This is a genomic window from Pseudomonas sp. SDO52101_S400 (assembly GCF_054071635.1).
Map to the genome: position 1 here is coordinate 1 of NZ_JBSVWF010000035.1, position 55,317 is coordinate 55,317.

The window sequence follows — 55,317 nt, forward strand, 5'->3', positions numbered from 1 at the left end:
GAAATGCATTTCCCATGTGGGAGCGGGCTTGCTCGCGAAGGCCGCGACATGGTTTTTGATCAGAAGGGTTTGCCTATACTGCCGGATCAGCAAGCACAGACTTGCCCATCACAAAAACCGAGGTTTGCATGCACCCGCCGATTCTCAACCTGAATGATGTCGAACTCGAACCGCTGCCCGAATCCTTGGCCCCCGAAGGCGAAACCGCCGGGCGTTATCAGCAACGATTTGCCCGGGTCGGCCAGCAACTGGGCGCGCAAAAGCTCGGTTATCGGTTGTATGCGCTGCCGCCGGGCATGCGCGGCAGTCCGTTTCACAGTCATCGGGTCAATGAGGAAATGTTTTACGTGGTGGCGGGGGAAGGGGAGGTGCGCCTTGGCGCTGAACGTTTCCCGATCCGCGCCGGCGACGTGATTGCCTGCCCGCCGGGCGGCCCGGAAGCCGCGCACCAGATCATCAACACCAGCTGCGAAGAGCTGCGCTATCTGGCGGTCAGTACCCAGCAGCAACCGGAAATCTGCGAGTACCCGGATTCGAACAAATACGCGGTGATGGATAACTTCAGCGTTGACGCCGAAGGCAAGGCCTCGGGCTTCGTGGCGGTGGCGCGGCAGGCGGACGGGGTGGATTACTGGGACGGCGAATAACGCCGCCCCGATTGCACTTATTCGAGTCGGGCCAGACGTTCTTCCAGTGCTGCAATCCGCGCTTCCAGCTCTTCGATGCGCTCCACTGATACACCGCTGGCTGCCCCGCGATCACTCGGATTCTGCCGCGCCGCGATAATCGCCTCGATGTCCGCCGGATCACCCAGCGCGTGGGTATAGCGATCTTCGCGCTGACCGGCCTGACGCGGAATCAACACCGCCAGCTCACGGGCAATCAGGCGTTCCAGCTGATGCACCACTTGTTCGGCGTCTTCGAACTCATGCATGCGGCCGCTGCGGGTCAGCAGTTCGTTGACGGTCTGCGGGCCGCGCAGAAACATCAAACCGGTCAGAATCAATTGCGCCGGCACCAGTTCCAGCGCCTTGTCGACTTTGTGCTCCCAGCGGTCGGCGCGACTGCCCATGACCAGTTTGGCGAAACCGCGACTTTCGAGGGCGCGCAGGCTTTGGCCGACCTGGCCCTGGGTCAGGTTCATCACAGGCTCCCGGCTGGTTTTCTGGTTGCAGGCCAGCACCAGCGCGTTGAGGGTCAGCGGATAGGTTTCCGGGCTGGTGGCCTGTTTCTCGATCAGCGAACCCAGAATGCGGATTTCCGTGGCGTTGAGCCGTGGTTCGTTGGAGATGCTTTCAAGTTCTGTGGTCATCGCGCGTTCCCTCTGCAGTCGAAGGCGCCTAGCCTAATCCTTGCTGGATAAAAGACAAGCCGCGCGGCGCGCGAGCATGGCTATAATCGCCCCACGATTCACCCAGCCACCACGTGAGACTGCCATGACTATTTCCCTGTACGCCGCATCCGTCCCGGTTTTCCAACAAATGCTCAACGCCCTGAGCGATGTGCTGAAAAAGGCCGAGGCCCACGCCACCGAGAAAAACATCGACCCGAACGCCTTCCTGCAAGCGCGTCTGTACCCGGACATGTTCCCGCTGGTGCGCCAGGTGCAGATCGCCGTGGACTTCGCCAAAGGCGTTTCCTCGCGTCTGGCCGAAATCGAGGTCCCGAAATACGACGACACAGAAACCACCTTCGCCGAGCTGCAAGCGCTGATCGCCAAGGTTCTGGCTTTCATCGGCGAGATCAAGCCTGAGCAGATCAACGGCAAGGAAGGCATCGAGATCGTCACCCGTCCGGGCACGCCGAAAGAGAAGCGCTTCTCCGGCCAGGCCTATCTGCTGAGCTACGGTCTGCCGCAGTTCTTCTTCCACGTCACCACCACTTACGCACTGCTGCGTCACAACGGCGTTGAAGTGGGCAAGCGCGATTACATGGGCGCGTTCTAAACCGCTCGGCTTACCCTCGAGGCAACAAAAAGCCCGCCAAGGCGCAAACCTTGGCGGGCTTTTTGTTGCACCGGGATTTACGCCGGACGCTGGGCTTTCTGTTCTTCACCCAGGCAAGCGGCGGCGGTGAACAGCACGTCGGTGGAGGAGTTCAGCGCCGTCTCGGCCGAATCCTGCAACACGCCGATGATGAAACCGACCGCGACCACTTGCATGGCGATTTCGCTCGGGATGCCGAACAGGCTGCACGCCAACGGGATCAGCAGCAGCGAACCACCGGCCACACCTGAGGCGCCGCAGGCGCAGATCGCAGCGACAACGCTGAGCAGGATTGCGGTCGGGATGTCCACGGCAATGCCCAGAGTATGCACGGCGGCGAGGGACAGCACAGTGATGGTGATCGCCGCGCCGGCCATGTTGATGGTGGCGCCCAGCGGAATCGACACCGAGTAGGTGTCTTCATGCAGGCCAAGACGTTTGCTCAGTTCCAGGTTGACCGGAATGTTCGCCGCCGAGCTGCGGGTGAAGAATGCGGTGATGCCGCTTTCGCGCAGGCACTGAAGTGTCAGCGGGTACGGGTTGCGACGCAGTTTCCAGAACACGATCAGCGGGTTCATCACCAGCGCCACGAACAGCATGCAACCGAGCAGTACCGCCAGCAGGTGCGCATAACCTATCAGTGCGCCAAACCCGGAAGTGGCCAGGGTCGATGCCACCAGGCCGAAAATGCCCAGCGGTGCAAAACGGATCACGACCCGAACAATCACCGTCACACCGTTGGAGAGGTCGCCCAGCACTTCGCGGGTAGTGTCGCCGGCGTGCCGGATTGCCACGCCCATGCCGATGGCCCAGGCCAGAATGCCGATGAAGTTGGCGTTCATCAGTGCGCTTACCGGGTTGTCGACCACGCTCAGCAACAGACTTTGCAGCACTTCACTGATGCCGCCTGGCGCGCTCACGGCGATGTTGTCGGTGGACAGCACCAGATGCGACGGGAACATCATGCTGGCGATCACCGCAACCACGGCAGCGGCGAAAGTGCCCAGCAGATACAGGAACAGGATCGGCCGGATGTGGGTTTCCTGGCCGTGCTTGTGGTTGGCGATCGACGCCATGACCAGCACGAACACCAGGATCGGCGCCACGGCTTTCAGCGCCGAGACGAACACTTTACCGATGAATGCGGTGCCTTTGGCAGTCTCGGGCGCGAACAGCGCCAGGGCGATACCGGCAATCAGGCCGATCAGGATCTGCGTGACCAGGCTGAGGCTTTTCAGGCGTTGCAATAGAGAAGGGGATGAAGCGGTCATAACGGCATCTCTGCTTTTTATAGGGTGCAAGGTGGCGTGATCCGGGCGATGAATCGGGGGCAGGCCACAGACACGAACCGAAAGGAATGACGCGACCGCCACGTCGTTTAACGGGCGGCTGAACAGGGTGTACGTTTTTCAGGGCGCGGACTTTATCACAGGGTCGTCCGGATCCTTCAGACCTGTGACGATCTGCCACCCGATCCCTCTGCAACTTGGACAGGTTTGTGCAAGTCACTCGGGAAACACTCTGTTAAGATTGCGCATCCTTATTTTCAAGTTCTGCCGGCGGGCCCTCGGGTCAGCGCTGGTGTCGTCGTTTTGCTGGAGTTCCTCATGCTGTTGCCCATCCTTCTGTTGTCCGCCGCCGGATTCACGGTGCTGACCACGGAGTTCGTCATTGTCGGCCTGTTGCCGGCGATTGCCCGAGACCTGGCCGTCACCATCCCGCAAGCCGGGTTGCTGGTGACTCTATTCGCTTTCACGGTGGCCATGTTCGGTCCTTTCTTGACCGCGTATTTCGCCCGTTTCGAGCGGCGCAAACTGTTCATCACCATCCTGATCATGTTCGGCCTGGCCAATACCGTGGCAGCGTTTGCGCCGAACATCTGGGTCATGGCCATTGCGCGGCTGATTCCGGCGCTGGGGCTGCCGGTGTTCTGGGCGCTGGCGAGTGAAACTGCTGTGGACATTGTCGGTCCGGACTTCGCCGGCCGCGCCATCGCCAAGATCGGCTTCGGCATCGTCTGTGCCACCGTGTTCGGTATTCCGGTCGGTACGCTGATTTCCGATGCGTTCGGCTGGCGCAGTGCGTTCGGCATTTTGGCGGTGATCGCGTTTGCCAAGGCGTTGCTGCTGTGTGTCTATCTGCCGAAAACCAGTCTGCACCAGCATCAGGTCAGCTTCGCTTCGCAGTTCAAGATCCTGCGCAGTCCGCTGATGCTTGGCCATGTATTGCTGTCGATCCTGGTGTTCAGCGGCATGTTCACCGCTTACACCTATCTGGCGGATATCCTCGAACGTCTGGCCGGCTTCAATGGCACCGTGGTCGGCTGGTGCCTGATGGGCTTTGGCGCGGTCGGCCTGATCGGCAACTCGCTGGGCGGGCGCGCAGTGGATCGCCATCCGCTGATGGCCTCGGTGATGTTCTGCGCGTTCATGATCCCCGGGATGGTGGCGCTGGTGCCCAACATCAATTCGTCACTGGGGCTGGCGGCGGCGATGGGCATCTGGGGCGTGACGCAGGCGGCGCTGTTCCTGGTCAGCCACGTGCGCTTGATGAAAGCGGCGCCTGAAGCGCCTGCCTTCGCCGCCTCGCTGAACATTGCCGGAGCCAACCTCGGGATCGGTCTGGGTGCGATCATTGGCGGTCGGGTGATCGACAGCGCCGGTCTGGGCTTTGTGGGTTTCGCTGCTGCCGGGTTCATCCTGCTGTCGATTTTCCTCGCCATGGTGCTGATGGTGCTCAAGCCGCGCGCCGTCTGCGCGCCGGCTTAAAACTCTGTAAACAGCTCGCGTCGGGCACCTTCGGTAATCGCTTTGATGCCGGGGTGCTTGACCTTGCGCTCCACCGAGATCGCATAGAACGACTCGCTCACCGCATCGGTCTGGCCGATCAACTCGACGCCGTACTGGCGCTTCACCTCATCGGCAATCACGCTCGGCCCGATGAAGATCCCGCTCCCGGACTGGCCGAACGCCTGCATCAAGGCGCTGTCATCGAACTCCCCGACAATCCTCGGCTGAATCTGCTGCTCGGCGAACCAGCGCTGCAAGCGGCTGCGCACGACGGTTTCCGCGCCGGGGATCAGTAACGGCGCACCGTGCAGACTGCGCGGGAAGTCCTGACCGTATTGCGCTGCCAGTTCGGCGGTGGCAAAAAAACTGATCCCGCATTCTCCGAGTTTCTGGCTGTAACCCTTGATGTCCAGATGTGAGGGCATCGGGCTGTCGGAGATCACCAGATCCAGGCGTTGGATCGCCAGATCCGCCAGCAATCGCTCGAGCTTGTCCTCCCGGCAGGTGATGCGCAGCGGTTCGCTCAGTTCCATGGTGGGCGCGATCAGGCGATAGACGATGGATTTGGGTACGACGTCCGCCACGCCGACCCGGAACAGGATCTGCTGTTCGTTGGGTTGGGCGCGCAGCATCAGTTCCAGTTCGCCACCGAGCTGAAACATCTGCTCGGCGTAGGGCAGGGCCTGGCGCCCGGCTTCGGTGAGCTCGAGTTGCCGGCCGACCCGTTGAAACAGTTCGATGCCGTAGGTCTGTTCGAGCAGGGAAATCTGTCCACTGATGGTTTGTGGCGTCAGGTTCAGTTGCTCGCACGCACGCACGATGCTGCCGGTCTTGGCGACCACCCAGAAGTAGTGCAGTTGTCGGTAGTTGAGCATGGCGATCCGTCCGTGAAATACAGTTCGTATAAATCGAAGTATAGCCGCTAAAAATACGAATTTTCCTGAAGTGTTTGTCTCCCTAGAATGCCCAGCCATCGACGGGTGGTCTGCGACCCTGTCTTTTCATTCGAAGGAAACCTCATGAAATACACGATCCCGGCACTGATGTTTACGTCTTTACTGCTTATGGCGGGTTGCGACCAGGCCGAAAAAAGCGCCCAGCAGTTGATGGGCAAGGCCGCCGAGAGCGCCAAACAGGCGATCGACGACACGCACAAAGCCGCTGAGCAAGCGCTCAGCGACGCCACTGGCGGTCTGATCGAGAAAAAAGAAGCCCCGGAAAAAGACGCGGAAAAATCCGAATCTTCCTCCAAGACCATCTAAATCGTCTTACAAGAGTCAGGACTGACCCATGGAATACCTGTTAGAACTCGCTTCCAGCCCGACGGCCTGGATTGCCTTGGCCACACTGGTGGTGATGGAAATCGTGCTCGGCATCGATAACCTGATCTTCATCTCGATCCTGACCAACAAATTGCCCGAGCAGTACCGGCAGAAGGCCCGTCGCCTGGGGATCGGCATGGCGCTGATCATGCGTCTGGCCCTGTTGAGCACCATCGCGTTCATCGTGCAGTTGACCGCGCCGGTCATCGAAATCCTCGGCCAGGCGTTCTCCTGGAAGGACATGATCCTGATCGCCGGTGGCCTGTTCCTGGTGTGGAAAGCGACGACCGAGATCCATCACAGCATGGACCCGGCGCCGGAAGATCCGAAGTCCGCCACGTCGACGGTGACCCTGGGCTTTGCCGCCGCCATCGGGCAGATCCTGATGCTGGACATGGTGTTCTCGATCGACAGCATCATTACAGCGGTCGGCATGACCGAACACTTGCCGATCATGGTGATCGCGGTTGTGGTCTCGGTGCTGGTGATGCTGTTTGCTGCTGATCCGCTGGCCAAGTTCATCAACGACAACCCGACGGTGGTGATGCTGGCCCTGGGCTTCCTGATCATGATCGGCATGACGCTGATCGCCGAAGGCTTCGGCGCCCATGTACCGAAAGGTTATGTGTATGCCGCGATGGCGTTCTCGGCTTCGATTGAAGTGCTGAACATGATGTCGCGCCGCGCCAAGCAGAAGAAACTGACTGCCGAAGCGTAATCGCTGGAAAACCAAAGGCCGCCTGAACTCGCGAGAGTTCAGGCGGCCTTTTTGTTTGAGTCGGTTACAGGAGGTCAGTGCGCGGTAATGTGACGGGCGCTGTGTTCCTCGACTTTCCTGATCGGTGCGGGTTGTGCAGGGTGGTGATGGTGGCGCCGGGAAATCCGCAACACGCCCCACAGCATGGCGGCGGCTACGGCCAGCCAGCCGGCAATCAGCATTACGATGGTCATGGTCAGGCTCATCTGTGCCTCCTCTTTGCCCTGCATCGGGCGCTCACTCTTTTGCGCTTGTCTGGGTGACAGTCTAGTCGCTGGCGTGTTTCAGGCTATTGACCAAAGGTCGGTGGTGACCAATCACTTCGCTCTATGCAGTCGATGCATCTGCCCCTTTGGGCTATACCGCAGCGTTGCGCCGTCCTATGATCCTCGACCAAGCCGGAACACGATGACCGGTAACTGATCAAGAGAGTGACGATGGTGCAGCTATTTTCCCGGATTCGCATGGCGTTGCTGGTGGCCGGTTGCGTGACAGCATTGGTGGGTTGTGCGGGCAGTGTGGCGCCCGAGGTTCAGCGCCTGCCGGAGCGGGTCGAGCTCAGCGGTACCTTCTATCGCGGTGAAGCCAATCAGAGTGGGCCGCAAGTGCTCGCCAGTCTACTGTCGCAACAGGGCATCGTGATTACGCCGGGTCTGTTGGAAAAGCCGCTGCACCTGCCGGGCGCCGAGGACAAGTTGCAGCAGAACATGCAGAACCTTGCCCGCGAATACGGCATGGTGGTTTATCCGCTGGACGCCCGGTTGCCGGCGCTGCTGGCCCAAGTGGCAGCCGGTTATCCGGTGATGGTGCGTTTCAGCGAAGGATCGGCGTTCTGGGCCGGGCCGCGTTACGCGATCCTCTCCGGCTATGACCGGAAAAAGCAGAAGGTTCTGCTGCGCGCCGGGATGAACCGCCGTGAACTGATGAGTTTCAGTTCTTTTGAATCGGCGCTCGAGAAGTCTGGCGGCTGGGCGGTACTGATTCAGAAGCCTTCGCAAATTCCTGTGGCGGTCGATCGACAGCGCTGGCTCAAAGCGGCTGACGAGCTGGCGCAGGCCGGCCAGGAGCGCGAGGCGGCACAGGCCCGCAAGGCACTGGACGCGAAGTGAGGTTCCGTCCGTCTCCTGACGGGCACCCTGGCGCGGGGCTAAGCTCTTATAGGTAACACCCGATGTTTCGGGTGATTACCCGAATGAGAGGTGCGTATGAGTACCGATTCGAGCTTCGATGACCATAAACCGGACAGTGTGCCGACGACGCCGGAACCGGAGGTTGATCCGGTACTGGACCCCGACAGCCCGCTGCGTGATCCGCTGGCTCGCCCCGCCGTCGTGACGCCGGAACATCGGCGCGATCCGAGTGCCGGTGATGGGATTCCCGATGATGACCAGATGCCGCTGCCAAACGATTGAACCAGACGAAAAAAAGCCCCGAATGTTCGGGGCTTTTTCTTGTGTTGCGGATTACTTGGAGGCTTCAACGACGCCGCTGTGGCGAGCCTTGAGGTTCTTCTCGGCCTTGTATTGCTGAGCCACCGCCGGGACGTTGGTGCTTCTGCCGGTTTCCATCCAGCTGCGGATGCGGCTTGCATCGGCAAAGTGGGTGTACTTGCCGAATGCGTCCAGAATCACCAGGGCGACCGGACGGTTACTCATCTTGGTCACGAGCACCAGGCAATGACCGGCGGGGTTGGTGAAGCCGGTCTTGGTGATCTTGATGTCCCAATCGGCTTTGTTGACGAGGTGGTCGGTGTTGCGAAAGCCCAGGGTGTAGTTGGGTTTGCGGAACGCGACGGTTTTTTCCTTGGTGGTGGTGAGTTCGGTGAGGATCGGATGTTTTTGCGCAGCCATCAGCAACTTGCTCAGGTCGCGGGCGGTGGAGACGTTGCGTTCCGACAGGCCGGTCGGTTCGACAAAGTGGGTGCTGGTCATGCCCAGCGCCTTGGCCTTGGCGTTCATCGCCGCGATGAATGCCACATAGCCGCCTGGATAGTGGTGGGCCAGGCTGGCCGCCGCGCGGTTTTCCGAAGACATCAGGGCGATCAGCAGCATCTCTCGGCGCGGCAATTCGCTGCGCAGTTTGACCCGGGAAAACACGCCTTTCATTTCCGGGGTATGGCTGATGTCGACGTCAATCCATTCGTCCATGTTCTGGTGAGCTTCAACCACGACCAAGCCGGTCATCAACTTGCTGACGGAGGCGATCGGCACGATCACGTCCGGATTGCTTGAGTAAATGACTTTGTTGGTCTGCAGATCCATCAGCAGGGCGCTGCCAGAGGCAATCTTCAGTTGCGAGGCGTCTCGGGGGGCAGCGGTGGTTTCGGCGGCGTTGACCGTTGGCGTGAGGAGCGTGCCTGAAAATGCAAAAACCAGGCTCAGGATGGACAGACGAATATTCACGCGGGCGAACTCATGAAGGTTGGAAATGCCGTTATTTGTAACGGACTGTGTCGTAAAACGACGCATTCTAGGAGTATGGCTGAAGATCTGTCGATGGTTGTTTGTGAGGCATGAAAAAGTCGTGAAAAGCCCTGTAAAAATAGGGGTTTCCGGCGAACGGTAAAGGTTTTTTCGAGGATATGAAAAACCCCGCACAGGGCGGGGTTCTCTTGGAGCGGAAAAAGCGCTTAGGCGTGCAGGGTTTCTGCCGCGTACAGCGTGTTTTCCAGCAGGCAGGCACGAGTCATCGGGCCGACGCCGCCCGGTACCGGCGTGATCCAGCCGGCGCGAGGCAGGGCGGTTTCGTACACGACGTCACCGACCAGTTTGCCGTCGTCCTGACGGTTGATGCCGACGTCGATCACGATCGCGCCTTCCTTGATCCACTCGCCCTTGACCAGGCCCGGCTTGCCGGCGGCAACCACCACCAGATCGGCGCGGCCGACGTGGCCGGCCAGGTCCTTGGTGAAGCGGTGGGTCACGGTCACGGTGCAGCCGGCCAGCAGCAGCTCCATGGCCATCGGGCGACCCACGATGTTGGAAGCGCCGACAACCACTGCGTCCATCCCGTACAGATCGACACCAGTGCTTTCCAGCAAGGTCATGATGCCTTTCGGAGTGCAGGGGCGCAGCAGCGGAATGCGCTGAGCCAGGCGACCGACGTTATAAGGATGGAAGCCATCGACGTCCTTGTCCGGGCGGATGCGCTCCAGCAGCTTGGAGGCGTCCAGATGCTCAGGCAGCGGAAGTTGAAGCAGAACGCCGTCGATTGCCGGGTCGTCGTTCAGTCGATCGATCAGATCGGTCAGCGCTTCTTGAGTGGTTTCGGAAGGCAGGTCGTAGGCTTGAGAGAGGAAGCCGACCTCTTCACAGTCTTTACGCTTGTGCGAGACATAAACCTGAGAGGCAGGATCGCTGCCGACCAGGATCACCGCGAGGCCTGGAGTGCGCAAGCCTTGCTCGCGACGTTCGGCTACCCGTTGGGCGATCTGCTGGCGCAGGCTGGCGGCGATTGATTTGCCGTCGATTAGTTGTGCAGTCATTGCGCGTGATTAACCATCGAGAGGGGAAAAAAAGAGAACGCATTCTCGCATGTCAGACGGTGAGGGCAAAGGCGCTTGGTCAGCAAATTCCCCTAAGCCCTTTAATTAAATGAATTTTTTTTAAAAAGGATTTGACGACCTGCAGGTCGCTCTATACTATTCGTCGCACTTGTCGGGCACAGCCTAGCACTGGTTAAGAAGGTCGAGCGAAATCAACGTTTTGCGAGACTGGAAAGCACTTAGTTTGTAGTCCTCCAAGGGTACAGCTAACAAGGCGCCCGTAGCTCAGCTGGATAGAGCATCCGCCTTCTAAGCGGATGGTCGCAGGTTCGAGTCCTGCCGGGTGCGCCATTAGGCAGCATTGGCACAAGTAGCGCGATATGGTGGGCGTAGCTCAGTTGGTAGAGCACGGGATTGTGACTCCCGTTGTCGTGGGTTCGATCCCCATCGTCCACCCCATATTTCGAAAGGCGCCAGATTTAACAGTCTGGCGCCTTTTTTGTTTTACGGTTTCGGGTTTTCGGCGACTGCCGGTTTCGGGTCGCAGGGCAGGGCGCTTCGTCGTATTAATGTTGCTCGATGATGCTGCACTGCCCGCCGACCTTGCTTGCGAGGTCGGCTGTCAGGGAGATGATTCAACCGCCTCTATATATAGAAGAGGTTGGCGCAGAGCCCTGGCTTGATTGGCTGTATTTGCTAACAGGGCGAGGCGCAACCGTTTGTCCCCGCCTTCAATTTGTCTGCTGTTTTCTTACCCGTTTTCAGTAGGGTGACTTCTTGAGTTTGACCCACTAGAATGCATGCCCTTGATTCTTGGGTCGGAAACGGCCGGCTAACGTCTGTGCAACGAGGAATATCCATGCAAGTTTCTGTTGAAAATACTACTGCTCTTGAGCGCCGCATGAGCATCACCGTGCCGGCTGAGCGCATCGAGACTCAGGTCAACAAGCGTCTGCAGCAGACTGCCCAAAAGGCCAAGATTGCTGGCTTCCGTCCAGGCAAAGTGCCAATGAGCGAAATCAAGCGCCGTTTCGGTGCTGATGCGCGTCAGGAAGCAATCGGTGACGTGATCCAGTCCTCCTTCTACGAAGCTGTGGTTGAGCAGAAGCTGAACCCGGCCGGTTCGCCGTCGATCGAGCCTAAGTCGCTCGAAGCTGGCAAGGACCTGGAATACGTAGCCGTATTCGAAGTGTTCCCTGAGTTCACCGTTGCCGGTTTCGAAGGCATCGCCGTTGAGCGTCTGAGCGCTGAAGTGGCTGACGCCGATCTGGACAAGATGCTGGACATCCTGCGCAAGCAGAACACCCGTTTCGAAGTGGCCGAACGCGCTGCCCAGAACGAAGACCAGCTGAACATCGATTTCGTTGGCAAGGTTGACGGCGAAGTGTTCGCTGGCGGTTCCGCCAAGGGCACTCAGCTGGTGCTGGGTTCAGGCCGCATGATCCCTGGCTTCGAAGAAGGCCTGGTCGGCGCTAAAGCCGGCGAAGAGCGCGTTCTGAACCTGACCTTCCCAGAGGACTATCAGAACCTGGACCTGGCTGGCAAAACCGCCGAGTTCACAGTGACCGTCAACACCGTTTCCGAGCCAAAACTGCCAGAGCTGAACGAAGAGTTCTTCGCCCAGTTCGGTATCAAGGAAAGCGGCATCGACGGCTTCCGCACCGAAGTTCGCAAGAACATGGAGCGTGAACTGCGTCAGGCGATCAAATCCAAGGTAAAGAATCAGGTAATGGACGGTCTGCTGGCCACCAACCCGATCGAAGTGCCAAAGGCTCTGCTGTCCAACGAAGTTGACCGTCTGCGCGTGCAGGCTGTTCAACAGTTCGGCGGCAACATCAAGCCTGACCAATTGCCGGCCGAGCTGTTCGAAGAACAAGCCAAGCGCCGCGTTGTCCTGGGTCTGATCGTGGCTGAAGTGGTCAAGCAGTTCGACCTGAAGCCAGACGAAGCCCGCGTTCGCGAAATGATTCAGGAAATGGCTTCGGCTTACCAGGAACCTGAGCAGGTCGTGTCCTGGTACTACAAGAACGAGCAGCAACTGAACGAAGTTCGTTCGGTTGTGCTGGAAGAACAAGTTGTGGATACTGTTCTGCAGAAAGCTAGCGTGACCGACAAATCGGTCTCTTACGAAGAAGCGGTCAAGCCGGTAGAAGCTCCAAAAGCCGACTGATTGTTTTTGCGTTAGAAGCACACACCATAAGCCAGCCTTCGAGCTGGCTTATGCGTATTCAAGACATGACTATTTGGGAGTGACTGCAGAGCATGTTCCGTAATTCCTATATTCAGCAGAACTCTGATATCCAGGCCGCCGGCGGCCTGGTCCCGATGGTTGTCGAGCAATCTGCTCGTGGCGAGCGTGCCTATGACATCTACTCGCGTCTTCTGAAAGAGCGAGTGATCTTTCTGGTGGGTCCGGTAGAAGACTACATGGCCAACCTGATCTGTGCGCAATTGCTGTTCCTTGAAGCGGAAAACCCGGACAAGGACATCCATCTTTATATCAACTCCCCGGGCGGTTCGGTGACAGCGGGCATGTCGATCTACGACACCATGCAGTTCATCAAGCCAAACGTGTCGACCACTTGCATCGGCCAGGCCTGCAGCATGGGCGCATTCCTGCTGACCGCAGGTGCTCCAGGCAAGCGTTTCTGCCTGCCGAACTCGCGAGTGATGATTCACCAGCCGCTGGGCGGTTTCCAGGGTCAGGCGTCGGATATCGAAATTCACGCCAAGGAAATCCTCTTCATCCGCGAACGTCTTAACACGCTGATGGCCAAGCACAGCGGGCGCACTCTGGAAGAAATCGAGCGCGATACCAACCGCGACAACTTCATGAGTGCGGAAGCTGCGAAGGAATATGGCTTGATCGACGAAGTGATCAACCAGCGTCCAGCTTAAAATAAGCAGCTCGAAATAGGCCTGGTCGGCTGGTCCGATCAGCGGCGGGCTTGAAAAAGCCCGCAATAGCCTTCATCTTGTGTTGCAAGCCTATCGGATTTGGATCGAACGAATGACTGACACCCGCAACGGCGAGGACAACGGCAAGCTGCTCTATTGCTCCTTCTGTGGCAAAAGCCAGCATGAAGTGCGCAAATTGATTGCCGGCCCCTCGGTCTTTATCTGCGACGAGTGCGTCGACCTGTGCAATGACATCATCCGTGAGGAGGTGCAGGAAGCACAGGCCGAAAGCAGCGCGCATAAATTGCCTTCGCCTAAAGAAATCAGCGGCATCCTTGATCAGTACGTGATTGGTCAGGAGCGTGCAAAGAAGGTTCTGGCGGTAGCGGTGTACAACCACTACAAGCGTCTGAACCAGCGTGACAAAAAGGCTGACGACGTCGAACTCGGCAAGAGCAACATCCTGCTGATCGGCCCGACAGGCTCCGGTAAAACCCTGCTGGCCGAAACCTTGGCCCGCTTGCTGAACGTTCCGTTCACCATCGCCGACGCAACCACCCTCACCGAGGCGGGTTATGTGGGTGAAGACGTCGAGAACATCATTCAGAAGCTGCTGCAGAAGTGCGATTACGACGTGGAAAAGGCCCAGATGGGCATTGTCTACATCGATGAAATCGACAAGATTTCGCGCAAGTCCGACAACCCGTCGATCACCCGGGACGTTTCCGGTGAAGGCGTGCAGCAGGCCTTGCTCAAGTTGATCGAAGGCACGGTCGCTTCCGTTCCGCCGCAAGGTGGCCGCAAGCATCCGCAGCAGGAATTCCTGCAGGTCGACACCCGTAACATCCTGTTCATCTGCGGTGGTGCGTTCTCCGGTCTGGAGAAAGTGATTCAAAACCGTTCCACCAAAGGTGGCATCGGTTTCAACGCAGAAGTGCGCAGCAAGGAAGAAGGCAAGAAAGTCGGTGAATCCCTGCGTGAAGTCGAGCCTGACGATCTGGTCAAGTTCGGTCTGATCCCGGAATTCGTCGGTCGTCTGCCGGTCCTGGCGACGCTGGACGAGCTGGACGAGGCTGCGTTGATGCAGATCCTCACCGAGCCGAAAAATGCCCTGACCAAACAGTACGCCAAGCTGTTCGAGATGGAAGGCGTGGATCTGGAATTCCGTTCCGACGCGCTGAAATCGGTCGCCAAGCGTGCCCTGGAACGTAAAACCGGTGCCCGTGGCCTGCGTTCGATTCTCGAAGGTGTGCTGCTCGACACGATGTATGAAATCCCCTCGCAGTCCGAGGTGAGCAAAGTCGTGATCGATGAAAGCGTGATCGAAGGCAAGTCCAAGCCACTGTATATCTATGAAAACAGTGAGCCGGCTGCCAAGGCAGCGCCGGACGCTTAAGCGTCCAGTCTGCTGGAATAAGGAAGGGGCCTTCGGGCCTCTTTTTTTTTAAGAAATTTTAACGTCCTCATAGCGCTTGTTTTTTTTGGAAGCAGCCCCCATCTTGGTTTCAAGCTTAATTCCATCTGATTACGGCCATATGGCCGCCGTAGAGGCGAAATCATGAAGACCACCATCGAATTGCCTCTCCTGCCATTGCGTGATGTCGTTGTGTATCCGCACATGGTTATCCCGCTGTTCGTGGGGCGCGAGAAATCCATCGAAGCCCTCGAGGCCGCGATGACGGGCGACAAGCAGATCCTGCTGCTGGCCCAGAGAAACCCGGCTGACGACGATCCCGGAGAAGACGCTCTGTATCGCGTTGGCACCATTGCCACCGTTCTGCAGCTGCTCAAGCTGCCTGACGGCACCGTCAAGGTTCTGGTCGAGGGCGAGCAGCGTGGCGCTGTCGAGCGTTTCAGCGAAGTCGACGGCCACTGCCGTGCCGAAGTGTCGCTGATCGACGAGGTCGACGCCGCCGAGCGCGAGTCCGAAGTGTTCGTGCGCACGCTGCTGTCGCAGTTCGAACAATATGTGCAGCTGGGCAAGAAAGTCCCGGCTGAAGTCCTGTCGTCGCTCAACAGCATCGATGAGCCTGGCCGCCTGGTGGACACCATGGCTGCACACATGGCGCTGAAGATCGAGCAGAAGCAGGAAATCCTCGAAATCATCGACCTGCCGGCTCGTGTCGAGCACGTTCTGGCCCTGCTGGATGCCGAAATCGATCTGCTGCAAGTCGAAAAACGCATCCGCGGTCGCGTCAAGAAGCAAATGGAGCGCAGTCAGCGCGAGTACTATCTGAATGAGCAGATGAAGGCCATTCAGAAAGAGCTCGGCGACAGCGACGAAGGCCACAACGAAATCGAAGACCTGAAAAAGCGTATCGATGCCGCTGGTCTGCCGAAAGATGCGCTGGCCAAGGCCACTGCGGAGCTGAACAAGCTCAAGCAGATGTCGCCGATGTCGGCTGAAGCCACCGTCGTGCGTTCCTACATCGACTGGCTGGTGCAGGTGCCGTGGAAGGCTCAGAGCAAGGTGCGTCTGGACCTGGCCCGTGCCGAAGACATTCTCGACGCCGATCACTACGGCCTCGAAGAGGTCAAGGAACGCATCCTTGAATACCTCGCCGTGCAGAAGCGCGTGAAGAAGATTCGTGGCCCGGTGTTGTGCCTGGTCGGTCCTCCGGGCGTGGGTAAAACCTCGCTGGCTGAGTCGATTGCCCATGCCACCAACCGCAAATTCGTGCGCATGGCCCTCGGTGGCGTGCGTGACGAAGCGGAAATCCGTGGTCACCGTCGGACTTACATCGGTTCGATGCCAGGAAGATTGATTCAAAAGATGACAAAGGTGGGCGTCCGCAACCCGCTGTTCCTGCTCGATGAAATCGACAAGATGGGCAGCGACATGCGTGGCGATCCGGCGTCGGCGTTACTGGAAGTGCTCGATCCGGAGCAGAACCACAACTTCAACGATCACTATCTGGAAGTCGATTACGACCTGTCGGATGTGATGTTCCTGTGCACCTCGAACTCGATGAACATTCCTCCGGCGCTGCTGGACCGGATGGAAGTGATCCGTCTGCCAGGCTACACCGAAGACGAAAAGATCAACATCGCCGTCAAGTACCTGTCGCCAAAGCAGATTGCCGCCAACGGCCTGAAGAAAGGCGAGCTGGAATTCGACGAAGAAGCGATCCGCGACATCATCCGTTACTACACCCGTGAAGCGGGTGTGCGTGGCCTTGAGCGGCAGATTGCCAAGGTCTGCCGCAAGGCGGTCAAAGAGCATGCACTGGAAAAACGCTTTTCGGTGAAAGTGACAGCTGACCTGTTGGAGCACTTCCTCGGTGTCCGCAAATTCCGCTACGGTCTGGCCGAGCAGCAGGATCAGATCGGTCAGGTGACTGGCCTGGCCTGGACTCAGGTCGGCGGTGAATTGCTCACCATCGAAGCGGCCGTCGTGCCGGGTAAAGGGCAGTTGATCAAGACCGGTTCGCTGGGTGACGTAATGGTCGAATCGATCACTGCGGCCCTGACCGTGGTGCGCAGTCGTGCCAAGAGCCTGGGCATTCCCCTGGACTTCCACGAGAAGCGCGACACCCACATTCACATGCCGGAAGGTGCTACGCCGAAAGACGGTCCTAGTGCCGGTGTAGGCATGTGTACTGCGCTGGTGTCGGCTTTGACGGGTATTCCTGTGCGCGCCGATGTCGCGATGACCGGCGAGATCACCCTGCGTGGTCAAGTCCTCGCCATTGGCGGTCTGAAGGAAAAACTGCTGGCCGCGCACCGTGGTGGAATCAAGGTTGTGATTATTCCGGAAGAGAACGTGCGTGATCTGAAGGAGATTCCTGACAATATCAAGCAGGATCTGCAGATCAAACCGGTTAAATGGATTGACGAGGTCCTGCAAATTGCGCTGCAATACGCGCCGGAGCCCTTGCCGGATGTGGCTCCGGAGATAGTTGCCAAGGACGAAAAACGTGAGTCTGACTCTAAGGAAAGAATTAGCACGCATTAATACGCTTTTGCCTGGGGGGCTTCCTTGACAGCTTTTTAGAGCCCTTGTTATAAAGCGGCTCTTAAGTGTCTGTAGGCCATTCAGCACTCGTTTTTGCTTTCACCAAAAAACTTAGAATCATACTCAAATAGATATAAGGGGACTTAGAGTGAACAAGTCGGAACTGATTGATGCTATCGCTGCATCCGCTGATATCCCGAAAGCTGCTGCTGGCCGTGCGCTGGACGCTGTAATCGAATCCGTCACTGGCGCTCTCAAGGCTGGCGACTCTGTAGTTCTGGTTGGTTTCGGTACTTTCTCCGTAACTGATCGTCCAGCTCGCGTTGGTCGTAACCCGCAGACCGGCAAGACTCTGGAAATCGCTGCTGCCAAAAAGCCAGGTTTCAAAGCCGGTAAAGCCCTGAAAGAAGCCGTCAACTAAGTTTGATTCAGGTTTTTACCCATCCGGGTCGGGGTCATGCCTGACTTGGCAGCGGAGCGGTAGAGCAGGCATTTTGGAATAATTGTCTGCTACGCCGGGATCGAGGGTTCGAGCCCTGTCCGCTCCGCCAGTTACGAGAAGGCGCATCCTCGGATGCGCCTTTCTTCTATCCGGATTCTACCCACGCTCCACGGTTGCCTAATTTTTGAAGTTCAACCGTTTCTGGGGGACGCATGCTGCAGAATATCAGGGACAATTCACAAGGCTGGATTGCCAAGACCATTATCGGAGTCATCGTTGCACTGATGGCTCTGACCGGTTTCGACGCCATTTTCAAGGCCACGACTCACACCAACGAGGCGGCCAAGGTCAACGGTGAAGAAATCAGCCAGAACGAGCTGAGTCAGGCCGTTGACATGCAACGCCGTCAGCTGATGCAACAGCTGGGCAAGGACTTCGATGCTTCCTTGCTCGACGAAAAAATGCTGCGCGAATCGGCCCTCAAGGGTCTCATCGATCGCAAACTGCTGCTGCAAGGCGCAGAAAAGTCGAAGTTCGCTTTCTCCGAAGCGGCCCTGGACCAAGTGATCCTGCAAACACCTGAATTCCAGGTTGACGGCAAGTTCAGTTCCGACCGTTTCGACCAGGTGATCCGTCAACTGGGTTACAGCCGTATGCAATTCCGCCAGATGCTGGCTCAGGAAATGCTGATCGGCCAACTGCGCGCCGGTGTGGCGGGCAGCGGTTTCGTGACTGACGCTCAAGTGCTGGCGTTCGCCCGTCTGGAAAAACAGACTCGTGATTTCGCCTCGCTGAACATCAAGGCTGACCCGGCCGCCGTGAAGCTGACCGACGATGAGGTCAAGGCTTACTACGACGAGCACGCCAAGGAGTTCATGACCCCTGATCAGGTGGTCATCGATTACCTCGAGCTGAAGAAGGCTTCGTTCTTCGACCAGGTCGCCGTCAAGGACGAAGACCTGCAGGCGGCGTATCAGAAAGAGATCGCCAACCTGTCGGAACAGCGTCGTGCGGCACACATTCTGATCGAAGTGAACGACAAGACCACCGAGGCTCAGGCCAAGGCGAAGATCGAAGACATTCAGGCGCGCCTGGCCAAGGGCGAGAAGTTCGAAGCGCTGGCCAAGGAGTTCTCGCAGGATCCGGGTTCGGCCAACAATGGTGGCGACCTGGGTTATGCCGGTCCAGGCGTTTACGATCCGGCTTTCGAAAAAGCCCTGTATTCGTTGAACAAGGATCAAGTGTCCGAGCCGGTTCGCACCGACTTCGGTTTCCACCTGATCAAGCTGCTGGGCGTCGAAGCACCGGAAGTTCCGACTTTCGCCAGCCTGAAAGACAAGTTGACCCGCGAGCTGAAAACCCAGCAAGTCGAGCAGCGTTTCGTCGAGGCGACCAAGCAACTGGAAGACTCTTCCTTCGAAGCGTCTGACCTGGCTCAGCCGGCGCAGGATCTGAAACTGACCGTGCACACCTCCAAGCCGTTCGGCCGTGAAGGTGGCGAAGGTGTTGCAGCCAACCGCGCTGTGGTGACTGCCGCATTCAGCACCGAAGTACTGGATGAGGGTGCCAACAGCACCGCCATCGAACTGGATCCGGAAACCGTGATCGTGCTGCGTGCCAAGGAACACCTCAAGCCTGCGCAACTGCCGCTGGAAGCCGTGGCGACTGCCATTCGCACCCAGTTGGCCAAAGAGCACGCCAGCGCTGCAGCCAAGACCAAGGCAGAGCAACTGATCGCCGGTCTGCGTGATGGCAAGACTCCGCTGGACAAGGCAATCGACGGTCAGAACTGGAAAGTGACTCAGGCCGCAACCCGAGCCCAGGAAGGTGTTGACCCTGCCGTGCTGCAAGCACTGTTCCGCATGCCGAAACCGGCAGGCAAGGACAAGCCGACTTTCAGCAGCGTGACACTGCCTGATGGCAGCCTGACCATCGTGCGCCTGAACGCTGTGAACGAAGCCGCTGCGCCGACCGATGAAGAGAAAGCGCAATACCGTCGCTTCCTCGCCTCGCGTGAAGGTCAGCAAGACTTCGCGGCGTACCGCAAGCAGTTGGAAAGCGAAGCGGACATCAAGCGTTTCTGATGTCTGATTGAGCGAAAAAAAAGAGCCCCGGATGAACATTCGGGGCTTTTTTTTGCCTATCAATCACTGGGTGACAGGATTTTCATCGAGCATTGGCCGGTTTGCCTTTTTCCCTGCACCCATGACCGGTAGAGTTGTAACTGTTTTAAGACACTAATCCGTACGCCGCGGGGCAGCGATATGTTGCACAATACGCCCCGGACCGTTTTTCCCTCAGGATGTTTAATGTTGAATTCTATTCCCGTGCGTTTCATCGGGTTGGCGTTGTTGCTGACCGCCGCTGCCGGCTGCTCCAAGGACAAGCCTATCTACGAGCATGAGAACTTCGACGATTCCGGCACCTTTTCGCGCAATTACCCGGTCACCGACACCGCCAGTTGCGAAGCGGCCCGCCGGGCGTTGCTCAGCCAGGGCTACATCATCACCAGCAGCGACCCGAAACTGGTCAGCGGACACAAGAGCTTCCAGCAGACCGGTGAAACCCACCTGGAGATCAGCTTCAACGTCGTGTGTGCCGATGATGGCAGCGCCGGGCATCATGCCACCGTGTTTGCCAACGCCTTGCAGGACCGCTACGCGCTGAAGAAGACCAACAACTCGGCCAGCCTGGGTGTTGGCGTGTTGGGCTCGGTGTCGATGCCGATCGGTTCCTCTGACGACTCGATGGTCAAGGTGGCCAGCGAAACCGTGTCCTCGCAGAAATTCTACGAGCGCTTCTTCACCCTGGTTGAGTTGTTCCTGCCGGCGGATGCGAAGAAAGCTGCGCACATCACCGAGAAGCCGAAGGCCGATCTGGGCGTGCCGGAACCCAAGGCTGCCCCGGCCCCATTGGCTCCGACGCCAGCGGCTGAACCGACTCCGGCCCCAGCCCCGGCCGCCGCACCTGCTGCGACCCCGGCCCCCACAGAGCCGACTCCGGTCAGTTCGGAGCCGGTCGTTCCACCTGCTGAAGCGGCACCGATCACCCCCGCGCCGGGTTCGGAGCTGGTTCCAGCAACCGCGCCGGCACCGGAGGTCATCACACCTCCGGCCAATCCGACGGATCTGCCGCCGCCGTCCGAGCCGATCCCGGCAATGCCAACCGGGCATTGATTGGTTGCGGGAGCGATGCAACGTCGCTCCCGCTTCGATTCATGTGTGATCTGAAATCCCGCCTCACACATTCTGAAAATATCCCCGCGATAAATCCCTGACCGCCTGCTACGTTTATTTCATGAAGGTCGCGTTTCATTTTTCCTTCATACGGGCACTTTATGCTCGAGGCACTGGTCATTTGCTCCAGGCCATTTCAGCAAAGCAGTTAGGGGGATTACACGATGGATGACTATCAAGAAGAACTGCTCGAATTCCAGGCCTACGAACTGGATTCACCGGAGCCTGCGGAAGACGCCACCGAGCTCTGACGCTTCAGCCTGTTTTGCGGTGACTGCGGCGGAACTCGCCCGGTGTCTGGCCGTTCCAGCGCTTGAAGGCGCGCTGGAAAGCTTCGGCCGAGGCAAACCCGAGCAAGTAGGCGATTTCACCGAATGCCAGTTCGGTGTCGCGTATATAGGTCATCGCCAGGTCACGGCGAGTGTCATTGAGGATCGCGCGAAACTGCGTGCCTTCTTCGGCCAGTTTGCGCCGTAGTGTCCACGTTGGCAGCTTCAGGCGCGCCGCGACTTCTTCCAGGTCCGGTTCGCGACCACCATTGAGCAACGGCCCGAGCAATTGCGTGATGCGTTCACGCAGGCTGCGGGTTCGCGTCAATTGTTCCAGTTCCCGTTCACACAGTTGCAGCAGATGTTTCCAGGTGCTGGGGCAATGCTCCGGGTTGCGTGTGGCCAGGCTGGAGAGGCCAAGGCGCAGTTGATTGTGTTCGGCACCGAACTGGATCGGGCACTCGCCAAGCACGGCGTAGGCGTCGCGATAATCCGGGGTGTCGAATTCGATCTCGATCCGTTCGGCGCGCAGCGGTTCGGGGCTGACACTGGACAACTGATGCAGCCAGCCGGCGATGATTGAATCCACCACAAAACGGTTGTAGTTGTTGTACGGGCTGATCGAATAGAAACGCAGCCACGCGCCGCTGGCATCCTCGTGGAAACTCGACTGACCGCGATAATTGGAACCGTACAACGGTTCGAAGCGCGTCAGGCAGCGGGCGGCTTCGCGCACGGTGGGTGCCTGCGCTGCGGTGACGCCGGCCAGTCCCGCCTGGCTCAGACGACTGAGCTGACCCATGCGCAAGCCAAGGGCCGGATCGCCGGTCAATTGGATCGCGCCATGACCCAGGCGCATGTAGCGCGGGATCGACAGGCGTGCCCCGGCTTCGGCCAGCCGGGCGGCGTCGAGGCCGTATTGCTCGAGCAGCGGTTGCGGATCGGCGTCATGGCTGCGCACGGCATCGGCGAGGCTATGAACGAAGCCCACTGACAGATCCCCGAGGCGCATCGGCAGCGGCTTCATGCTTTACAACCAGAGGTTCAGCAAGCGCGCGCCACGGGCTTCGCCGTCGGCGAACTGCTGGCCGTTGCTGCTGAGGAAGCTCTGCCCGGAACTCGGTTTGTCCCAGAACTGCCCGCGCAGGAACACGCTCATGCCGGCAATCGCCCGGCTGCCCGGCGGTTGTGCCGTCAGGGTCAAGCGGTGCCAGGCCTGGCCTTCGCTGATTTCTCCCGGTTTGAGGCTGACAGAATCTGGCACGTTCAAGCCTCTGTAACCTTGCCATGGCTGATCCCACACACCATGACCGATGACGAACGCGGGCACCGCGATCAGTTGCGCGCCTTGTTCATCGAGCTTGCGATAGTTGTCCGGATACCAGCTGTCATTGCCGATCAACACACCGAGGCGTCCGGCCGGGGTTTCGATCACATTGATTCGGGAGACATCGGTGGACGGCGGCGTGTCGTCCTGATCGAAGATCGGGCGCATCTGCCGCTGTGGCTGGCCAAGCGGTGCACCGTCACGACCGAACACCACGCTGGTGTTGTACAGCGCGCCACTACCGGTCTTGAGTCGGCCGTCGATGATGTTCGGTTCGGGCAACACGATCGAACCGGCAACCAGGGTGATGTGGAATTCCTTGGCCAGACCGCCGAACAGCAGTTGATAGTCCTTGGCCATGTCTCTGGATTTCATCCGCAAGTGGGCGTCATCCAGACGGCTGCTGCCCTTGGCGGTGAGCCAGGCGCGGGCGAACCGCAACGGGTTGCTGGCGGCCAGCCAGTTCATCGCCTCGGCGAGGGTAGGGGCCTGGTACAGCTCGTCCTTCTCGCCGCTGATCATCAGCCAGGTGCCGACATGTTCGGGCAGCACCACGATGGTTTTTTCATTGAGCAAACCCTGATTCTGCGCCTGCTGCAAATAAGCCGCGAGTTTGCGATGCAGGCGTTCCGGGGTTTGGTAGTCGGTGGGGAACAGTTCCGGCTGAATCCCCAGCAGGTTGCCACGATCGGCGCGGGTGCCCTGATCGACCGCCAGTTTGATCCGCAAGTCCGACAGGTAATGACCGGCCGGGCGGTCAGCCGCCCACATGGCGTAGAAGGTGAGCGCGGCGACGAGCGCCATGGAGAAGGTCAGGTACAGAAGTTTGCGCATGAAATCCAACAACAGCCGGGTACAGGGTGTGCGACTAGGGTAGGGCCCATACCTGCGCTTGCCAAGGGGCGCTGCGCATTTGGATCAATAACTTGTCAGTTACGGTCATTGAGTGACAGCGATGCGACTCTTAGGCTGTCGAACATGACTGACGGGGGACGCAGAGCTCCCGCATTTTCCGTGATCGCTCGCTGTGGAGTTACCGATGACCGCCACTTACCCGCACCTGCTGGCCCCGCTGGACCTGGGATTCACCACGCTGCGCAACCGCACCCTGATGGGATCGATGCACACCGGCCTTGAAGAGAAGCCGGGTGGATTCGAACGCATGGCAGCGTATTTCGCCGAGCGTGCCCGTGGCGGCGTCGGCCTGATGGTGACCGGCGGTATCGGTCCGAACGACGAGGGCGGCGTGTACTCCGGCGCGGCCAAGCTGACCACCGAGGAAGAAGCGCTCAAGCACCGTATCGTGACGCGTGCCGTGCACGAGGCGGGCGGCAAGATCTGCATGCAGATCCTCCACGCCGGCCGTTATGCCTACAGCCCGAAACAGGTCGCGCCGAGTGCGATCCAGGCACCGATCAACCCGTTCAAGCCCAAAGAGCTGGACGAGGAAGGCATCGAGAAGCAGATCAGCGATTTCGTCACTTGCTCGGTACTGGCCCAGACCGCCGAATACGACGGCGTGGAAATCATGGGTTCCGAAGGCTACTTCATCAACCAGTTCCTCGCGGCCCATACCAACCACCGTACCGACCGTTGGGGCGGCAGCTACGAAAATCGCATGCGTCTGCCGGTGGAAATCGTTCGCCGCGTACGCGAAGCGGTCGGCCCGAACTTCATCATCATCTTCCGTCTGTCGATGCTCGATCTGGTGGAAGGCGGCAGCACCTGGGAAGAAATCGTCACCCTGGCCAAAGCCATCGAGCAGGCCGGTGCGACCCTCATCAACACCGGCATCGGCTGGCACGAAGCACGGATTCCGACCATTGCTACCAAAGTGCCGCGTGCGGCATTCAGCAAGGTCACGGCCAAGCTGCGTGGCTCGGTGAGCATTCCGCTGATCACCACCAACCGCATCAACACTCCGGAAGTCGCCGAGCAGATCCTCGCCGAAGGCGATGCCGACATGGTCTCGATGGCGCGGCCATTCCTTGCCGACCCGGACTTCGTCAACAAGGCCGCCGCCGGCCGTGCCGACGAAATCAACACTTGCATCGGCTGCAATCAGGCCTGCCTCGATCACACCTTTGGCGGCAAGCTCACCAGTTGCCTGGTGAACCCGCGCGCCTGCCACGAGACCGAACTCAACTACCTGCCGGTCAAGCAGATCAAGAAGATCGCCGTGGTCGGTGCCGGCCCTGCCGGTCTGTCCGCTGCCACTGTCGCCGCTGAGCGTGGGCATCAAGTGACGCTGTTCGATTCGGCCAGCGAGATCGGTGGCCAGTTCAACGTCGCAAAACGCGTACCGGGCAAGGAAGAGTTCTACGAAACCCTGCGTTACTTCAAACGCAAATTGCAGACCACGAATGTCGAGGTGTGCCTGAACACTCGCGTCGACGTGGCAAAACTGGTCGAGGGCGGTTACGACGAAGTCATCCTGGCGACCGGTATTGCACCGCGTCTGCCGGCGATTCCGGGTGTCGAGAATGCCAAAGTGCTGAGCTATCTGGATGTGCTGCTCGAGCGCAAACCGGTCGGCAAGCGTGTAGCGGTGATCGGCGCCGGCGGTATCGGTTTCGACGTCTCGGAATTCCTCGTCCATGAAGGTGTGGCCACCAGTCAGGATCGCGCCGCGTTCTGGAAAGAGTGGGGCATCGACACGAATCTGGAAGCCCGTGGTGGCGTGGCCGGGATCAAGGCTGCACCGCACGCGCCGGCGCGTGACGTGTTCCTGCTGCAACGCAAGAAGTCCAAGGTCGGCGACGGTCTGGGCAAGACCACCGGCTGGATTCACCGTACCGGTCTGAAGAACAAGCAGGTACAGATGCTCAACAGCGTCGAATACCTGAAGATCGACGACGAAGGCCTGCACATCCGCATCGGCGAAACCGGCGAGCCGCAAGTGCTGCCGGTGGACAACATCGTCATTTGCGCAGGTCAGGATCCACTGCGCGAGCTGCACGACGGTCTGGTGGCAGCCGGGCAGAACGTGCACCTGATCGGCGGCGCCGATGTGGCGGCCGAGCTGGATGCCAAACGTGCGATCAATCAGGGTTCGCGTCTGGCCGCCGAGCTGTAACGCTGCAACCAGGTCCAGCGTGCCAGCGACCATCGCGAGCAAGCTCGCTCCCACAGGTTTTGCGTCGTTCACAGATGTTGTGAGCTGCACAAAGCCATGTGGGAGCGAGCTTGCTCGCGATGGCGTCTTTAGAGCCACTACAATGCTGGCTTTATTTAGATTGATAATTCGCCAATGCTTCTTCCCCCCGCTGACTGGCTACCTCAAGCCCCTTTCGAACCCCTTCATCTGGACTGGCTCACCGCCGCCGGCATTGAAGTCGCGATCCTGCGTCTGGACCGGATCGACCCGCTGATCAGCGGCAACAAGTGGTTCAAACTCGTCGAACATCTCAAAACCGCCCACCGTGCGGGCGCCGAAGGCATCATCAGTCTCGGCGGTGCGCACTCCAATCATCTGCATGCGCTGGCTGCTGCGGGCAAGCGCCTGGGATTCTCAACGGTCGGGCTATTGCGCGGGCATCCGCAGGACACGCCGACGGTCAGGGATCTGCAGGATTTCGGCATGCAACTGCACTGGCTCGGTTATGGCGGTTATCGGGCGCGGCACGAGCCGGGGTTCTGGCAACCGTGGCGGGCGCAGTATCCGACGCTGCATCCAGTGCCTGAAGGTGGCGGCGGGTTGCCGGGGGCGCAGGGTTGCGCGGCGCTGAAGGATCAAGTCAGTGAACAACTCGGCAAGCTCGGCTGGGACGACTATCACGGTTGGTGGCTGGCTTGCGGCACTGGCACGACGCTCGCTGGATTGGTGCTGGCGGAGAACGGTCAACACCCGGTTTACGGCGCAATGGCCGTACCCGACGATCACGGCGTCGCGGCCAATGTCGAGGCGATTGTCGGCGATACCGGAGGCTACGAGTTGATCGACGCCAGCCGTGGCGGCTTCGCCAAGGTCGATGCGACGTTGCTTGAGTTCATCGCACAGGCTGAACAGGCCAGCGGCATTCCCCTCGAACCGCTGTACACCGGCAAGGCTTTGCTTGCGCTCAAACAGCAGATCGAGGCGGGCCGCTTTGCCCGTGGAACGCGACTGATCTTCGTCCACACCGGCGGCTTGCAGGGCCGAAGAGGATTCGACGGCTAACCCTGGTTGCGCTTGGGCATCATCCGCAGCAGGGTGTTGTCGCCCACCACGTAATGGTGATACAGCCCGGCCAGCGCATGCAGACCGATCAGCCAGTAGCCAATCGTGCTGATCAGTACGTGCCAGTGTTCAACCTGTTTGGCGAAGGCCTTGTCTTCACTCACCAGCAACGGCAGGTCGAAACCGTAGAACATCACCTGATGGCCCTCGGCGCTGGTGATCAGCCAACCGAGGATCGGCATGCTGATCATGAACAGGTACAAGGCCCAGTGCATCAGCCGGGCCAGCATGGTCTGCCACTGCGGTGAAGCTGGGAAGATTTTCGGCGCCGGGCCGATGCTGCGGGCCAGCAGGCGAAACCACACCAGCACGAACACGGTCAGGCCGAGCATGTAATGCACTTCGCGGATCAGCGAGCGGCCACCACTGCCCTTGGGAAAGATGCCTCGCAATTCCATGCTGGCATACACCAGCACCAACAACACCAGCATCAACCAGTGCAACAGGACTGACACAGTGCTGTAGCGTGATTCGGAACTTGTCCACGGCATACGGTATTTCCTCACGGATCAGGGTCGAAACGTGCCGTTCTTGAGCGACGGCATGCTTTAACTGTAATCCGCTTTGGCCGATTTGCGCGTGTCTAAAAACTCTTTCATTGCGTGAAATCAGGGGTTTGCCCATAAAAAAACGCCAATGTCGTGCTGACACTGGCGTTTTTGTTTGCTGCAGGCTGCGTAATCAGCTGCTTTGCGGCATTTCACCGTTGGCCAGGCGCTTGTTGATGTCAGCGATCACTTCCGGCAGATCGCTGATGGTGTCGATCATGTAGTGCGGACGCGAACCTTCGAACAGCGCGTGAATGCGCTTGCGTTCGCTGGCCAGGGCGTCGCTGCCCAGTGCGCGGTAGCCTTCGTAATCCAGGCCCAGCGCGTTACCGGAGCAGATCAGCGCCACGGTCCACATCCCGGCGCGACGACCTTCGAGAATCCCCGGCACGGTGTCGTCGATTTTCACGCAGGCGGCGACATCGTCGATGCCCAGCGCAATCACATTGGCCAGAGCCTGGGCCGGCCATGGGCGGCCGTTCGGCACTTCGTCGGTGGCAACCACGTGGTCGGCGACGTAGCCGTTGGTGGCGGCCAGTGCCACGACCTTGTCCATCACTTGCTTCGGATAACCGGAGCAGGAGCCGATCTTGATTCCTTGCTGACGCAGGTTGGCGATGGTCTCCAGTGCGCCGGGAATCAGCGCCGAGTGCTCGGCGATTTTCTCGATCTGCAGCGGCATGAAACGGTTGTAGATTGCGGTGACGTCATCGTCGGTCGGAGTGCGACCGAACGCCTTGCGATAGCGCTCGGCAACCTGCGGCTGATCGCACAGGGTACGGATGTGATCCCACTTGCCCATGCCCATCGGGCCACGGGCCTCTTCGATGGAGACCTGGACATCGAATTCGGCGAAGGCTTCGACGAAGATCTGGGTCGGTGCGAAAGAACCGAAGTCGACCACGGTGCCGGCCCAGTCGAGGATGGCGGCTTGCAGCTGGGTTGGGTTGTTGTAGTTCATGTTGGTCAGAATCCTGTGTGGGCAAGGCAATTCAAATGAGAGAGCGGGTCGGTTGAATCAGATGTCGAGCACTTCCATCTCGCGCAGCACTTCACCCACCGCCGCGACGGCTTCGCGCATCTGCTCCGGGGTGACGTGGCCGATGCAGCCGACGCGGAAGGTTTCGACCTGGGTCAGCTTGCCGGGGTAGAGGATGTAACCCTTGGCCTTGACCCGTTCGTAGAAGTCCTTGAACTGATAGCGCGGATCTTTCGGTGCGTGAAAGGTCGCGATGATCGGCGCCTGAATCGCGGCGGGCAGGAAGCTGCGCAAGCCGAGTTTGCCCATCTCCTCCATCAGCGCCTGGCAGTTGGCGGCGTAACGCGCATGCCGTGCCGGCAAGCCACCTTCCTCGTTGTATTGCAGCAGCGCTTCGTGCAGCGCCGCGACCACGTGGGTCGGCGGTGTGAAGCGCCACTGGCCGGTCTTCATCATGTAGTTGTGCTGATCGAACAGGTCCATCGCCAGCGAATGGGAGTTGCCGGCGGCAGCGGCCAAAGATTCCTTGCGGGCAAACACGAAGCCCATGCCTGGCACGCCTTCCAGGCATTTGCCGGAAGCGGCGATCAGCGCATCGAACGGGACTTGCTGTGCATCCACCGGCAACGCGCCAAAGGAGCTCATGGCATCGATGATCAGGCGTTTACCGTGTTGCTCGACGACCTGGGCGATTTCCGGCAGCGGATTGAGGATGCCGGTGCTGGTTTCGCAGTGGATCAGCGCGACGTGGGTAATGTCGCCGTCGGCGCGCAGCAGGCGGTCGACGTCGGCGGCGGTGGTCGGTTCGTCTTCAGCGGTTTCAAAGGTGCTGAACGAGCGGCCCAGTACTTCGCAGATTTTCGCCAGACGCTTGCCGTAGGCGCCGTTGATCAGCACCAGTACCTTGCCGTCGCGGGGCACGAGGGTGCCGATCGCGGCTTCGACGGCGAAGGTGCCGCTGCCCTGCAACGGTACGCAGTGGTGAGTGGCGGCGCCGTTGATGATGGCCAGCAGTTGTTCGCACAGGCTGGCGGTCAGCTGATTGAAGCGGTCATCCCATGATCCCCAGTCGACCATCATCGCCTGGCGGGTGCGGGCCGAGGTGGTCAACGGGCCGGGAGTGAGCAGGATGGGTGCGGCAGTACTCATTCGTGTGTCCTCGCGATAGCGCTGTGGGATGAAGCTACGGGGCATACGTTGCAATTCGGCGGATCATCAATCAAATTGTTTGTTGTTATGCCAGCCATCAGTGAGGGTTATCCATGAACCTGTTCCAGCTCCGCGCTTTCGATGCCGTGGCCCGGGAAGGCAGCTTCACCCGTGCCGCCGCACGCTTGTTCATCAGCCAGCCGGCGGTCACCGGGCACATCAAGGCGCTGGAGGAGCATTACCAGATCACGCTGTTGCGACGGACGGCACGCCGGGTCGAGTTGACGGAGGAGGGCACCAAACTGGCGGCGATCACCCGGGCGATGTTCGGCATGGCCGAAGAGGCCCAGGCACTGCTTGAAGCCAACCGGCAGTTGCTCACCGGGCGACTTGAGGTGGCGGCGGACGGTCCGCACATGGTCATGCCGATGCTCGCCAGCCTGCGGGCGCGGTATCCGGGGATCACGGTGAATTTGCGGTTGGGCAATGCCCAGGAAACCCTGGCGGCGTTGTTGTCCGAGCACGCTGACGTGGCGGTGTTGACCGAAGTCGAGCCGCGCAAGGGCCTGCACCTGCAAGCGCTGAGCGAATCGCGGATCTGCGCACTGGTGCCGGCCGGGCATCCGTGGGCGACACGCAGTGGCGAAGTCAGGCTCAAGGAGCTGGATCAGGTAATCATGGTCTTGCGCGAGCCGAGCTCGATTACCCGGCGCACCTTCGATCAGGCCTGCGCTCAGGCGTCGGTCAACCCACGGGTGTTGCTGGAGCTGGACAGCCGTGAGGCGGTGACGGAAGCGGTGGCGGCTGAACTGGGGGTTGGCGTGGTGTCATCGGTGGAGGTCAGCCACGATCCCCGCGTTGTCGCGATTCCTATTGCGGGGGAAGGGTTGGTGAACCGGCACATGATCGGCTGCGTGGAGCGGCGGCGGGAGTTGCGCTTGATTCAGGCCTTTTTCGGATTGGCACCGGTCTGAACGAGGCTTTCGCGCACCATCTCGAGAAACGTCGCCACCACCCGCCGCGAACTCTGCTCCCGCAGGCACACCAATGTCTCGGTCAAGCGCCGGGTGCAATCGGTGATCGGCAGCGCGCAGACCCGTGAGTCCGCACCAAACTCCGCCGCCGACACCACGCCCACACCAATCCCCACGACCACCGCCTCACGCGCCGCTTCCCGGCCTTCAACCTGGATCGCCGGGCGGATGCGGAAACCGGCGCGGGCCATTTCTTCTTCCAGGGTCTGGCGGGTCACCGAACCGTGTTCGCGCAGCACCAGCGGCGTGTCGTCCAGGTCTTCCAGGCAGATTGATTCACGCTCGGCCCATGGATGATGGCGCGAGACGAATGCCACCATCGGATCGTTGCGCAACGGCACGCACAGCAAGCGATCGTCGCTGACATCACGCCCGAGCAATGCCAGATCAGCCTGATAGTTGAACAGGCGAAACAGCGATTCATCGGTGTTGCCGGTCTCGATCTTCACGCTGATCCCCGGGTAGCGCTCGCAGAACCGGGCGATCTGCGGCAACACATGCACTGGCGCGTCCACTGCCAGAATCAGGCTGCCGGTTTGCAAGGCCTGGGATTCCTGCAACAGCTCCTGGGCTTCGGCCTCGACCACGAACAGGCGCTGGGTGATTGCCAGGAGACGTTCGCCCAGATCCGTCAGACGCACCGAGCGTTTGTTGCGATGGAACAGCAACACGCCGAAGCGTTCTTCGAGTTTGCGCACCTGGTCGGAAATCGCCGGTTGCGTCAGATAAAGCCGCTCGGCAGCCTTGGTGAAGCTTCCGTGCACGGCCACGGCGTGGAAGGCTTTGAGCTGGGCGTGGGAAACAGACATTTCTGACTCCAGTAACAAGCTGAGCTTATTTGTGAAATACGATAAATCGATTTTATTTATTAAACAGTAATTGTTTTGATCCGCTCACGCCAACGCTGACTGCCCAGTCGGGCAGCGACGCTGGCCATGAGCCTGTGCGTGCAACAGCAGGACTCATCTGACCGGTATCGCCGAAGGGACGGGGTGATATCGCAGTGCTCAACAATAAAAAACACAGGCGTTTACTTAACGATTCTGCCGGCACACTCACACCCTGAGGTCAGAACCACAATGAACAAGCACATCGGCACCATTGCGCGTTGGCGCATGCAGATCTTCGCTGTCACCTGGCTCGCTTACGCCGCGTTCTATTTCACCCGCAAAGCCTTTTCGGTGGCCAAACTGGGCATCGCTGAAGACCCCACCTTCATGCTCGACAAAATGGCCATGGCCAACCTCGATGCGATTTACCTGGCGGCCTACGCCATCGGCCAGTTCACCTGGGGCATGCTCGCCGACCGCTTTGGCCCACGGGTCGTGGTACTCGGCGGCCTGCTGATTTCCGCTGCGGCGGCACTGGTGATGGGCAGTTTCGCGACCTTGCCGATCTTCGCCACCTGCATGTTGATTCAGGGGCTGGCGCAGTCCACCGGATGGTCGGGGTTGTGCAAGAACCTCGGCAGTTTCTTTCCTTCGCAACAGCGCGGGCGGGTGCTGGGGTTATGGAGTTCCTGCTACGCCTTCGGTGGATTGGTGGCGTCACCGTTCGCCGGTTGGTGGGCGTACACGCTGGTCGGCACCTGGCACGCGGCGTTCATTTCCAGTGCGGCGGTGGTCGCGGCAGTTGCGGTGTTGTTCTTCATCTTTCAGCGCAACAAACCGGAAGATGTCGGCCTGCCGGCGGTGGAACCGGAGCCGGTCATCAGTGCCGAGGAAGCGGAAGCCAACAGCAAGCTCAGTGTCTGGGAGCCGCTCAAGGAAATCCTCCGTAACCGCACGGTGCTGGTGCTGGGGCTGGCGTACTTTCTGCTGAAACCGGCGCGTTACGCGATCCTGTTGTGGGGCCCGGTGATCGTCTTTGAACAGATGCCGACGGTCGGCAAGGTCGGGGCGGCGATCATTCCTACCGCGTTCGAACTGGCCGGGCTGCTTGGCCCGATCATGATCGGCATGGCCTCGGACAAACTGTTCGGCGCCCGGCGCATGCCGGCCTGTGTGCTGAGCCTGCTGGCGCTGACCGTGACGCTCGCACTGTTCATGGGCGCCTTGCACACCGGCAGCGTGATGTTGGTAGTAGTGCTGTTGTTCGTGATGGGCCTGACCCTGTACGGCCCGGACTCGATGATCAGCGGTGCGGCCGCCATCGATTTCGGCAAGGCCAAGGCTGGCGCCACGGCGGCCGGATTCGTCAACGGCTGCGGCTCGGTCGGTGCAGTGCTCGGTGGATTGCTGCCGGGCTACTTCGACTCGGTGACGGTGTTCATCGTGTTCGCCGGTTGTGCGCTGTTCTCGGCGCTGGTGCTGATTCCGCACTGGAACAGCCGCCCGGTCGGCGTGATGGAGCCGCGTGCCTGCGTGCCCAATCGCGCCCTGACCATCAAACCCCTGCGTAACTGAAAACCCTTGCCTCGCGGCCTGCTGCGGCGTTCGCGGCAGGCTGTGCCGTGGCCGACTGACTGGAGAATGTTCATGAGACCGTTTTGGCTGGAGCAGGCCTTGAAGCTCGATACATCCGAACCGTGCCCGTCGCTGCAAGGCGAAGTGCGCACCGATGTGTGCATCGTCGGGGGCGGTTACACCGGGTTGTGGACGGCGATCATGCTCAAGCAGCAGAACCCCGAACTGGATGTGCTGCTGATCGAAGCCGACATCTGCGGTGCCGGCGCCAGCGGGCGCAACGGCGGTTGTGCGCTGTCGTGGTCGGCGAAGTATTTCACCCTCGAGCGGCTGTTCGGCGTTGAAGAAGCGGTGCGGCTGGTCAAGGAATCCGAACGGAGCATTCACGCCATCGGCGAGTTCTGCGAGCAGTACGGTGTCGATGCCGATTTCCGGCTGGATGGCACGCTTTACACCGCCACCAACCGGGCGCAATGCGGCTCGACCGATGCGGTGATTGCAGCGCTCGAGCGCAACGGCATCAATTCGTTCACCCAGCGTCCCGTTGCCGACGTGCAGCGAATGGCTGGTTCAGATAAACATCTGGAAGGCTGGTTTTCGCCGGCAGCCGCCAGTGTGCAGCCGGGCAAACTGGTGCGTGGCTTGCGCCGGGTGGCGCTGCAACTCGGCGTCAGGATCCACGAAAACACCGCGATGACCGGGCTGGAGGAGGGCCGTCCGGCGCGCATCCGGACGGCCAGCGGCACTGTGGTTGCCGACCGTGTGGTGCTGGCGATGAATGCGTGGATGGCCCGGGCTTTTCCGCAGTTCGAGCGTAGCGTGGCGATCGTCTCCAGCGACATGTTGATCACCGAACCGCGCCCGGAACTGTTGCAGGAGATCGGCCTGACCAGCGGCGTGACCGTGCTCGACTCGCGGATTTTCGTGCACTACTACCACAACACCCCGGACGGCCGGATCATGCTCGGCAAGGGCGGCAACACCTTCGCATACGGCGGTAGGATGCTTCCGGTGTTCGACCAGCCATCGCCTTACGCCGGATTGCTCAAGCACAGCCTCGACGATTTTTTCCCGGCTTTTTCAGATGTGAAGGTCGACGCAACGTGGAACGGCCCGTCGGACCGCTCGGTTACCGGCCTGCCGTTTTTTGGCCAGATGAGCGCCAGCGGCAATGTGTTCTACGGTTTCGGTTATTCCGGCAGCGGCGTCGGGCCGTGCCACATGGGCGGGCAGATTCTCGCCTCGCTGGTGCAAGGCCTCGACAATTCGTGGACGCGCTCGCCGCTGGTCAACGGGCCGTTGGGTTATTTCCCGCCGGAGCCGATCCGCTATCTCGGCTCGCTGATGGTGCGCAACGCCATTCGCCGCAAGGAGCGCGCCGAGGATCACGGGCGGCGGCCACGGCACCTTGATGTACGTCTGGCCAAATTCGCTGCCGCCGCCGGCAAGGCTGACAAGGGTTGAGCATCAGGGTGAAGGCGGGGTGCGGTTGAGCAGCCAGTCGAGCAACAGGCCGTCATCGTGCGGTTCCGGGGCCTTGCGCGCCGGGCGGGGTTGGCTGACGTCCAGGCACAGGATCGGTCGATCCGGGTCGCTGTCGAGAAAACTCACCCACACTTCGCTGCCGGCGCGCGGTAGTGCATCTCTGGCGATGCGGCCACTGGTGCCGACCATGGCAATCGCCAGCCATAACCCGTCACTGTCGGCGTTATGCGCCAGCGCAGGCCATAACCGGACGGCGATTCGTCCTTGATCGTCCAGTTGCGGCGGTTGCCCGACCGGGCCCAGTACCTGCGCCGGGTGATAGCCAGGAATGCTCGGGCGCGTTTGTCGCAACGGCGGGCGATACTCCGTCGACCAGGGCTGTGCGGTGAAATCGTTGTGATAACGACGGGGTGCAGACATCGGATCGAGAATCGACGGCTGTTGTCCCTGATGGCGCAATTCGGTGATCAGCCACTGCTCGTTGAACGCCCCCACAGGATGATCCGTGACCTGCAACAAATGGCCACTGAGCAATTGCGTGCAATCGCTGCGCCCCTGAATGCAGCGGTACTGGCAGCGCTGGCGCTCCAGCTGTCGACGACTGCGTTGATCAGCGTGGCGTTGCCCGGATGGCGGGAATCCTCGCAGGGGGATGGCGCCTGTTACCGCGTGATTGGCCGCTTCATTTTCGTTGACTGGCTGCCCGCGCTCACGGACGGTGGGTGACACCCGGGCCGTGACGGCGTCGTGACGCAGGAACAGCGTGCTGAGGGCGCAGGATCGCGGCTCGCTCTCTGGACGGAAGGGAACGGGTATCGGGGGCTGCGGCAGGTACAGGCTGTCATCGGCGAACACCACGACATGGCCATCCGGTCGGTGCTCGAAGTGATAGTGGATGCCTTCCTCCTCGCACAGTCGATGCAACAGTGCGAGGTCGGATTCGTCGTACTGGATACAGAACGGACGCGGCGGATAGTGTCCCACTGTCAGATCGAGCCGATAACCGTGCGCAGGCAGGCGATGTTCGGTGAGCAGTTGTTCGAGAATGTCCGGCACGCTCAACCGGGTGAACACCCGACGTCTGGGCTGCTGTTCCAACCTCTGCAAATACGGCACCAGCACAACGCTGTAACCGATCCGATGGGCGCCGCGATGTTCACAACTGGCGCTGTGAAGGGTGCCGTGAAGGCCATGACCTTCACTCAACTGCAGGAAGGCTGACCGATGCAGCAGGGTGGCGGGGGCGATGGCCGGGGCCAGGCCAACGACTTCTACTTCGAAACGATAGGGCCGGTTCAGGCCTTCATGGCCGCTGAAACGCAGTACCGGCAGGCACAGGCCACCTTCGATGAGGGTCAGCGTGAAGGGACTTTCCTTGTCATTGAGCATTCGGACGGGCTCTGTCGGGCAATACGGACAGCAGAGGGTACGAAACCGCGCTGCCAAATGGTCATGACAAACCGGTTTTTCAGAATCGCCCTACAAGGTGTGTAGAAGATGTCGACGCGTGACGGAATTTTTGGTCGATTGCCGACTTTAGGCCGTATAAACTTGGCGCCACGCGTCGGCCAATAGATGTCTCGGCGCCACAGATCAAGAGAGTGAGTAATGGGCGCACAGTGGAAGGTTAAACACAAAGAAGCGGCAGCCAACGCCAAGGGCAAGATCTTCGGCAAACTGGTGAAAGAAATCACCATCGCTGCCCGCAACGGTGCCGATACCGCCACCAACGCACACCTGCGTCTGGTGGTCGAACAGGCCAAGAAAGCCTCGATGCCCAAGGAAACCCTGGATCGCGCGATCAAGAAAGGCGCGGGCCTGCTGGGCGAGACCGTTCAGTACCATCGCGTGACTTACGAAGGTTTCGCTCCGCACCAGGTTCCGTTGATCGTCGAGTGCGTCACCGACAACATCAACCGTACCGTGGCGGAAATCCGCGTGGCGTTCCGCAAGGGCCAACTGGGCGCTTCCGGTTCTGTAGCGTGGGACTTCAACCATGTCGGCATGATCGAAGCTTCGCCGGACACTCCGGACGCCGATCCGGAAATGGCCGCGATCGAAGCCGGTGCCCAGGATTTCGAGCCGGGCGAAGAGGGCGCGACCCTGTTCCTGACCGACCCGACCGACCTGGACTCGGTGCAGAAAGCCCTGCCGGAGCAAGGCTTCACCGTACTGTCGGCCAAGCTTGGCTATCAGCCGAAGAACCCGGTCAGCGGCCTGAGCGACGAGCAGATGGCTGAAGTCGAAGCATTCCTCGAAGGCCTCGACAACCACGACGACGTGCAGGACATGTTTGTCGGTCTGGCTGGCTGATCTGTCGAGTCAGTAACACTGCAATCGCGAGCAGGCTCGCTCCCACATTTGATCTGAGTCGTCCCCCAATACCGGGTCGATACAATTCGAGTGTGGGAGCGAGCCTGCTCGCGATTGACCGCGTAGCGGTCATTGCTGTTCTAGCACCTCAACGACTTCGCTGAATCCCGGCCGCGCCAGCACATCCGGCTGACAGCAGCGCTGTTCCAGCGCCTCCAGCCGCTCACGCCGATCCGCGCTCAGACCCGAGTCGATACGCGCCAGCAATTCCCCCAGCAAAATCCCGAACGCCCGCACTTCGATGCGTTGCAGCGCGCGGGTTTCCGGATTGTCCGTCGTGGCATGGAAAGACGCCGCACCAAAGTCCCCCAGCAGACATTCGCCCTGATCGTTCAACAAGATGTTGTGCCCATAGAGGTCGCCATGGGTGATGCCTTGTTCATGCAGATGCTCGGCGACCGATGCAATCCCCTTGGCGATGCGCAAAGCGACGGCGGCACTGAAACGGCAGTCATCGGTGTAGATATCCCGCGAGCAGGACGCCAGGCTCGGCAACGCGGCGAGGTTGCGATAGCTCGGGTCGATCAGTTGCATCACCAACCCCTGCTGGCCATCGGGGTGATTGCCGATGCGGCCCTCGACCCGGATCAGGTTCGGGTGCAAACCGGCGGTGATGCAGGCGTTCATCTCGTGCAACGGCGAGCCGTCGCTGGTCATTTCGCCCTTGTAGAGCTTTACCGCCACCGAACGCTCAGGCTGACCGGCCGGCTGCCACGACGCCCGGGAAATCACCCCGGACGCGCCTTCGCCCAGCCGTTGCTCCAGACGCAAGGTCGACCAGTCGATCAGTGGCGTGGCTTCCAGTGCGGCGGCATCGGCCTCGGTTTCCAGCGGGTTGCCGGCGTAGGCCAGCCAAGTCAGGCTCGGCAGAGTCAGCAGCCATTGCGGCAACTCCGTCAGCTGGTTGGCGGCGATGCGGATCAGCTCCAGCCGATGGCACTGGCTCAAGGTGGGCGGCAAGGCGCGAAGCCGATTGCCGGCGAGCATGAGCTTTTGCAGGAACGGGCGTTCGCCCAGTTCGGCGGGCAGGGTTTCGATGAGGTTGTCGGTCAGGATCAGCCAGCGCAGACGCGGTGGCAGGGCAGTGCCGCTGACCCGGGTGATCCCGTTGGCCTTGAAACCGATCATGGTCAATGCCTGGCACTGGCCCAGGCACTCGGGCAACTCGGTGAACCGGTTGTCCGAGCAGAACAGCACGCGCAGATGAGGCAGGCGATGCAGGTCGTCCGGCAGGCTGCTGAGAGCGTTGCCGCTGAGGTTGAGCACTTCCAGGGTATCGGCCAGGTCGAAGATTTCGCGGGGGAACTCGGTCAAACCTTCGACCAGATCCAGCCGGGTAATGCCCGACAGCTCGCCGGCGCGTAATTGAGCAAGGGTGTGCATGTAAAAAGGTCGCTATCGAGAGGGCGCAGTGACGCCGGGAATGGCCGGCATGATAACGGCAAATCAGGGCGGTTCGCGTACTTCCGGCAATTGCCCCAGCCGGCTGCGGGTGCGAGCCAGATCGATGGCATTGCCGGCCAGGCTTTCATGCAGAGGCAGGCGCCCGAGCAATGTCAGGTGTTTGTCCTGATCGTAGAGCACGTCGATCAGGTTGATGAAGCGCTGCTGGACAGCAATCGAGCACTCCTCCAGTTCCGGCAGTTCATCGATGATCCAGTGGTCGAAGCGCCGGCACAGTTCCAGGTAATCCATCACGGCGGTGGGCTGTTCACACAAATCATTGAAGGTGAAACCGACGCGGCGGCCTTCGCATAGACGCGCCTGTAAAACCCGGTTGCCGACCGTTAGCGGCTGCGGCGCGGTATCGCGTGGCGGCAAATCCAGCGCCAGCCGTTGCGCCGGTGTGGCCGGCCACACGTAATGGCCCTGGGTGAACACTTGATGAGCGTGATTGCGCGCCTGGCTGCGGTAGTCGTGCGGGCCGCCGACTTCCATGACCTGCATGCGGGTATTGATCAGGTCGATCACTGGTTTGAACCGGGCGTGGTACAGCGGGTTGGGCAACAGCCCTTCCGGAGGATAGTTGGAGGTGACCAACAGCAGGATTCCGCGCTGGAACAGGGCCTTGTACAAACGGGTGATGAGCATCGCGTCGCCGATGTCATGCACATGGAATTCGTCGAAACACAGCACCTGGCAGTCCTGCAGCAACTCATCGAGGGTGGCGCCGAGGGCGTCGTCCTGCTCGCGATGACGGAACATGCCCTGATGCAGGCGGGCAAAGAACTCATGGAAGTGCAGGCGTTGTTTCTGCTGAATTGGCAATGCCTGGAAAAAACCGTCGAGCAACCAGCTCTTGCCGCGTCCGACGGCACCGTGCAGGTAAAGACTGGGCGGGGTTTGCGCCGAAGGGCCGAACAACAGGCCAGCCTGCTGCGCCATGCAGTCGATCACTCGCTGCTGGCTGTGGCTGAGGGTGTAGCCCTGGCCATGAGCCTTGTGCCGGAAGTAGTCGCGGATCGACTGGGCGCTGGCGCAATGGCCGGCACTGGTCAGCTTTCGTTTGCCGAACAAACGGCGTAACCCTGAAAGGCGTTGGGACAGACGCGAACGTTCGGGCGGTCGGGCGGGCACGGTGGGGTCACTCCGTCATCGTCAGGCCGGCTCCCCCCGAGCGCGGCGGCGTAGTTTAACCAGACGGATAGTTTTCCTTCCACTGCGCTTTATCGGCTTGCGACTTTGCTGGACAGCAACCTACGGCGCGTACAGGTTTTTTCAGCGAACTGGCGTGTTGGATCGCCAATCTTTCGAAACAAATCCTGCCCGGTCAATGGATCCAATCGACTGGCGCAATCGGCGTCCGTTGCTAACCTGAAACACTGTAACGACAGAGAGGCTGTCGCCATCAAGGATCGGACAGTGAATGCAGGGATGGTCTGGGCACTCCTGGGCGGGATTGTGATACCGGTGCAGGCCGCCGATCTGCAGGTGGAAGTGCGCGTCGACGTACAGCGCGGCTGTCAGTTGATCGGCCAGCAGCGCGAAGCCGGCATCGAGCAACTGGGCGTGCTCGACTTTGGCAGCACTGCGCGTCTTGATGACCCGGCCGGGCCGCTTGGAGCCGCGCTGATCAATTCACGTCTGCCGCGTCTGGAATGCAATCCGGACACACCGTATCAGTTGCGCGTCGATGGTGGCCTGCACGGCGGGACCGGTGAAGTGCGCTACATGGCAGGCGAGGCGGGTGGCAAAGCCATTCCTTACCGCTTGTATCAGGATGCCGCGCGACGGGTGCCGCTGGTGGTGAACGTGCCGGTCAGCGGGCGGGTACCGGACAGCGGTTCGGTGGAGTTGCCACTGTACGGGCGGATCGAGCGGATGGCCGAAGTCCCGCGGGTCAGCCGGTATTCGGATCTGGTCAAGGTAACGGTCACTTGGTGATTGAGCCGGGTGCAACAGGAAATCGACGTTCAATGACGAACGCAAAAGGTCGAGTGATGCCGAGGGATCAGAAGGAGTAGGGATGCAATGACAGGCAAGCACTGGCTGGTACTCGCCACAGGCGCATTGCTGTTGCTCACCGAGGACGCGCAAGCAGCGATCAACGGGCAGATTCATGCGCGGCTGATTCTGATCGCTGGCTGCGAGGTGACCAACTCAACCAGCCCCGCCAGCCCGGTGGGCGATTTCGGCAAACTCGATTTCGGCCAGCAGGGCCCGACGTGGAATGCCCCCATCAAGGCCAGCCTGGCCAATGACAGCAGCGGCAGGCTCAACGTTGCCTGCAATCCGTCGGTGACCGGGTTCACCGTGACCATCGACGGTGGCGCCCATGGCGACGGCAGCACCCGCCGTTTGAGCAACGGCCGCCAGACCATCCCCTATCAGCTGTTTCTCGATGCCTCGGGCAGCCAGAGCTACAGCATCGGCCAACAACACAATTTCGCTGTCACCAGCGGCGCGCAGATACCCATCCCGGTATTTGGCTCGGTGGTGGCGAACACCCGTGCGGTACCGGCTGGTGTCTACACCGACACCCTGACGGTGACGCTCGATTGGTAAAACGTAGAGGAAGGACACCATGCGTACGATTGCATCAAGGATAGGTTTGTCGTTGCTCGGCCTGACGCTGGCCTCCAGCGCCAATGCCGCCACCACGGTCACCGGGCAGATCACCTCCAGCCTGATCCTGACCAGCAGTTGCCAGGTCAATGGTTCCGGCGGTTCCACGGGCCTGAACTTCGGTGCCTTGAACTTTGGCACGGCCAACAGCCTGTTCACCACGGCCACCGGGCAAGTGCTGGGCGGTGGTGGCGGGGCGTTGTCGATTCTCTGTTCTGCCGGCACCACGCCGACGGTCAAGGTGCGGGCCGGTGCCCATGACGGGTTGTCGCCCGGCGGCACCCGCGCGCTGTACGACGGTGTCGCCAACTACGTGCCCTACGACTTGTACACCGATGCCGGGCACTCGCAATTGCTGGCCATCGACGGCGTGATCAACCTCGCCGCCAGCACCGGTGTGGCACAAACCGTGAACATCTACGGTCAGGCGGTGGGCAAGGCCGGGCTCCCGGCAGGCACTTATACGGACACCATTTCCGTTGAACTGACGTTCTAGTGCCATGGGCCGGCATGGCTGTGCGGCGCTGCTGGTGCTGTGCGCGGGGGCTGCGCCATTGCCGCTGGCGGCGGTGACCAGCCAGAGCTTTCAGGTCAGCGCGACGATCACACCGGGCTGTCTGGTGGTGGGGGGCGTGTCGAACTATGGCGGACTGAATTTCGGCTCGAGCTCCGCCCTGGCCACCGGCACGGTGCAAGTGGCATTGACCGGTGGCGTGCAGTTGCAATGTACGCCGGGGGTGACGCTGAACATGACGGTGGATGGCGGTCAGTACAACAGCGGCGGGCGACGAATGCAGATCAGTGGAGGCAGTGCGAAGGTGGCGTATGCGCTGTTTCGCGATGCGGCCTACAGCCAGAGCCTGGGTATCGGGCAGAGCGTGGCGGTGGCCTATAGCGACGCCAACAACATCAGCCTGCCGATCTACGGTCAGGTGCAATTGCCGGGCAATCAGCCTGGGGGGACGTACAGCGACGTGTTGCAGGTGCAGCTGTCGTGGTGATGCAAGGCACAAGGAGTGGGTTTATGGGGTTTATCACGTCACGGCCATGGCTCGTGCGTTGCGCAATGTTGCTGTGGGTTCTGCTCGCAGCGGGCAAGGCACAGGCGGCCAGTTCGGTGCTGATCTGGCCGATCGATCCGGTGCTTGAAGCCGATCAGCAGGCGAGCGCGCTGTGGCTGGAAAATCGTGGCAATGAAACCGCCAACCTGCAGATCCGGGTGTTCGGCTGGAGCCAGAACGGCTTTCAGGAGCAATACCAGAACCAGCGCGATGTGATCGGCAGTCCGCCCGTGGCGAAGATCGAGCCGGGGCAGAAGCAACTGGTGCGACTGACCCGGACGAGGGAAGTCCCGCCCGGTCAGGAACTGGCTTACCGGATCATCATCGATGAAATTCCCTCGGCCCAGCCTCCCGCCGCCGATGCGGGAAAGACCGCCGCCGCGATTCGCTTCCAGATGCGTTATTCGGTGCCGCTGTTCGCCTACGGTGCGGGATTGTGGAGCAAGGAAGACAGCACCCGTCAGCGTGATCCCAAGGGCATCGGCCTGCCGCAACTGAGCTGGCGCACGGTGGCGGTGGATGGCAAACCCTATGTGGAGGTGCGTAACCAGGGCGCGGTGCACGCGCGCTTGACCGATGTTGCGCTCAAACAGGGCGGTCAGAGCAAACCGCTGGCGGAAGGCCTGTTGGGTTATGTGTTGCCCGGGGCGGCGATGCGCTGGCCGGCACCGGGACCTGTGACGGGGGAACTGGCGGGACGGATCAATGGCGCAGCACAGGTGCAGAGCATCGCTCCGGCGAAGTAGCGATTGCGGCCTGCGGACCGGGTAGTGCGGGGCCGCCCGGCAATCGACAGGCCGGCGGGCAACAGCGGTTTCAGGAGGAACCAGTCCATTGACGGACGAAACACGCTAATGAGTCCGGGATGGGCTCGCCGTATTCAGCGTCCGTTGTGGCTTGTCACCGGCGCGTGTTGCCTGATGTTCATTCATCCATCCGAGGCCGGCGAACTGCCGCCGCCTCCCAGCGGCATGGAGGCCGTCAGCGATGCACAGTTGTTTCTGGAACTGGTGGTCAACCAGATGAATACCGGTCGGGTGGTGGCGGTGGAGCAGCGCGGCGGGCGATTGTTCCTGCCGGCCAGCGTGCTGCGCGACACCGGCATGAAGCTACCCGAGCATGCGGGCACCGAAGTCGATCTCGACGGTCTGCCGGGGCTGCACAGCGACTACGACAGCGTCAGCCAGCGACTGTTGCTCGACGTGCCACCGGACTGGCTACCGGAGCAGTTCATCGGCAATCGTGAGGTCTACCCGCGCACTCCGGCGCTGAGCAGTTTCGGCGCGTTGTTCAACTACGACCTGTACCTCAACGACACCGATGATGCCGGTACTTATCTGGCAGCGTGGAACGAGGTGCGGGTGTTCGACAGCTGGGGCACGCTGTCCAACACCGGGCAGTACCGGCGTACCTTGTCGGGGGATTCGGTCAACACCTTGAACAACGGGTATCTGCGCTACGACACCACGTGGCGCTACTCCGATGATGAACAGATGCTGACTTACGAGGCGGGGGACGTGGTCAGCGGCGCCTTGCCCTGGAGCAGTTCAGTGCGCCTGGGGGGCGTGCAGTTCTCCCGGGATTTCGCGGTGCGCCCGGACCTGGTGACCTATCCGCTGCCGCAGTTCGCCGGTGAAGCGGCGGTGCCGTCCTCGGTGGACCTGTTCATCAACGGCTACAAGTCCAGCAGCACCGATTTGCAACCGGGGCCGTACACGCTGACCAACATCCCCTTCATCAATGGCGCAGGCGAAGCCGTGGTGGTGACCACCGATGCGCTGGGTCGGCAGGTGTCGACCACCGTGCCGTTCTATGTCACCAGCAGCCTGTTGCAAAAGGGCTTGAGCGATTTTTCGGTCAGCGCCGGTACGCTGCGCCGCGAGTACGGACTGAAGGATTTCAGTTATGGGCCGGGCGTTACGTCGGGCAGCCTGCGCTATGGTCTCAGCGACACTTTTACCCTTGAGAGCCACGCCGAAGCAGCCGACTCACTGACCCTCGGCGGGCTCGGCGGCAATCTGCGGCTGGGCAATTTCGGGGTGCTCAACAGTGCGATCAGTCAGAGTCGTTTCGACGGTGATGGCGGTCAGCAACTCAGTCTCGGTTATCAGTACAGCGCCCAGCGCTTCAGCTTCTCCTGGCAACGCTTGCAGCGCCGCGACCAGTACGCCGATCTCACCGTGGTCGACAGCCCTTACATCAGCCTCAGCAAGCGTAGCGAGCAGGCGACCCTGAGCCTCAACCTTGAGCGGTGGGGCAGCCTGGGTGTCGGTTATTTCGATATCCGGGCGGCGGACGATTCCCGCACGCGGTTGCTCAACCTGAGCTGGAGCAAACCGTTGTGGCGCAACAGCAGTTTCTACCTGTCGGCCAACCGCGAAATTGGCGACGCCAACTGGGCGGTGCAGGCGCAACTGGTCATCCCGTTCGACCTGCGCGGCAGCCTGGCCATCAGCAGCGAGCGCAGCAAGACCGGGCAGACTCAACAACGCGTCAACTACAGTCGCGCCGTGCCATCCGAGGGCGGGGTGGGCTTCAACCTCGGTTACGCCAATGGCGACGGGCCTGATTATCGTCAGGCCGATGTGACGTGGCGCCTTCAGTCGGTGCAATTGCAGGCCGGTGTCTATGGTACTTCGGACGCTGAAACACGCTGGGCCGATGCCAGCGGTTCGCTGGTGTGGATGGATCACCAAGTATTCGCGGCCAACCGCATCGATGACGCGTTTGTGGTGATCAGTACCGACGGTTACGCGGATGTTCCGGTGCGTTACGAGAACCAGCAGGTCGGGCAGACCGATCGTAACGGCCACTTGCTGGTGCCGTGGAGCAGTGCCTACTACCGAGGCAAATATGAAATCGATCCGTTGAACCTGCCGGCCAACGTGCGCAGCCCGAATGTCGAACAGCGCATTGCCGTGCGCCGTGGCAGCGGCTATCTGCTGGAGTTCCCGCTGAGCCGGGTGATCGCTGCGAGCATCGTGCTGGTGGATGTGCAGCAACAGGAACTGCCCCTGGGCAGCGGCGTGCTGCATGAAGAGAGTGGCACGCGCACGGTGGTGGGCTGGGACGGGTTGGTCTACCTGGAAAACCTGCAGGCGCAGAACTCGCTGAGGGTGACCCTGGCGGATGGCAAGACCTGCCAGGCGCAGTTCAAACTTGACCTGCAACAGGATCAGGTGCCACTGATCGGGCCGCTGGTGTGTCAATGACTGGGTTGCGGCTCTGCCTGTGGCTGGCGCTGATGTTGCCGGGGGCGGCGCAGGCGCTGTGTTCAGTGGTCACCACCACGCCGGCCGCGTTCGGTACGATCAGCTCGATTGCGGTTCGCACCACTTCGCAACCCAGTTCCACGTTGAACGGCGGTTTGAGTTGTACGGGGTCGCTGTTGTCGTTGTTGGCCAACAACGACCATTTCTGGGCCACCGTAACCTCCACCCAAAGCGGATTACTCGGGCCGACCGGCGACGTCATCGGCTACACGATCTACGCCAACAACAGCACCAGTTACCCGTTGACCCGCGGTACGGCCTACGACTTCGCCCGCAACGGCATCATCGATGCGCTGGGATTGCTGGGTGGTACGGTGCCGAAAACCGTGCCGCTGTACTTCGGCACCACGATCGGCAGCAATGTGGCGGCCGGGGTCTATACCGAGACCCTGAGCATTTTCTGGAACTGGAATTATTGTTCGGGCATCGGTGTCGGCGGACTTTGCCTGGGCCGCGATATCAACAGCGGTACCACAACGCTGACGGTGAATCTGACCGTCGCTAACGATTGCACCATCACCGCGCCCAACATCGCGTTCGGCAGCGCGCCGGTGATCAGCGCGTTCACTCCGGTGACCGGGCAGACGATCAACCTGGCCTGCACCAAGGGCAGCGCCTACACCGTGGGTTTGAGCGACGGACAGAATCCGGTCAGTGTCGGCGGTCGACGGCGAATGATTTCCGGCAGCAATTACCTGGCCTACGATATTTTCAAAAGCGCCGGCACCACCCGTTGGGGCAGCGTCGGCGCGGGGCGCCGGGCCAGCAGCGATGCCGAGGTCAATCCCGGCAATGGTTTGGGCACTGGCAGCCAGATCTTCAACTACAACGCGAAAATCTACACCGACCAGACCACGCCACCCGCCGGCACCTATCTGGACAACGTGGTGCTGGATGTCGGGTTCTGAACCGGTCAGAAGCGCACAGTCTGCTTGAGGAGCTGCGCCGCCGGGGTATCGGTCGGGCTGACCATCGCGTAGTTGTAACCCTCCCCGGACCAGTATTCGGCTCGCAGATCCCCGTCGAGACGGCTACCGCGTGGCAGAAAGGTGTTTTTCGGCCCCGGAGGACGCACGTAGAAACTCACTTTGTGCCCGTCGCGATCCTCATACATCACCATCGCCGCCGGACCTTCCTCCGTGCTCAGCAGGCGACCGCTGACCGGCCGGAATCCGGCTGCCGTCAGGTCCGGCAGGCGATTGGCCTGCGTAAAGTAGCGGTCGAGCCAACGCTGCATGTCGCCGCCGCTGTCGACCTTGTAGTCCGCCGGCAGGATTCCTTGCTGGGCGATCAAACGGTACGCCTGCAAGGCATCGGTCATGGGCGCCACCGTGCGCACAAAAGTCATTTCCCGGGCTTGCCAGCCACTGACACCGCCGATGCTGACCGCTATCAGCAACACGGCTGCGCTGGCCCATTGACGGCGTGATCGATGCTTGAGCCGCTGGCGGATCAGTGCCGGGTCCAGGTCTGGATTGGCCGGTTGTTGCAGGGCACCTCCGAGGGCGGCGCGCAGGTGCTGGGCGTCCTGTTGCCAGGCGCGGATCGACGCCGCTTCGTCGGGGTGGCTGGCCAGCCAGTTTTCCAGCACACGCCGGTCGGCATCGCTGAGCTGGTGGTCGATGTACGCGTGTAAATCACGCTCGCTGGGGGGCAGGCTGATCATTTGAGTATCCGCAAGGAAGGGCTGCTGATTTCGCCGTCGCTGAGCTGGCGCAGAGCCTGGCGGGCGCGGGACAGGCGCGACATCACGGTGCCGGTGGGGACGTCGAGGATCTCGGCGACCTCTTTATAGGTCAAGCCTTCCACCGACACCATCAGTAGCAGGGCGCGCTGTTCGGTGGGCAGGCGATCGAAGGCTTGCAGGGTCGACCGGGCAATGACGGTGCGCTCTACCGAGGGTTCGGCGTCATCGCGGCCGGTGAAGAATTCGAGCATCCGGGCGTAGCGCCGGGAGCGCCGGTGCGCATCGAGGAACTGGCGATACAGGATCGAGAACAGCCACGCACGCAAATCACCCTCTGAGCGTTTGTCGCCCCAACTTGAAAGGGCACGCTCCAGGCTGGCCTGAACCAGATCGTCGGCGCTGCTGCCGTTGCGCGTCAACGACAGGGCAAAGCGCCGCAATCTGGGAATGATTTCTCTCAGTTGTTCGTCGAATTCGCTCATGAAATTCTGCTAGTCACTACGCTGTGGACTAGGAAGACGCCCGGCATTCGAGGTTATTCCACGCTCGGAAAAATAAATACCGGGCCGTGGAATAAATCCTGATGGCGTGCGTCTTGCTGATTCTTCCTACTTGTGGCCGATGGCCCTGGAGTCTTTCATGGTTGATCGCAGCTCACCGCCCGGCGGGCCACAACGCCCGCCATTGAGTGCCGCGAGCCTGGTGTTGCGTCTCGGCGGTATCGCCGTGGTGGTCGCAGCAGTGGCCGGGGCATTTGCCTACGTGCATGGCAACTTTGACCCACAACGCCTGACGCCCAAGGCATTGGTCGATGTGCTGGAAAAAAACAACGGCGTGCATCCCGGGTTTCGCCGCAATCACGCCAAGGGCGTGTGTGTGATCGGACATTTCGAGAGCAGCGGTGAAGCGCGGCCGTTCTCTGTTGCGCAGGTGTTCAACGAGCCACGCACACCGGTGGTCGGGCGATTTGCGCTGCCGGCGGGCAGTCCTTATGCGCCGGACAGCGCCGTACCGATTCGCAGCCTGGCGCTGCGTTTTACTCAAGCCAACGGTCAGCAATGGCGTACCGGGATGAACAGTATGCCGGTGTTCCCGGTCGGCACGCCCGAGGCGTTCTATCAGTTGCAGCAGGCGCAATCGCCGGATCCGGCGACGGGCAAGCCGGATCCGGCCAAGGTCCCGGCATTCTTTGCTGCGCACCCGGAAGCCGTACCTTTCCTGACCTGGATAAAGGGCGCCAAACCTTCGGCCAGCTATGTCACTGAAACCTACAACAGCATCAACGCGTTCTACCTGGTCGACGCCAGCGGCAAGAAGCAGGCCGTGCGCTGGAGCATGACGCCTTTGGCGCAGGATGCCGCAGGGGCCACGGCTGCGCAAGGCAGCGATTTTCTGGAGAAAGATCTGGTGCAACATCTGGCCGAAGGGCCGCTGCGTTTTCAGTTGAACATCACCCTGGCCAACGCCGACGATCCGGTGAATGACGCGAGCAAGGCCTGGCCTGCCGGTCGCAAAGTGCTGAACGCCGGCACGTTGGTGCTGGAAAAGACTCAGCCTCAGCTCAGCGGCGAATGCCGTGACATCAACTACGACCCGCTGGTCCTGCCCGCCGGGATCGAAGGTTCTGACGACCCGTTGCTCGCTGCTCGTTCAGCCGGCTACGCCGATTCCTACCTGCGTCGCACCAGCGAAGTCAGCCAACTGCCCGCCGCCAAACAGGAGTCGCGCCCATGAGAACGCCACCGACGCATTTCAATCCGCTGGCGCGACTGCTGCACTGGCTGATGGCGCTGATGATCATCTCCATGTTGTTTATCGGGGCCGGGATGGTCACCTCGGTGTCGGCACGGCATGAGTGGCTGCTCAACCTGCACAAGCCGCTGGGCATTGCGATTCTGTTGCTGGTGATCGTGCGCATTCTGGTGCGACTGGGCACGCGTCAGCCGCCGCTGCCGGAGGACTTGCCGGGTTGGCAGGTGATGGCGGCCAAGGCGTCGCACCTGTTGCTGTACGCCTTGATGCTGGTGTTGCCGCTATTGGGCTGGGCGATGATCAGCGCGGCGGGCGATCCGGTGATGCTTGGCCATTCGTTGCAATTGCCGTCGATCGTGCCGGCGGATGCCCAGGTGTTCGCCCTGTTGCGCAAGGCGCACGGTTATCTGGCGTATCTGCTGTTCCTGACTGTGTTGCTGCACCTGGCGGCGGCACTGTTTCATGGTTGGGTGCGCCGCGACGAGGTACTCGACAGCATGCTGCGGGGACGCAATCGCAACTGACTGCAGACGTTAATCCGGCGTGGCGAGGGAGCACATTTGCTCGCCACGTTTTTGCGGTGCCAATGTTCGCCACCAACACAGCAGCGCGATGATGTTGATGCTGGCACCGAGCCAGCAGACGCCCGGCCATCCTGCCCAGGCGTACATGGCCGTCGAGGCGATTGAGCCCAGGGCGCTGCCAATCGAGTAAAACAGCATGTAGCCGGCGGTCAGTCGGCTCTGTGCCTCTGGGCGGACGCTGTAGATCATGCTCTGGCTGGTGACGTGCACTGCCTGCAAGCCCAGATCGAGGGTGATCACGCCTAGCAACAGCGCCCACAATGAGGATTGGGTGAATGCAATTGGCAGCCACGAACCAAGCATCAGCAGCAAGGACAGGCCGCTGACCCATTGCCCGAATCCACGATCCGCCAAGTGCCCGGCTCTTGCGGCGGCCAATGCACCAGCCGCACCGGCCAGTCCGAACAATCCGATTTCGCTGTGGGAAAGCGACAGCGGCGGGGCGGCCAACGGCAAAACCATCGGCGTCCACAGGACCATGGCACTGGCGAAGGTCAGCAGGGCCAGAATCGCCCGTTGCCGCAACACCGGTTCTTCCTGGAACAGACGGAAAACCGAAGCGATCAGTGCGATGTAAGGTGTGGTCGGTTGTGGCTTTTCATCCTTGGGCAGCACGCGCAAAAGCAGCAATGCCATGATCAGCGTCAGCCCCGCCGACAGCAGATAAATTGCCCGCCAGCCGGCCAGATCCGCCATCCCGCCTGCTACGGTACGCGCGAGCAGAATGCCGACCACGATGCCGCTGGTGATCACCCCGACAACTTGCCCGCGCCGGGCGGGAATGGCCAGCGTCGCGGCATAGGCCACCAGTACTTGAGTCACGACGGCGAGCAAACCGGTCAGGGTCATGCCGATCAGCAGCCAGGCGCTGCTGGTTGCCATCGCGATCATCAGCAATGCTGCGGCGGACAGGAACGTTTGCGTAACAATCAAACGTCGGCGGTTGAGCAGATCGCCCAGTGGCACGAGCAACACCAGTCCGACGCCATAGCCGACCTGGGTCAGTGTGATGACGATGCCGATGCTCGCGGGCGACAGGTTGAAAGTTTCGGCCATGGCGTCCAGCAGCGGTTGTGCGTAATACACGTTTCCCACTGCCAGACCGCAGGCAATGGCAAACAGCAACACCGCGCCGCTGCCGAGTGTTTGAGCTTTCATGTCCCGATTCCTTTTCAGGTTTTAAATTAAAACTGGATTGACGGTAAGTAATCTGGTTTTGTTTTGCAACCTGAATGGGTAAAAGCGCAGCGCAAAAAAAAGATCGCAGACAGGCTGCGATCTTTCATATGGCGAAAAACAGGGGGGGGATCAGCGCAGGGTGTCGACCATGTCTGCAATGGTGGTCAGCACGTCTTTGCCCAATTGTTTCGAGCGTTGGCCCGACCAACCGGTGAGCGGGTTTGGCGCGTCATCGTGATCCTTGAACGGCATTTCCAGGGTCAGCGCCAGGCAGTCGAACTTCTGGCCAACGCTGTTGCAGGCCAGGGTCATGTTGGCCTGACCCGGTTCGTCGCGGGTGTAGCCGTACTTGGTCTGGAAGTCTTTGGTGGTGCGTTTCAGATGGCTGCGGAAGTGCTCTTCGAGTTTCTCGATCCGCGGGGTGTAGCCCGGATTACCTTCGCAGCCGGCGGTGAATACGTGGGGAATTTCTTCGTCGCCATGTACGTCGAGGAACAGATCGACGCCGTACTTTTCCATCTGCTGCTGTACGAAAAGGACTTCAGGGCTGACTTCCTGACTGGCGTTCTGCCAGGCGCGGTTCAGATCCTGGCCCATCGCGTTGGTGCGCAGATGACCGTGGAAGGCACCATCCGGGTTCATGTTCGGCACCAGGTACAGATCGGCGCTGGCCAGGAGTTTGTTCAAGACCGGATCGTTGTGATGCTCCAGACGCTCGATCACGCCCTCCATGAACCACTCGGCCATGTGCTCGCCCGGATGCTGCTGGGCGATGATCCAGACCTTGCGACGGCCTTCGGCGCCGGTGCCTTTGCGCAGAAGCTGAATATCACGGCCTTCGACGCTCTTGCCGGTGGACAGCAGTTCGGTGCCGGCCTTGGTCAGCGCTTGTTCGATCAGCCAGTCATGGCGACCACGGCTGTAGGGTTCGAAGTAGGCGAACCAGGCGTGAGTCTGCTCGGCTTCAAGGCAGAAGCGCAGGCTGTCGCCTTCGAATTGGGTCGGGATGCGGAACCAGTTGACGTGGTCGTAGGAAGCGACGGTCTGATAGCCGGTCCAGGCCTTGTTGTAGGAGGACTGGCTGGCGTTGACCAGGCGGAACCAGTGTTCCTGATGGACATGCAGGCCGCTGGCCTTGAAGTGGAACCACTGGAAATGGGCGCTGCGGGTATCTGGCCGAATCGCCAGAACCGGGCTGAGCGGGTTGCTGATGTCGATGACTTGGATGTTGCCGCTGTCGAAGTTGGCGCTGATGTCGAACGAAGATTTGGCCACGGTCATAATCGGTTCCTGAATATGATTTTTATGGCGGCTACTTTACACGCAAGGCAGGGGTGAAACCGAGGGAAATTGCGGGGTGTGGCGGGGGGCGTCTTCCATGACGCGGATGCAGCTTAGTAGCTGTGCGATTGATTCTCAAGTGCTAATTGGCATTACTTTTCCCCAATGCGGACGGGGTTCTCTTGCCAAGCGATATTCTTTTGATATTATCCGCGCCATCGAATTTGCAGCACCTAAAGACTTCATTAGCCTGAAGCCACAAGCCAGAAAACTGGCAAAAAAAAGACCCGGCAAAAAGCCGGGTCAAAAACCGTGATTAGCCTGATGAGGAGATAGTCCAGAAGACCGACCTAAGGTCTCTGGTCCATCGACTGATCTCGCGACCAGTTGCTTGCAATAATAATCATTATCATTTGCAAGTCAAACGTTTTTATCTGCGCGATTGGAAAATTCTTTCCCGTGCGTCTTCAGCGAACACCGCCATCGAGCGAGTGATCGACCATCGCTCGTGCCATGTCTACCATGTGCACTACCGAAAAAGCCAAATCCCGACTGACGCCCTGCAAGCCGTCTGCTGCCTTGAATGCCGTGGCCGCCGCACATCGCAGCAAATCCGAGGCGTGGACAAGGGATTCTTCGCCACTCAAATTGCTGTTCACGCCGAAAAAACGTTCTTCCACTTCCTGTTCTGACACGGCCGGTTTCAAGTAATAGTCCAATGCCCGCTGTGCGGCAGCGCAACCCTGTGGAGACTTGAAAGTGGTATCCATTTGAAGGTCGGGCAGGTCGTTGCTGGTGATGTTCATGGTGAAAGGTCACTCCTTGGTCGATTCAAATCCGTGAACCAAGAATAGTACCTAGAGTATTTGTGACCAGAATTTAAATACTACAATATGTGTTTTGATGGCCCGGGACGGGCACGTATGGTGCCGCACATGGATAAATGGATTGAATTGGTCAAGGCCAAAATGAGTGAACTCAACGTCACTCAAGTCGAGCTCGGCGAGCGCGTCGGCATGTCTCAGGGCGGTATCGGCCATTGGCTGAACAAACGCCGTGAGCCCGGCATCACGCAGATGAACCGCGTGCTGAAGGCGCTGGGCATGGAGTTTCTCGAAGTCGCGGTGGTGATCCGCGAACCGCAAGTCGACAAGGACGACGAAATGCCTCTGGCGCAGAAGTACAACCCTTATTTCCGCTATCCGGTCAGCGAATGGAACGTGCCTATCGAGGCCCGCGAGAACCAGCCGGCGTATTCGAGCGGCAAGGACAAACGACGTTTCGAACTGACGGATTACCACGCCCGAGGCCCGGCGTTCTGGCTCACCGTGACGGGTAACTCAATGACTGCGCCCACCGGGCAGAGCATCGGCGAGGGCATGCTGATCCTGGTGGATCCGGCGTTGGAGGCTGAGCCCGGCAAACTGGTGATCGCCCAGTGGCAGGACAGTGACGAAGCGATTTTCCGCAAACTGATCGAAGAGGGCGGCCAGCGTTACCTGGTGCCGCTCAATCCGACCTGGCCGAAAGCCTTGTTTACCGACGAGTGCCGAATTATCGGTGTCGTGGTTCAGGCGACGGCCAAATACTAGTCAGATCGATCCTCGCCCGGCGTAGGATCGATCCTCCTTTCAAGCGTCTTCCAGCTCGACCAGCGCGCTGCCTTCACTGACCATTTCGCCTTCCTGGCAATACAGCGCCTTGATCACGCCAGCATGTGGTGCGCGGATGCTGTGCTCCATCTTCATCGCCTCCAGCACCACCAATTGAGCGCCGGCTTCAACCGATTGCCCGGCCTCCACCAGCACCCGCACGATGCTGCCGTTCATCGGCGCAGTCAGACCGCCCTGATGACTGTGACTGGCTTCGACAGCGCTGATCGGGTCGTACGTTTCAACGCGTCGCAGCTCGCCGTCCCATTGCAGGTACAGGGCGTTATCGCGACGAATTGCCCGGTGCTGGCGACGCAGCCCGTCGTGCTCGATCACCAGATGCTCGCCGATCAGTTTTGCATTGCTGCCAGCACCGAGCGTCAACGCCCGATCCTGCCCCTCGCAACTCAAATGCAGAGTGATTTCCCGTGGCAACCCGGCTCGCAAACCGCTGTGCAGCGCCCAAGGCGAAGCCGGATCATCCGATCGAGTCGCCCCTGGCAAACTCTGCGCAAAAGCCTGCGCCGCCGCATCCCAGAACTCTTCGCTCAAAGTGGCAGGTGCTGGCAGCAACTGCTCCTGATAGCGCGGAATGAACCCGGTATCCAGCTCGGCCGCTGCAAACGCGGGATGAGCGATGATCCGGCGCAGAAAGTTGATGTTGGTTTTCAGTCCGCCAATCGCGAACTCATCGAGCATGCTCAGCAGCCGCAACCGCGCCTGCTCACGATCCTCGCCCCAGGCGATCAGCTTGCCGAGCATCGGGTCGTAGAACGGCGAAATCTCATCGCCCTCTTCAACGCCTGCATCAACGCGGCGCCCCGGCCCAGCGGCGGATTCGCGATACAGCTCCAGACGCCCGGTGGCCGGCAGGAAGTCATTCCACGGATCTTCCGCATACAACCGCACTTCAATCGCATGCCCGTTCAGTGGCACTTGATCCTGAGTGATCGGCAACGCCTCGCCGCGGGCGACGCGAATCTGCCAGGCCACCAGATCGAGCCCGGTGATGGCTTCGGTGACCGGGTGTTCGACCTGCAGACGCGTGTTCATCTCCATGAAGAAGAACTCGCCGCGTGCATCCAGCAGAAACTCCACTGTACCAGCGCCGACGTAACCGATGGCCTGAGCCGAGCGCACAGCCGCTTCGCCCATCGCCCGACGCAACTCTGGACTGAGACCCGGTGCCGGTGCCTCTTCAACGACCTTCTGATGCCGACGCTGAATCGAGCAGTCGCGCTCGTTCAGGTACAGGCAATTGCCATGTTGATCGGCAAACACCTGGATTTCCACGTGACGCGGCTTGAGCAGGTATTTCTCCACCAGCATCCGCGAGTCACCGAACGACGACTGCGCTTCACGCTGAGCCGAGGCGAGGGCTTCAGCCAGTTGGCTGACGTCCTCGACCACTTTCATGCCTTTACCGCCACCGCCGGCAGTGGCCTTGAGCAGCACCGGGTAGCCGATGCGTTCGCAGGCATCGCGGAAGGTGTCCAGATCCTGGGCTTCGCCGTGATAACCCGGCACCAGCGGCACGCCGGCGGTTTCCATCAGAGCCTTGGCGGCGGATTTGCTGCCCATCGCGTCGATGGCCGAGGCGGGCGGGCCGAGGAAGATCAGGCCGGCCGCTTCAATGGCACGGGCAAACCCGGCGTTTTCCGACAGAAAGCCATACCCCGGATGAATCGCCTGAGCGCCGCTGGCCTTGGCCGCTGCGATCAGCTTGTCGATTTGCAGGTAGCTGTCGGCCGCTTTGCTGCCGCCCAGATCTACACGGATGTCGGCTTCACGGCTGTGCCGCGCTTCACGGTCGGTGGCGCTGTGTACGGCAACGGTGGTCAGGCCCAAAGCCTTGGCGGTGCGCATGACCCGGCAAGCGATTTCGCCACGGTTGGCCACCAACAGAGTGGTGAGAACAGGTGCGCTCATCAACGCGGCTCCTTGGTGGTGGTTGCGGCTTGCCAGCTCGGCGGACGCTTCTGCAGAAAGGCCCGCAGACCTTCCTGGCCTTCCGGACTGACGCGGATGCGGGCGATGGCGTTTTCGGTGTAACGGCGCAGTGCCGGGGTCAGCGCGCCGTTGCCGACTTCACGCAGCAGATCCTTGCTGGCGCGCATGGCGGCGGGGC

General features: G+C 60.5%; 53 protein-coding genes and 2 tRNA genes (1 of these 55 only partly in view). 33 read left to right on the forward strand and 22 right to left on the reverse strand.

The window, feature by feature from the left end:
* Positions 1 to 128 precede the first annotated feature (128 nt).
* Positions 129 to 647: a cupin domain-containing protein gene (locus tag ACW9HX_RS18100; RefSeq protein ID WP_457381641.1), complete on the forward strand. Its 519-nt coding sequence runs from the start codon at positions 129 to 131 to the stop codon at positions 645 to 647.
* A gap of 17 nt (positions 648 to 664) precedes the next feature.
* On the opposite strand, the gene ACW9HX_RS18105 is transcribed toward ACW9HX_RS18100, so the two are convergent.
* Positions 665 to 1,312 (reverse strand): YceH family protein, encoded by a 648-nt coding sequence (locus ACW9HX_RS18105; RefSeq protein ID WP_457381642.1) that lies wholly within the window; start codon positions 1,310 to 1,312, stop codon positions 665 to 667.
* A 124-nt stretch (positions 1,313 to 1,436) separates the two neighbouring features.
* On the opposite strand from ACW9HX_RS18105, the gene ACW9HX_RS18110 reads away from it, so the two are divergent.
* Positions 1,437 to 1,946: a DUF1993 domain-containing protein gene (locus ACW9HX_RS18110; protein WP_457381643.1), complete on the forward strand. Its 510-nt coding sequence runs from the start codon at positions 1,437 to 1,439 to the stop codon at positions 1,944 to 1,946.
* 77 nt (positions 1,947 to 2,023) lie between these two features.
* On the opposite strand, the gene sstT is transcribed toward ACW9HX_RS18110, so the two are convergent.
* Positions 2,024 to 3,256, reverse strand: coding sequence for a serine/threonine transporter SstT (sstT, locus tag ACW9HX_RS18115; RefSeq protein WP_457381644.1), 1,233 nt, complete (start codon positions 3,254 to 3,256; stop codon positions 2,024 to 2,026).
* Between the two features lie 336 nt (positions 3,257 to 3,592).
* On the opposite strand from sstT, the gene ACW9HX_RS18120 reads away from it, so the two are divergent.
* Entirely contained in the window at positions 3,593 to 4,753 is a 1,161-nt protein-coding gene (locus ACW9HX_RS18120) for an MFS transporter (RefSeq protein WP_457381645.1), read from the forward strand.
* Here ACW9HX_RS18120 and nhaR read toward each other — a convergent pair.
* Positions 4,750 to 5,649, reverse strand: a complete 900-nt coding sequence (gene nhaR / locus ACW9HX_RS18125; RefSeq protein WP_248741115.1) for a transcriptional activator NhaR — start codon at positions 5,647 to 5,649, stop codon at positions 4,750 to 4,752. The two genes, ACW9HX_RS18120 and nhaR, sit on opposite strands and share 4 nt — an antisense overlap.
* Before the next feature lie 144 nt (positions 5,650 to 5,793).
* Here nhaR and ACW9HX_RS18130 point away from each other — a divergent pair, with 144 nt between their 5' ends.
* Together ACW9HX_RS18130 and ACW9HX_RS18135 are read left to right on the forward strand one after the other, a co-directional pair.
* Positions 5,794 to 6,036, forward strand: a complete 243-nt coding sequence (locus ACW9HX_RS18130; protein WP_025108906.1) for a hypothetical protein — start codon at positions 5,794 to 5,796, stop codon at positions 6,034 to 6,036.
* Between the two features lie 28 nt (positions 6,037 to 6,064).
* Positions 6,065 to 6,814: a TerC family protein gene (locus ACW9HX_RS18135; RefSeq protein WP_096822339.1), complete on the forward strand. Its 750-nt coding sequence runs from the start codon at positions 6,065 to 6,067 to the stop codon at positions 6,812 to 6,814.
* Between the two features lie 74 nt (positions 6,815 to 6,888).
* Here the strand turns inward: ACW9HX_RS18135 and ACW9HX_RS18140 are convergent, their stop codons facing one another.
* On the reverse strand, positions 6,889 to 7,059 hold the full coding sequence (locus ACW9HX_RS18140) for a hypothetical protein (protein WP_457381646.1): 171 nt from the start codon (positions 7,057 to 7,059) through the stop codon (positions 6,889 to 6,891).
* A 231-nt stretch (positions 7,060 to 7,290) separates the two neighbouring features.
* Between ACW9HX_RS18140 and ACW9HX_RS18145 the strand changes: the two genes are divergently transcribed.
* On the forward strand, positions 7,291 to 7,962 hold the full coding sequence (locus ACW9HX_RS18145; protein ID WP_457381647.1) for a peptidase C39 family protein: 672 nt from the start codon (positions 7,291 to 7,293) through the stop codon (positions 7,960 to 7,962).
* A 96-nt stretch (positions 7,963 to 8,058) separates the two neighbouring features.
* The gene (locus tag ACW9HX_RS18150; protein WP_457381648.1) at positions 8,059 to 8,265 is read left to right on the forward strand and encodes a hypothetical protein; all 207 of its coding nucleotides are present in this window, start codon (positions 8,059 to 8,061) and stop codon (positions 8,263 to 8,265) included.
* A gap of 51 nt (positions 8,266 to 8,316) precedes the next feature.
* On the opposite strand, the gene pbpG is transcribed toward ACW9HX_RS18150, so the two are convergent.
* Positions 8,317 to 9,255, reverse strand: coding sequence for a D-alanyl-D-alanine endopeptidase (gene pbpG, locus ACW9HX_RS18155; protein ID WP_457381649.1), 939 nt, complete (start codon positions 9,253 to 9,255; stop codon positions 8,317 to 8,319).
* A 227-nt stretch (positions 9,256 to 9,482) separates the two neighbouring features.
* Complete coding sequence (gene folD / locus ACW9HX_RS18160) at positions 9,483 to 10,337, reverse strand: bifunctional methylenetetrahydrofolate dehydrogenase/methenyltetrahydrofolate cyclohydrolase FolD (protein ID WP_085712473.1); 855 nt, start codon at positions 10,335 to 10,337, stop codon at positions 9,483 to 9,485.
* A gap of 274 nt (positions 10,338 to 10,611) precedes the next feature.
* Here folD and ACW9HX_RS18165 point away from each other — a divergent pair.
* From ACW9HX_RS18165 to ACW9HX_RS18205, 9 genes are all read left to right on the forward strand, one after another.
* Positions 10,612 to 10,688 (forward strand) — tRNA-Arg (locus tag ACW9HX_RS18165).
* A 32-nt stretch (positions 10,689 to 10,720) separates the two neighbouring features.
* Positions 10,721 to 10,796: transfer RNA gene (locus ACW9HX_RS18170), tRNA-His, on the forward strand.
* A gap of 400 nt (positions 10,797 to 11,196) precedes the next feature.
* Positions 11,197 to 12,507 carry a trigger factor gene (gene tig / locus ACW9HX_RS18175; RefSeq protein WP_457381650.1) on the forward strand — a complete coding sequence of 437 codons (1,311 nt, stop codon included), beginning with the start codon at positions 11,197 to 11,199 and terminating at the stop codon, positions 12,505 to 12,507.
* A gap of 92 nt (positions 12,508 to 12,599) precedes the next feature.
* Positions 12,600 to 13,235, forward strand: coding sequence for an ATP-dependent Clp endopeptidase proteolytic subunit ClpP (clpP, locus tag ACW9HX_RS18180; RefSeq protein WP_007951559.1), 636 nt, complete (start codon positions 12,600 to 12,602; stop codon positions 13,233 to 13,235).
* Between the two features lie 112 nt (positions 13,236 to 13,347).
* The gene (clpX, locus tag ACW9HX_RS18185; RefSeq protein WP_007951558.1) at positions 13,348 to 14,631 is read left to right on the forward strand and encodes an ATP-dependent Clp protease ATP-binding subunit ClpX; all 1,284 of its coding nucleotides are present in this window, start codon (positions 13,348 to 13,350) and stop codon (positions 14,629 to 14,631) included.
* Between the two features lie 162 nt (positions 14,632 to 14,793).
* Complete coding sequence (gene lon, locus ACW9HX_RS18190) at positions 14,794 to 17,190, forward strand: endopeptidase La (RefSeq protein WP_457381651.1); 2,397 nt, start codon at positions 14,794 to 14,796, stop codon at positions 17,188 to 17,190.
* Positions 17,191 to 17,338: 148 nt separating this feature from the next.
* On the forward strand, positions 17,339 to 17,611 hold the full coding sequence (locus ACW9HX_RS18195; protein ID WP_096822334.1) for an HU family DNA-binding protein: 273 nt from the start codon (positions 17,339 to 17,341) through the stop codon (positions 17,609 to 17,611).
* Positions 17,612 to 17,844: 233 nt separating this feature from the next.
* Positions 17,845 to 19,716, forward strand: coding sequence for a SurA N-terminal domain-containing protein (locus ACW9HX_RS18200; protein ID WP_457381652.1), 1,872 nt, complete (start codon positions 17,845 to 17,847; stop codon positions 19,714 to 19,716).
* 225 nt (positions 19,717 to 19,941) lie between these two features.
* Complete coding sequence (locus tag ACW9HX_RS18205; protein WP_457381653.1) at positions 19,942 to 20,808, forward strand: DUF2242 domain-containing protein; 867 nt, start codon at positions 19,942 to 19,944, stop codon at positions 20,806 to 20,808.
* A 315-nt stretch (positions 20,809 to 21,123) separates the two neighbouring features.
* On the opposite strand, the gene ACW9HX_RS18210 is transcribed toward ACW9HX_RS18205, so the two are convergent.
* Positions 21,124 to 22,164 (reverse strand): AraC family transcriptional regulator, encoded by a 1,041-nt coding sequence (locus ACW9HX_RS18210; protein ID WP_457381654.1) that lies wholly within the window; start codon positions 22,162 to 22,164, stop codon positions 21,124 to 21,126.
* A gap of 3 nt (positions 22,165 to 22,167) precedes the next feature.
* Positions 22,168 to 23,298 carry a nitrilase-related carbon-nitrogen hydrolase gene (locus tag ACW9HX_RS18215; protein ID WP_457381655.1) on the reverse strand — a complete coding sequence of 377 codons (1,131 nt, stop codon included), beginning with the start codon at positions 23,296 to 23,298 and terminating at the stop codon, positions 22,168 to 22,170.
* A 205-nt stretch (positions 23,299 to 23,503) separates the two neighbouring features.
* Here ACW9HX_RS18215 and ACW9HX_RS18220 point away from each other — a divergent pair, with 205 nt between their 5' ends.
* Complete coding sequence (locus tag ACW9HX_RS18220) at positions 23,504 to 25,540, forward strand: oxidoreductase (protein WP_457381656.1); 2,037 nt, start codon at positions 23,504 to 23,506, stop codon at positions 25,538 to 25,540.
* Positions 25,541 to 25,714: 174 nt separating this feature from the next.
* Positions 25,715 to 26,623, forward strand: coding sequence for a 1-aminocyclopropane-1-carboxylate deaminase/D-cysteine desulfhydrase (locus ACW9HX_RS18225; RefSeq protein ID WP_457381657.1), 909 nt, complete (start codon positions 25,715 to 25,717; stop codon positions 26,621 to 26,623).
* On the opposite strand, the gene ACW9HX_RS18230 is transcribed toward ACW9HX_RS18225, so the two are convergent.
* The 3 genes from ACW9HX_RS18230 to ACW9HX_RS18240 all read right to left on the reverse strand — a co-directional run bounded on the left by ACW9HX_RS18230 (position 26,620) and on the right by ACW9HX_RS18240 (position 29,359).
* Positions 26,620 to 27,174 (reverse strand): cytochrome b, encoded by a 555-nt coding sequence (locus ACW9HX_RS18230; protein ID WP_457381658.1) that lies wholly within the window; start codon positions 27,172 to 27,174, stop codon positions 26,620 to 26,622. The two genes, ACW9HX_RS18225 and ACW9HX_RS18230, sit on opposite strands and share 4 nt — an antisense overlap.
* Positions 27,175 to 27,364: 190 nt before the next feature.
* Positions 27,365 to 28,192 carry a phosphonoacetaldehyde hydrolase gene (gene phnX, locus ACW9HX_RS18235; protein WP_115078526.1) on the reverse strand — a complete coding sequence of 276 codons (828 nt, stop codon included), beginning with the start codon at positions 28,190 to 28,192 and terminating at the stop codon, positions 27,365 to 27,367.
* Positions 28,193 to 28,249: 57 nt separating this feature from the next.
* Positions 28,250 to 29,359, reverse strand: coding sequence for a 2-aminoethylphosphonate--pyruvate transaminase (locus ACW9HX_RS18240; protein ID WP_457381659.1), 1,110 nt, complete (start codon positions 29,357 to 29,359; stop codon positions 28,250 to 28,252).
* Between the two features lie 113 nt (positions 29,360 to 29,472).
* Here ACW9HX_RS18240 and ACW9HX_RS18245 point away from each other — a divergent pair, with 113 nt between their 5' ends.
* Positions 29,473 to 30,333: a LysR substrate-binding domain-containing protein gene (locus ACW9HX_RS18245; RefSeq protein WP_248743230.1), complete on the forward strand. Its 861-nt coding sequence runs from the start codon at positions 29,473 to 29,475 to the stop codon at positions 30,331 to 30,333.
* On the opposite strand, the gene ACW9HX_RS18250 is transcribed toward ACW9HX_RS18245, so the two are convergent.
* On the reverse strand, positions 30,303 to 31,202 hold the full coding sequence (locus ACW9HX_RS18250; RefSeq protein ID WP_457381660.1) for a LysR family transcriptional regulator: 900 nt from the start codon (positions 31,200 to 31,202) through the stop codon (positions 30,303 to 30,305). The genes ACW9HX_RS18245 and ACW9HX_RS18250 overlap by 31 nt on opposite strands.
* 270 nt (positions 31,203 to 31,472) lie before the next feature.
* On the opposite strand from ACW9HX_RS18250, the gene ACW9HX_RS18255 reads away from it, so the two are divergent.
* The gene (locus ACW9HX_RS18255; protein WP_457381661.1) at positions 31,473 to 32,798 is read left to right on the forward strand and encodes an MFS transporter; all 1,326 of its coding nucleotides are present in this window, start codon (positions 31,473 to 31,475) and stop codon (positions 32,796 to 32,798) included.
* Positions 32,799 to 32,864: 66 nt separating this feature from the next.
* Entirely contained in the window at positions 32,865 to 34,262 is a 1,398-nt protein-coding gene (locus ACW9HX_RS18260) for an FAD-dependent oxidoreductase (RefSeq protein ID WP_457381662.1), read from the forward strand.
* Positions 34,263 to 34,265: 3 nt separating this feature from the next.
* Here ACW9HX_RS18260 and ACW9HX_RS18265 read toward each other — a convergent pair whose 3' ends face one another.
* Positions 34,266 to 35,672: a type VI secretion system Vgr family protein gene (locus ACW9HX_RS18265; protein WP_457381663.1), complete on the reverse strand. Its 1,407-nt coding sequence runs from the start codon at positions 35,670 to 35,672 to the stop codon at positions 34,266 to 34,268.
* 219 nt (positions 35,673 to 35,891) lie between these two features.
* Here ACW9HX_RS18265 and ACW9HX_RS18270 point away from each other — a divergent pair, with 219 nt between their 5' ends.
* Complete coding sequence (locus ACW9HX_RS18270; protein ID WP_007951538.1) at positions 35,892 to 36,596, forward strand: YebC/PmpR family DNA-binding transcriptional regulator; 705 nt, start codon at positions 35,892 to 35,894, stop codon at positions 36,594 to 36,596.
* Between the two features lie 129 nt (positions 36,597 to 36,725).
* On the opposite strand, the gene ACW9HX_RS18275 is transcribed toward ACW9HX_RS18270, so the two are convergent.
* Both ACW9HX_RS18275 and zapE read right to left on the reverse strand, forming a co-directional pair.
* The gene (locus tag ACW9HX_RS18275; protein ID WP_457381664.1) at positions 36,726 to 38,039 is read right to left on the reverse strand and encodes a leucine-rich repeat-containing protein kinase family protein; all 1,314 of its coding nucleotides are present in this window, start codon (positions 38,037 to 38,039) and stop codon (positions 36,726 to 36,728) included.
* A gap of 63 nt (positions 38,040 to 38,102) precedes the next feature.
* Positions 38,103 to 39,233 (reverse strand): cell division protein ZapE, encoded by a 1,131-nt coding sequence (gene zapE, locus ACW9HX_RS18280; RefSeq protein WP_457381665.1) that lies wholly within the window; start codon positions 39,231 to 39,233, stop codon positions 38,103 to 38,105.
* Between the two features lie 297 nt (positions 39,234 to 39,530).
* Here zapE and ACW9HX_RS18285 point away from each other — a divergent pair, with 297 nt between their 5' ends.
* From ACW9HX_RS18285 to ACW9HX_RS18315, 7 genes are all read left to right on the forward strand, one after another.
* A complete protein-coding gene (locus ACW9HX_RS18285; protein WP_457381666.1) occupies positions 39,531 to 40,040 on the forward strand; it encodes a Csu type fimbrial protein in 510 nt (169 codons plus the stop codon).
* 87 nt (positions 40,041 to 40,127) lie between these two features.
* Positions 40,128 to 40,661, forward strand: coding sequence for a Csu type fimbrial protein (locus ACW9HX_RS18290; RefSeq protein WP_457381667.1), 534 nt, complete (start codon positions 40,128 to 40,130; stop codon positions 40,659 to 40,661).
* Between the two features lie 19 nt (positions 40,662 to 40,680).
* Positions 40,681 to 41,217, forward strand: coding sequence for a Csu type fimbrial protein (locus tag ACW9HX_RS18295; protein ID WP_457381668.1), 537 nt, complete (start codon positions 40,681 to 40,683; stop codon positions 41,215 to 41,217).
* Between the two features lie 4 nt (positions 41,218 to 41,221).
* Complete coding sequence (locus ACW9HX_RS18300) at positions 41,222 to 41,722, forward strand: Csu type fimbrial protein (RefSeq protein ID WP_457381669.1); 501 nt, start codon at positions 41,222 to 41,224, stop codon at positions 41,720 to 41,722.
* 23 nt (positions 41,723 to 41,745) lie between these two features.
* Positions 41,746 to 42,528 (forward strand): fimbrial biogenesis chaperone, encoded by a 783-nt coding sequence (locus tag ACW9HX_RS18305; protein WP_457381670.1) that lies wholly within the window; start codon positions 41,746 to 41,748, stop codon positions 42,526 to 42,528.
* Between the two features lie 108 nt (positions 42,529 to 42,636).
* Positions 42,637 to 44,994: a fimbria/pilus outer membrane usher protein gene (locus ACW9HX_RS18310; RefSeq protein ID WP_457381671.1), complete on the forward strand. Its 2,358-nt coding sequence runs from the start codon at positions 42,637 to 42,639 to the stop codon at positions 44,992 to 44,994.
* Positions 44,991 to 45,962, forward strand: coding sequence for a Csu type fimbrial protein (locus ACW9HX_RS18315; protein ID WP_457381672.1), 972 nt, complete (start codon positions 44,991 to 44,993; stop codon positions 45,960 to 45,962). Before ACW9HX_RS18310 ends, ACW9HX_RS18315 begins: the two co-directional genes overlap by 4 nt.
* Positions 45,963 to 45,967: 5 nt before the next feature.
* Here the strand turns inward: ACW9HX_RS18315 and ACW9HX_RS18320 are convergent, their stop codons facing one another.
* Together ACW9HX_RS18320 and ACW9HX_RS18325 are read right to left on the reverse strand one after the other, a co-directional pair.
* Positions 45,968 to 46,720: an anti-sigma factor family protein gene (locus ACW9HX_RS18320; protein ID WP_457381673.1), complete on the reverse strand. Its 753-nt coding sequence runs from the start codon at positions 46,718 to 46,720 to the stop codon at positions 45,968 to 45,970.
* Positions 46,717 to 47,223, reverse strand: coding sequence for an RNA polymerase sigma factor (locus tag ACW9HX_RS18325; RefSeq protein ID WP_457381674.1), 507 nt, complete (start codon positions 47,221 to 47,223; stop codon positions 46,717 to 46,719). The genes ACW9HX_RS18320 and ACW9HX_RS18325 overlap by 4 nt, the downstream gene beginning before the upstream one ends.
* Before the next feature lie 157 nt (positions 47,224 to 47,380).
* On the opposite strand from ACW9HX_RS18325, the gene ACW9HX_RS18330 reads away from it, so the two are divergent.
* Both ACW9HX_RS18330 and ACW9HX_RS18335 read left to right on the forward strand, forming a co-directional pair.
* On the forward strand, positions 47,381 to 48,475 hold the full coding sequence (locus ACW9HX_RS18330) for a catalase family peroxidase (RefSeq protein ID WP_457381675.1): 1,095 nt from the start codon (positions 47,381 to 47,383) through the stop codon (positions 48,473 to 48,475).
* The gene (locus tag ACW9HX_RS18335) at positions 48,472 to 49,017 is read left to right on the forward strand and encodes a cytochrome b (protein WP_457381676.1); all 546 of its coding nucleotides are present in this window, start codon (positions 48,472 to 48,474) and stop codon (positions 49,015 to 49,017) included. Before ACW9HX_RS18330 ends, ACW9HX_RS18335 begins: the two co-directional genes overlap by 4 nt.
* 9 nt (positions 49,018 to 49,026) lie before the next feature.
* On the opposite strand, the gene ACW9HX_RS18340 is transcribed toward ACW9HX_RS18335, so the two are convergent.
* Positions 49,027 to 50,235, reverse strand: coding sequence for an MFS transporter (locus ACW9HX_RS18340; RefSeq protein WP_457381677.1), 1,209 nt, complete (start codon positions 50,233 to 50,235; stop codon positions 49,027 to 49,029).
* Between the two features lie 150 nt (positions 50,236 to 50,385).
* Positions 50,386 to 51,537 carry a M14 family metallopeptidase gene (locus ACW9HX_RS18345; RefSeq protein WP_457381678.1) on the reverse strand — a complete coding sequence of 384 codons (1,152 nt, stop codon included), beginning with the start codon at positions 51,535 to 51,537 and terminating at the stop codon, positions 50,386 to 50,388.
* Between the two features lie 97 nt (positions 51,538 to 51,634).
* On the opposite strand from ACW9HX_RS18345, the gene ACW9HX_RS18350 reads away from it, so the two are divergent.
* Positions 51,635 to 51,853, forward strand: coding sequence for a hypothetical protein (locus tag ACW9HX_RS18350; RefSeq protein WP_457381679.1), 219 nt, complete (start codon positions 51,635 to 51,637; stop codon positions 51,851 to 51,853).
* A gap of 151 nt (positions 51,854 to 52,004) precedes the next feature.
* On the opposite strand, the gene ACW9HX_RS18355 is transcribed toward ACW9HX_RS18350, so the two are convergent.
* The gene (locus ACW9HX_RS18355; RefSeq protein ID WP_114884082.1) at positions 52,005 to 52,343 is read right to left on the reverse strand and encodes a DUF6124 family protein; all 339 of its coding nucleotides are present in this window, start codon (positions 52,341 to 52,343) and stop codon (positions 52,005 to 52,007) included.
* A gap of 129 nt (positions 52,344 to 52,472) precedes the next feature.
* On the opposite strand from ACW9HX_RS18355, the gene ACW9HX_RS18360 reads away from it, so the two are divergent.
* The gene (locus ACW9HX_RS18360) at positions 52,473 to 53,129 is read left to right on the forward strand and encodes a LexA family protein (protein WP_457381680.1); all 657 of its coding nucleotides are present in this window, start codon (positions 52,473 to 52,475) and stop codon (positions 53,127 to 53,129) included.
* 39 nt (positions 53,130 to 53,168) lie between these two features.
* Here the strand turns inward: ACW9HX_RS18360 and ACW9HX_RS18365 are convergent, their stop codons facing one another.
* Together ACW9HX_RS18365 and ACW9HX_RS18370 are read right to left on the reverse strand one after the other, a co-directional pair.
* On the reverse strand, positions 53,169 to 55,118 hold the full coding sequence (locus ACW9HX_RS18365; protein ID WP_457381681.1) for an acetyl/propionyl/methylcrotonyl-CoA carboxylase subunit alpha: 1,950 nt from the start codon (positions 55,116 to 55,118) through the stop codon (positions 53,169 to 53,171).
* A protein-coding gene (locus ACW9HX_RS18370) for a gamma-carboxygeranoyl-CoA hydratase (protein ID WP_457381682.1) crosses the window boundary here: on the reverse strand, positions 55,118 to 55,317 show its 3' end. It continues 616 nt past the right edge of the window; only the last 200 of its 816 coding nucleotides appear in the window; its start codon lies beyond the right edge, outside the window; it ends in the stop codon at positions 55,118 to 55,120. The genes ACW9HX_RS18365 and ACW9HX_RS18370 overlap by 1 nt, the downstream gene beginning before the upstream one ends.

Excerpts from the sequence above, each read along its gene's own strand:
- ACW9HX_RS18340 (WP_457381677.1), bottom strand. The coding sequence starts at position 50,235 with ATGAAAGCTCAAACACTCGGCAGCGGCGCGGTGTTGCTGTTTGCCATT.
- ACW9HX_RS18275 (WP_457381664.1), bottom strand. The coding sequence starts at position 38,039 with ATGCACACCCTTGCTCAATTACGCGCCGGCGAGCTGTCGGGCATTACC.
- ACW9HX_RS18135 (WP_096822339.1), top strand. The coding sequence starts at position 6,065 with ATGGAATACCTGTTAGAACTCGCTTCCAGCCCGACGGCCTGGATTGCC.
- clpP (WP_007951559.1), top strand. The coding sequence starts at position 12,600 with ATGTTCCGTAATTCCTATATTCAGCAGAACTCTGATATCCAGGCCGCC.
- ACW9HX_RS18270 (WP_007951538.1), top strand. The coding sequence starts at position 35,892 with ATGGGCGCACAGTGGAAGGTTAAACACAAAGAAGCGGCAGCCAACGCC.
- ACW9HX_RS18215 (WP_457381655.1), bottom strand. The coding sequence starts at position 23,298 with ATGCGCAAACTTCTGTACCTGACCTTCTCCATGGCGCTCGTCGCCGCG.
- ACW9HX_RS18315 (WP_457381672.1), top strand. The coding sequence starts at position 44,991 with ATGACTGGGTTGCGGCTCTGCCTGTGGCTGGCGCTGATGTTGCCGGGG.
- ACW9HX_RS18325 (WP_457381674.1), bottom strand. The coding sequence starts at position 47,223 with ATGAGCGAATTCGACGAACAACTGAGAGAAATCATTCCCAGATTGCGG.
- ACW9HX_RS18330 (WP_457381675.1), top strand. The coding sequence starts at position 47,381 with ATGGTTGATCGCAGCTCACCGCCCGGCGGGCCACAACGCCCGCCATTG.
- nhaR (WP_248741115.1), bottom strand. The coding sequence starts at position 5,649 with ATGCTCAACTACCGACAACTGCACTACTTCTGGGTGGTCGCCAAGACC.
- ACW9HX_RS18150 (WP_457381648.1), top strand. The coding sequence starts at position 8,059 with ATGAGTACCGATTCGAGCTTCGATGACCATAAACCGGACAGTGTGCCG.
- sstT (WP_457381644.1), bottom strand. The coding sequence starts at position 3,256 with ATGACCGCTTCATCCCCTTCTCTATTGCAACGCCTGAAAAGCCTCAGC.
- ACW9HX_RS18335 (WP_457381676.1), top strand. The coding sequence starts at position 48,472 with ATGAGAACGCCACCGACGCATTTCAATCCGCTGGCGCGACTGCTGCAC.
- phnX (WP_115078526.1), bottom strand. The coding sequence starts at position 28,192 with ATGAACTACAACAACCCAACCCAGCTGCAAGCCGCCATCCTCGACTGG.
- ACW9HX_RS18110 (WP_457381643.1), top strand. The coding sequence starts at position 1,437 with ATGACTATTTCCCTGTACGCCGCATCCGTCCCGGTTTTCCAACAAATG.
- ACW9HX_RS18285 (WP_457381666.1), top strand. The coding sequence starts at position 39,531 with ATGGTCTGGGCACTCCTGGGCGGGATTGTGATACCGGTGCAGGCCGCC.
- ACW9HX_RS18225 (WP_457381657.1), top strand. The coding sequence starts at position 25,715 with ATGCTTCTTCCCCCCGCTGACTGGCTACCTCAAGCCCCTTTCGAACCC.
- ACW9HX_RS18130 (WP_025108906.1), top strand. The coding sequence starts at position 5,794 with ATGAAATACACGATCCCGGCACTGATGTTTACGTCTTTACTGCTTATG.
- ACW9HX_RS18305 (WP_457381670.1), top strand. The coding sequence starts at position 41,746 with ATGGGGTTTATCACGTCACGGCCATGGCTCGTGCGTTGCGCAATGTTG.
- ACW9HX_RS18320 (WP_457381673.1), bottom strand. The coding sequence starts at position 46,720 with ATGATCAGCCTGCCCCCCAGCGAGCGTGATTTACACGCGTACATCGAC.
- ACW9HX_RS18120 (WP_457381645.1), top strand. The coding sequence starts at position 3,593 with ATGCTGTTGCCCATCCTTCTGTTGTCCGCCGCCGGATTCACGGTGCTG.
- ACW9HX_RS18345 (WP_457381678.1), bottom strand. The coding sequence starts at position 51,537 with ATGACCGTGGCCAAATCTTCGTTCGACATCAGCGCCAACTTCGACAGC.
- ACW9HX_RS18360 (WP_457381680.1), top strand. The coding sequence starts at position 52,473 with ATGGATAAATGGATTGAATTGGTCAAGGCCAAAATGAGTGAACTCAAC.
- ACW9HX_RS18300 (WP_457381669.1), top strand. The coding sequence starts at position 41,222 with ATGGGCCGGCATGGCTGTGCGGCGCTGCTGGTGCTGTGCGCGGGGGCT.
- ACW9HX_RS18230 (WP_457381658.1), bottom strand. The coding sequence starts at position 27,174 with ATGCCGTGGACAAGTTCCGAATCACGCTACAGCACTGTGTCAGTCCTG.
- ACW9HX_RS18265 (WP_457381663.1), bottom strand. The coding sequence starts at position 35,672 with ATGCTCAATGACAAGGAAAGTCCCTTCACGCTGACCCTCATCGAAGGT.
- ACW9HX_RS18105 (WP_457381642.1), bottom strand. The coding sequence starts at position 1,312 with ATGACCACAGAACTTGAAAGCATCTCCAACGAACCACGGCTCAACGCC.
- folD (WP_085712473.1), bottom strand. The coding sequence starts at position 10,337 with ATGACTGCACAACTAATCGACGGCAAATCAATCGCCGCCAGCCTGCGC.
- ACW9HX_RS18200 (WP_457381652.1), top strand. The coding sequence starts at position 17,845 with ATGCTGCAGAATATCAGGGACAATTCACAAGGCTGGATTGCCAAGACC.
- ACW9HX_RS18100 (WP_457381641.1), top strand. The coding sequence starts at position 129 with ATGCACCCGCCGATTCTCAACCTGAATGATGTCGAACTCGAACCGCTG.
- tig (WP_457381650.1), top strand. The coding sequence starts at position 11,197 with ATGCAAGTTTCTGTTGAAAATACTACTGCTCTTGAGCGCCGCATGAGC.
- ACW9HX_RS18255 (WP_457381661.1), top strand. The coding sequence starts at position 31,473 with ATGAACAAGCACATCGGCACCATTGCGCGTTGGCGCATGCAGATCTTC.
- ACW9HX_RS18250 (WP_457381660.1), bottom strand. The coding sequence starts at position 31,202 with ATGTCTGTTTCCCACGCCCAGCTCAAAGCCTTCCACGCCGTGGCCGTG.
- lon (WP_457381651.1), top strand. The coding sequence starts at position 14,794 with ATGAAGACCACCATCGAATTGCCTCTCCTGCCATTGCGTGATGTCGTT.
- ACW9HX_RS18350 (WP_457381679.1), top strand. The coding sequence starts at position 51,635 with ATGACGCGGATGCAGCTTAGTAGCTGTGCGATTGATTCTCAAGTGCTA.
- ACW9HX_RS18355 (WP_114884082.1), bottom strand. The coding sequence starts at position 52,343 with ATGAACATCACCAGCAACGACCTGCCCGACCTTCAAATGGATACCACT.
- ACW9HX_RS18210 (WP_457381654.1), bottom strand. The coding sequence starts at position 22,164 with ATGAAGCCGCTGCCGATGCGCCTCGGGGATCTGTCAGTGGGCTTCGTT.
- ACW9HX_RS18245 (WP_248743230.1), top strand. The coding sequence starts at position 29,473 with ATGAACCTGTTCCAGCTCCGCGCTTTCGATGCCGTGGCCCGGGAAGGC.
- ACW9HX_RS18260 (WP_457381662.1), top strand. The coding sequence starts at position 32,865 with ATGTTCATGAGACCGTTTTGGCTGGAGCAGGCCTTGAAGCTCGATACA.
- ACW9HX_RS18290 (WP_457381667.1), top strand. The coding sequence starts at position 40,128 with ATGACAGGCAAGCACTGGCTGGTACTCGCCACAGGCGCATTGCTGTTG.
- ACW9HX_RS18240 (WP_457381659.1), bottom strand. The coding sequence starts at position 29,359 with ATGAGTACTGCCGCACCCATCCTGCTCACTCCCGGCCCGTTGACCACC.
- ACW9HX_RS18140 (WP_457381646.1), bottom strand. The coding sequence starts at position 7,059 with ATGAGCCTGACCATGACCATCGTAATGCTGATTGCCGGCTGGCTGGCC.
- ACW9HX_RS18145 (WP_457381647.1), top strand. The coding sequence starts at position 7,291 with ATGGTGCAGCTATTTTCCCGGATTCGCATGGCGTTGCTGGTGGCCGGT.
- ACW9HX_RS18295 (WP_457381668.1), top strand. The coding sequence starts at position 40,681 with ATGCGTACGATTGCATCAAGGATAGGTTTGTCGTTGCTCGGCCTGACG.
- ACW9HX_RS18310 (WP_457381671.1), top strand. The coding sequence starts at position 42,637 with ATGAGTCCGGGATGGGCTCGCCGTATTCAGCGTCCGTTGTGGCTTGTC.
- ACW9HX_RS18220 (WP_457381656.1), top strand. The coding sequence starts at position 23,504 with ATGACCGCCACTTACCCGCACCTGCTGGCCCCGCTGGACCTGGGATTC.
- ACW9HX_RS18365 (WP_457381681.1), bottom strand. The coding sequence starts at position 55,118 with ATGAGCGCACCTGTTCTCACCACTCTGTTGGTGGCCAACCGTGGCGAA.
- clpX (WP_007951558.1), top strand. The coding sequence starts at position 13,348 with ATGACTGACACCCGCAACGGCGAGGACAACGGCAAGCTGCTCTATTGC.
- ACW9HX_RS18205 (WP_457381653.1), top strand. The coding sequence starts at position 19,942 with ATGTTGAATTCTATTCCCGTGCGTTTCATCGGGTTGGCGTTGTTGCTG.